Source organism: Enterobacter cloacae complex sp. S2 (assembly GCF_015159675.1).
Lineage (GTDB): Bacteria > Pseudomonadota > Gammaproteobacteria > Enterobacterales > Enterobacteriaceae > Enterobacter > Enterobacter intestinihominis.
In genome coordinates this window covers 1-57,671 of sequence record NZ_JADDTS010000034.1, presented here as the reverse complement: position 1 = coordinate 57,671, position 57,671 = coordinate 1, and the positions used below count along the sequence as shown (strand labels likewise).

Annotated in this window: 39 protein-coding genes (1 of these 39 running past the window's edge); 14 read left to right on the top strand and 25 right to left on the bottom strand. The window is 56.9% G+C overall.

Annotated features, from left to right (window positions below; genetic code table 11):
• The 3 genes from urtA to IPZ49_RS15695 all read right to left on the bottom strand — a co-directional run.
• Positions 1–103: the 5' portion of an urea ABC transporter substrate-binding protein gene (urtA, locus tag IPZ49_RS15705; RefSeq protein WP_023306184.1), read on the bottom strand. Its footprint begins 1,169 nt before the window's first position; only the first 103 of its 1,272 coding nucleotides appear in the window; it begins with the start codon at positions 101–103; the stop codon falls past the left edge of the window.
• A 199-nt stretch (positions 104–302) separates the two neighbouring features.
• Positions 303–1,406: a cobalamin-independent methionine synthase II family protein gene (locus IPZ49_RS15700; RefSeq protein WP_063145915.1), complete on the bottom strand. Its 1,104-nt coding sequence runs from the start codon at positions 1,404–1,406 to the stop codon at positions 303–305.
• A gap of 156 nt (positions 1,407–1,562) precedes the next feature.
• The gene (locus IPZ49_RS15695; RefSeq protein WP_063145916.1) at positions 1,563–1,973 is read right to left on the bottom strand and encodes a rhodanese-like domain-containing protein; all 411 of its coding nucleotides are present in this window, start codon (positions 1,971–1,973) and stop codon (positions 1,563–1,565) included.
• 73 nt (positions 1,974–2,046) lie between these two features.
• Between IPZ49_RS15695 and ftrA the strand changes: the two genes are divergently transcribed.
• A complete protein-coding gene (gene ftrA / locus IPZ49_RS15690) occupies positions 2,047–3,045 on the top strand; it encodes a transcriptional regulator FtrA (RefSeq protein WP_022648093.1) in 999 nt (332 codons plus the stop codon).
• Positions 3,046–3,193: 148 nt separating this feature from the next.
• Here the strand turns inward: ftrA and IPZ49_RS15685 are convergent, their stop codons facing one another.
• Positions 3,194–3,556: a hypothetical protein gene (locus IPZ49_RS15685; protein ID WP_063145918.1), complete on the bottom strand. Its 363-nt coding sequence runs from the start codon at positions 3,554–3,556 to the stop codon at positions 3,194–3,196.
• Positions 3,557–3,798: 242 nt separating this feature from the next.
• On the opposite strand from IPZ49_RS15685, the gene IPZ49_RS15680 reads away from it, so the two are divergent.
• The gene (locus IPZ49_RS15680) at positions 3,799–4,032 is read left to right on the top strand and encodes a DUF2554 family protein (protein ID WP_023300086.1); all 234 of its coding nucleotides are present in this window, start codon (positions 3,799–3,801) and stop codon (positions 4,030–4,032) included.
• Here IPZ49_RS15680 and IPZ49_RS15675 read toward each other — a convergent pair.
• Positions 4,029–5,993 carry a U32 family peptidase gene (locus IPZ49_RS15675; protein ID WP_045622761.1) on the bottom strand — a complete coding sequence of 655 codons (1,965 nt, stop codon included), beginning with the start codon at positions 5,991–5,993 and terminating at the stop codon, positions 4,029–4,031. The genes IPZ49_RS15680 and IPZ49_RS15675 overlap by 4 nt on opposite strands.
• Positions 5,994–6,073: 80 nt before the next feature.
• A complete protein-coding gene (locus IPZ49_RS15670) occupies positions 6,074–6,601 on the bottom strand; it encodes a helix-turn-helix domain-containing protein (protein WP_063145919.1) in 528 nt (175 codons plus the stop codon).
• Positions 6,602–6,693: 92 nt separating this feature from the next.
• On the opposite strand from IPZ49_RS15670, the gene IPZ49_RS15665 reads away from it, so the two are divergent.
• Positions 6,694–7,860 (top strand): benzoate/H(+) symporter BenE family transporter, encoded by a 1,167-nt coding sequence (locus IPZ49_RS15665; protein ID WP_063145920.1) that lies wholly within the window; start codon positions 6,694–6,696, stop codon positions 7,858–7,860.
• Here IPZ49_RS15665 and IPZ49_RS15660 read toward each other — a convergent pair.
• Complete coding sequence (locus IPZ49_RS15660) at positions 7,840–8,712, bottom strand: helix-turn-helix domain-containing protein (RefSeq protein WP_063932770.1); 873 nt, start codon at positions 8,710–8,712, stop codon at positions 7,840–7,842. The two genes, IPZ49_RS15665 and IPZ49_RS15660, sit on opposite strands and share 21 nt — an antisense overlap.
• A 174-nt stretch (positions 8,713–8,886) precedes the next feature.
• Here IPZ49_RS15660 and IPZ49_RS15655 point away from each other — a divergent pair, with 174 nt between their 5' ends.
• Complete coding sequence (locus IPZ49_RS15655; RefSeq protein ID WP_045308102.1) at positions 8,887–9,783, top strand: DMT family transporter; 897 nt, start codon at positions 8,887–8,889, stop codon at positions 9,781–9,783.
• A 33-nt stretch (positions 9,784–9,816) separates the two neighbouring features.
• On the opposite strand, the gene IPZ49_RS15650 is transcribed toward IPZ49_RS15655, so the two are convergent.
• The gene (locus IPZ49_RS15650; RefSeq protein ID WP_046621577.1) at positions 9,817–10,491 is read right to left on the bottom strand and encodes a DUF3313 domain-containing protein; all 675 of its coding nucleotides are present in this window, start codon (positions 10,489–10,491) and stop codon (positions 9,817–9,819) included.
• 135 nt (positions 10,492–10,626) lie between these two features.
• Positions 10,627–12,222: an ABC transporter substrate-binding protein gene (locus IPZ49_RS15645; RefSeq protein ID WP_046621579.1), complete on the bottom strand. Its 1,596-nt coding sequence runs from the start codon at positions 12,220–12,222 to the stop codon at positions 10,627–10,629.
• Between the two features lie 111 nt (positions 12,223–12,333).
• Between IPZ49_RS15645 and pepT the strand changes: the two genes are divergently transcribed.
• A complete protein-coding gene (gene pepT, locus IPZ49_RS15640) occupies positions 12,334–13,563 on the top strand; it encodes a peptidase T (protein ID WP_063145922.1) in 1,230 nt (409 codons plus the stop codon).
• Here the strand turns inward: pepT and tehB are convergent.
• On the bottom strand, positions 13,560–14,153 hold the full coding sequence (gene tehB, locus IPZ49_RS15635; protein WP_023300079.1) for a tellurite resistance methyltransferase TehB: 594 nt from the start codon (positions 14,151–14,153) through the stop codon (positions 13,560–13,562). The genes pepT and tehB overlap by 4 nt on opposite strands.
• Complete coding sequence (tehA, locus tag IPZ49_RS15630) at positions 14,153–15,148, bottom strand: dicarboxylate transporter/tellurite-resistance protein TehA (protein ID WP_063145923.1); 996 nt, start codon at positions 15,146–15,148, stop codon at positions 14,153–14,155. Before tehA ends, tehB begins: the two co-directional genes overlap by 1 nt.
• Positions 15,149–15,269: 121 nt before the next feature.
• Here tehA and ydcK point away from each other — a divergent pair, with 121 nt between their 5' ends.
• Entirely contained in the window at positions 15,270–16,250 is a 981-nt protein-coding gene (gene ydcK / locus IPZ49_RS15625; RefSeq protein ID WP_045308099.1) for a YdcK family protein, read from the top strand.
• Here ydcK and rimL read toward each other — a convergent pair.
• The 4 genes from rimL to IPZ49_RS15605 form a co-directional block, all read right to left on the bottom strand.
• Entirely contained in the window at positions 16,245–16,784 is a 540-nt protein-coding gene (gene rimL / locus IPZ49_RS15620; protein WP_045622776.1) for a 50S ribosomal protein L7/L12-serine acetyltransferase, read from the bottom strand. The two genes, ydcK and rimL, sit on opposite strands and share 6 nt — an antisense overlap.
• 104 nt (positions 16,785–16,888) lie before the next feature.
• Entirely contained in the window at positions 16,889–18,544 is a 1,656-nt protein-coding gene (locus IPZ49_RS15615; RefSeq protein ID WP_032645623.1) for a glucan biosynthesis protein D, read from the bottom strand.
• 230 nt (positions 18,545–18,774) lie between these two features.
• Positions 18,775–19,548, bottom strand: coding sequence for an ABC transporter substrate-binding protein (locus tag IPZ49_RS15610; protein ID WP_063145924.1), 774 nt, complete (start codon positions 19,546–19,548; stop codon positions 18,775–18,777).
• Positions 19,549–19,558: 10 nt separating this feature from the next.
• Complete coding sequence (locus IPZ49_RS15605) at positions 19,559–20,728, bottom strand: pyridoxal phosphate-dependent aminotransferase (RefSeq protein WP_063145925.1); 1,170 nt, start codon at positions 20,726–20,728, stop codon at positions 19,559–19,561.
• A gap of 113 nt (positions 20,729–20,841) precedes the next feature.
• Between IPZ49_RS15605 and IPZ49_RS15600 the strand changes: the two genes are divergently transcribed.
• Positions 20,842–21,684 carry a LysR family transcriptional regulator gene (locus tag IPZ49_RS15600; RefSeq protein WP_063145926.1) on the top strand — a complete coding sequence of 281 codons (843 nt, stop codon included), beginning with the start codon at positions 20,842–20,844 and terminating at the stop codon, positions 21,682–21,684.
• Here IPZ49_RS15600 and IPZ49_RS15595 read toward each other — a convergent pair.
• Both IPZ49_RS15595 and IPZ49_RS15590 read right to left on the bottom strand, forming a co-directional pair.
• Positions 21,671–23,176, bottom strand: a complete 1,506-nt coding sequence (locus IPZ49_RS15595) for a carboxylesterase/lipase family protein (RefSeq protein ID WP_193762853.1) — start codon at positions 23,174–23,176, stop codon at positions 21,671–21,673. The genes IPZ49_RS15600 and IPZ49_RS15595 overlap by 14 nt on opposite strands.
• A 42-nt stretch (positions 23,177–23,218) precedes the next feature.
• A complete protein-coding gene (locus IPZ49_RS15590; RefSeq protein ID WP_063145928.1) occupies positions 23,219–24,562 on the bottom strand; it encodes a VOC family protein in 1,344 nt (447 codons plus the stop codon).
• 227 nt (positions 24,563–24,789) lie between these two features.
• On the opposite strand from IPZ49_RS15590, the gene IPZ49_RS15585 reads away from it, so the two are divergent.
• The gene (locus IPZ49_RS15585; protein ID WP_063145929.1) at positions 24,790–25,719 is read left to right on the top strand and encodes a LysR substrate-binding domain-containing protein; all 930 of its coding nucleotides are present in this window, start codon (positions 24,790–24,792) and stop codon (positions 25,717–25,719) included.
• 35 nt (positions 25,720–25,754) lie between these two features.
• Here IPZ49_RS15585 and IPZ49_RS15580 read toward each other — a convergent pair whose 3' ends face one another.
• The 3 genes from IPZ49_RS15580 to IPZ49_RS15570 all read right to left on the bottom strand — a co-directional run bounded on the left by IPZ49_RS15580 (position 25,755) and on the right by IPZ49_RS15570 (position 29,026).
• A complete protein-coding gene (locus IPZ49_RS15580; protein WP_063932771.1) occupies positions 25,755–27,440 on the bottom strand; it encodes a methyl-accepting chemotaxis protein in 1,686 nt (561 codons plus the stop codon).
• Between the two features lie 159 nt (positions 27,441–27,599).
• Positions 27,600–28,718 carry an S-(hydroxymethyl)glutathione dehydrogenase/class III alcohol dehydrogenase gene (locus tag IPZ49_RS15575; protein WP_063145931.1) on the bottom strand — a complete coding sequence of 373 codons (1,119 nt, stop codon included), beginning with the start codon at positions 28,716–28,718 and terminating at the stop codon, positions 27,600–27,602.
• A gap of 32 nt (positions 28,719–28,750) precedes the next feature.
• Complete coding sequence (locus tag IPZ49_RS15570; protein ID WP_003857256.1) at positions 28,751–29,026, bottom strand: metal/formaldehyde-sensitive transcriptional repressor; 276 nt, start codon at positions 29,024–29,026, stop codon at positions 28,751–28,753.
• Positions 29,027–29,269: 243 nt separating this feature from the next.
• Between IPZ49_RS15570 and IPZ49_RS15565 the strand changes: the two genes are divergently transcribed.
• The 5 genes from IPZ49_RS15565 to IPZ49_RS15545 all read left to right on the top strand — a co-directional run bounded on the left by IPZ49_RS15565 (position 29,270) and on the right by IPZ49_RS15545 (position 31,479).
• Complete coding sequence (locus IPZ49_RS15565) at positions 29,270–29,893, top strand: hypothetical protein (protein WP_063145932.1); 624 nt, start codon at positions 29,270–29,272, stop codon at positions 29,891–29,893.
• A 168-nt stretch (positions 29,894–30,061) separates the two neighbouring features.
• On the top strand, positions 30,062–30,334 hold the full coding sequence (locus tag IPZ49_RS15560; RefSeq protein WP_003857263.1) for a YqjD family protein: 273 nt from the start codon (positions 30,062–30,064) through the stop codon (positions 30,332–30,334).
• A gap of 191 nt (positions 30,335–30,525) precedes the next feature.
• Complete coding sequence (ycgZ, locus tag IPZ49_RS15555) at positions 30,526–30,765, top strand: regulatory protein YcgZ (protein ID WP_003857265.1); 240 nt, start codon at positions 30,526–30,528, stop codon at positions 30,763–30,765.
• Between the two features lie 112 nt (positions 30,766–30,877).
• Positions 30,878–31,177 carry a hypothetical protein gene (locus tag IPZ49_RS15550; protein WP_023306164.1) on the top strand — a complete coding sequence of 100 codons (300 nt, stop codon included), beginning with the start codon at positions 30,878–30,880 and terminating at the stop codon, positions 31,175–31,177.
• A 23-nt stretch (positions 31,178–31,200) separates the two neighbouring features.
• Positions 31,201–31,479, top strand: a complete 279-nt coding sequence (locus tag IPZ49_RS15545; protein ID WP_075208094.1) for a biofilm development regulator YmgB/AriR family protein — start codon at positions 31,201–31,203, stop codon at positions 31,477–31,479.
• Between the two features lie 85 nt (positions 31,480–31,564).
• Here IPZ49_RS15545 and IPZ49_RS15540 read toward each other — a convergent pair whose 3' ends face one another.
• The gene (locus IPZ49_RS15540; RefSeq protein ID WP_058646674.1) at positions 31,565–33,022 is read right to left on the bottom strand and encodes an EAL domain-containing protein; all 1,458 of its coding nucleotides are present in this window, start codon (positions 33,020–33,022) and stop codon (positions 31,565–31,567) included.
• A gap of 286 nt (positions 33,023–33,308) precedes the next feature.
• Between IPZ49_RS15540 and IPZ49_RS15535 the strand changes: the two genes are divergently transcribed.
• Positions 33,309–34,193, top strand: coding sequence for a hypothetical protein (locus IPZ49_RS15535; RefSeq protein WP_063145933.1), 885 nt, complete (start codon positions 33,309–33,311; stop codon positions 34,191–34,193).
• A 33-nt stretch (positions 34,194–34,226) separates the two neighbouring features.
• Here IPZ49_RS15535 and IPZ49_RS15530 read toward each other — a convergent pair whose 3' ends face one another.
• The 4 genes from IPZ49_RS15530 to IPZ49_RS15515 all read right to left on the bottom strand — a co-directional run bounded on the left by IPZ49_RS15530 (position 34,227) and on the right by IPZ49_RS15515 (position 57,180).
• Positions 34,227–35,402 carry an HlyD family type I secretion periplasmic adaptor subunit gene (locus IPZ49_RS15530; RefSeq protein ID WP_022648066.1) on the bottom strand — a complete coding sequence of 392 codons (1,176 nt, stop codon included), beginning with the start codon at positions 35,400–35,402 and terminating at the stop codon, positions 34,227–34,229.
• On the bottom strand, positions 35,399–37,564 hold the full coding sequence (locus tag IPZ49_RS15525; RefSeq protein WP_063145934.1) for a type I secretion system permease/ATPase: 2,166 nt from the start codon (positions 37,562–37,564) through the stop codon (positions 35,399–35,401). The genes IPZ49_RS15530 and IPZ49_RS15525 overlap by 4 nt, the downstream gene beginning before the upstream one ends.
• A 176-nt stretch (positions 37,565–37,740) precedes the next feature.
• Positions 37,741–55,746, bottom strand: a complete 18,006-nt coding sequence (locus IPZ49_RS15520) for an Ig-like domain-containing protein (protein WP_180258412.1) — start codon at positions 55,744–55,746, stop codon at positions 37,741–37,743.
• A gap of 120 nt (positions 55,747–55,866) precedes the next feature.
• Positions 55,867–57,180: a TolC family outer membrane protein gene (locus tag IPZ49_RS15515; protein WP_223861947.1), complete on the bottom strand. Its 1,314-nt coding sequence runs from the start codon at positions 57,178–57,180 to the stop codon at positions 55,867–55,869.
• Positions 57,181–57,671: the final 491 nt, after the last annotated feature.

Sequence of the window (57,671 nt, the reverse complement as noted above, 5' to 3'; positions counted from 1 at the left end):
TCCCGACTTTAATGGTCTCTGCGGCCTGGACGCCAAAGCTCATTCCCATGGCGATGACGGAGGCGGACAAGGTGAACGCTTTAATAAAGGTACGACGGTGCATATTTTCACTCCTGAAAAGAAAGCTGTGCGAAGACGTCCGTTACCGCCGGACGCAGAAAAAAGTAACGCCAGTTTCAGGAGAGCAAAAACAGTGCCAGGTTGCAGAGACAGGATTTTAAAGGGATCGAAGAGAGGAGTGACGGGAAACGACTCAGAATGGTACAGCGCTGCACTGTAATAATGCAGCGCTGTAAACGGCGTTACCAGACGTCGCTGGCGATTTTCGTCACGAGGCGAACTTTATCCCACTGCTGGGCTTCGCTCAGGCTGTTACCCTCTTCCGTAGAAGCAAATCCGCACTGCGGGCTGAGGCAAATCTGCTCTTTCGCCACGTAGCGCGCAGCCTCTTCCAGACGCGCTTTCACCCCTTCCGGGTTCTCCAGTTCACCGTGTTTGGTGGTGATCAGCCCCAGAACCACCTGCTGTTTACCCGGGCGCACAAAACGCAGTGGCGCGAAGTCCCCGCTACGGTCGTTGTCGTACTCCAGGAAGAACGCGTCGACGTTCACCGTGCCAAACAGCACCTCCGCCACCGGCTCATAGCCGCCCTCGGAAATCCAGGTTGAGCGGAAGTTGCCGCGGCAGACGTGCAGCCCGACGGTCAGATCGTCCGGTTTGCCCTCCAGCGCCTTATTCAGCACCCGGGCATAGGTCCGGGCAAGTTCGTCTGCATCGTCACCGCGCTCGCGGATCTGGCGGCGCTGGTCCTCCGAACAAAGATAGGCCCAGACGGTGTCATCCAGCTGCAGATAGCGGCAGCCTGCATCGTAAAAGGCCCGAATGGCATCGCGCCAGGTGGTCGCCAGATCGTCAAAGTAATCCTTCAGATCCGGGTAGACCGTAGCATCAATATCCTTGCGGCCACCGCGGAAGTGCAGCACGCTCGGGCTCGGAATGGTCATCTTCGGCTGTGCATTACCGCTAATGCTTTTGAGGTAGCGGAAATCTTCCAGCATAGGATGATCGCCGAAGCCCAGTTTGCCCGTTACGCGCACGCCATGGGCTTTAGTCTGCACCCCGTTGAACTGAATGCCCTGCTGGGAATCATAACGCTCCACGCCCTGTAGCCCGTCAAAGAAGTCAAAGTGCCACCAGGCGCGGCGGAATTCACCGTCCGTTACCACATGCAGACCGCAGGCGCACTGCTGCTCGACAACATGACGAATGGCCTCGTCCTCAACCGCGCGAAGCTGCCCGGCATCGATTTCACCGCTGGCAAATTGCAGACGGGCCTGTTTAATGGCATCCGGGCGTAAAAAACTGCCGACTACATCGGCGCGGTACGGGGCATGTTGTCGCTGCATGGAAATCTCCTCTGTCTGTCGGCGTTAATTGCCCACAGTGATAATTCATCTCTTGAATCTTTAGACTTCTGGATGTCTAAACGTCCTGAAAAGATGTCATACCGGCTCGCCGCCGACAAACGAGAAAATTTCATCTGTGTTGAAATAAATTCATGTTCACAGAGCGGGTGATGAAGATCCTGCAAACGCGAACCGCTCATCTTCCCAGCCGGTCATGCCCCCGAGCATAATCTTAACCGGCAGACCCAGACGCGCCAGCTTCAGCGCCCCCCTGTCCGCCCCGTTGCAGTGCGGGCCTGCACAATAGACGACAAACAGCGTGCCCTCCGGCCACGCTTTCATCCGCTCTGCGGTGATCTGGCTCCAGGGTAAATGCAGCGCGCCGGGCAGATGCCGCCGGGCAAAATGTTCAGGCCTTCCGACAACGTGCAGCAGAACAAAGTCCTGCTCACCGCTGGATACCGCATGATGGACATCGGCGCAGTCCGTCTCGACACTCAGACGACGCAGAAAATGTCCCACAGCTTCCTGCGGCTCAGCAGCCGGAAATTCAGTAACATAGCTCATGAATCTTCCTCATTTGTGGTGTTTGTGTTAACACTACTCTATCCCTTAATTCAGCCCATGAATGCGTCCGCCTATGCCAGAAAACAGCAAAAAGATGACAAACTTAAGACATCCCTCGCCGCGCGCGATCGTGCTGGCATATGACGGTTTATGTACCTTTGAGTTTGGCGTGGCGGTAGAAATCTTTGGCTTGCCGCGCCCGGAGATGGGCGATGACTGGTATCAGTTTGCCGTGGCGAGCGTGGATGATGGCGAACTCCGGGCAACGGGCGGGATCCGTATTCTGGCCGATGGCGATCTGGGTCTGCTGGAGACGGCGGATCTGGTTGTCGTTCCCGGCTGGCGAGGGCTGGACGAACCCGTACCGGAAGCGCTCTGCCAGGCGCTCCGCGCGGCGCATGCCCGCGGCTGCCAGCTACTCTCGATCTGTTCTGGGGTTTTCGTTCTGGCAGCCTCAGGCCTGCTTGACGGGCGGAAGGCGACCACCCACTGGCGCTATACGCAAGCGCTGAAAACACGCTATCCCGCCATTACCGTGGTCGAAGATGTGCTCTACCAGGACGAAGGCGATATTCTCACTTCCGCCGGAAGCGCCGCGGGGATTGATCTGTGCCTGCACGTGGTGCGCCGGAATTACGGTATGGAAGTGGCAAACCGCGTGGCGCGTCGGCTGGTGATCCCGCCCCATCGGGACGGCTCGCAAACCCAGCAGCTTAGCCGACCGGTGGCTCAGTTGCGGGAGAGCCAGCGCCTCGGCCAGCTGTTTGATTATCTTCACCAGCATCTGGCCGTTTCCCATACCGTCGAATCGCTGGCCCTGCGGGTGGGTATGAGTCAGCGCACCTTTCTGCGCCGTTTCCAGGACGCGACCGGAACAACGCCCGCGCGCTGGTTATTGACTGCGCGATTGCACCGGGCAAAAGATTATCTCGAAAACAGTCGGCTCAGCATCGACAATATTGCGGAACAAACCGGATTTGGACAAAGCGCCACGCTGCGCCACCATTTCCGGCAGCAATTTGCGCTTTCACCCGCGCAATATCGCAAACAATTTTTACAGCCGGTACGATAAACGGGCAAAAAAAAACCGCCATAATCTGGCGGTAAATGCTTGCATGGATAGATTTGTATTTTGGTATCTACGCTCCGGTATTCCATACCGGGATGTGGATCACCTGCAATCTACCACTGTGAGCCTCAACGAAGCATAAACGAATCGATTAACCCGCTTTGGTATTAATTTGCAGATAACGCATCAGCCCCTGCTCTGCACTCTGGCGGGCATCATCATTAATCGCTTCGAGATAAAACGCACGAGAGACCCCATACGGCGCCTGCTCGGATGGGTAAACAGCGAACTGGAAGGTTTTGCCCCTCGCCTTATTGGTACAGCCCAGCTCCCAACGATCTTCACTTACCTGGATGCTATTACATTCGACACGTCCGTAATCGCTGGTTAAATACGATCCGACACGGCTTTTTGCTGACTGAATATATTCTGGTTCTTCATTTGTATAGATGCTGGCCGCAGCACCCACCGCAACCACTACGCCCAGAAGTGATAGCACGATTATTTTTTTCATTTATTCGATCCAATCCTTAGCCAGAAAAATCTTATTGTAAATGATTTCCCAATAAATCTAGCTTCTCTTTGCATACCAGAAATGGGAGTTTACAACGGCGATATTGCTTTTAAGAATAGTCTTAAGTGAGTTTTATGGCGACCACAATTTTTGACAGTCTATTTTCTCAAATTTAAAGAGTCGAATAATTACTCTATGAAATTATCCCTACGATGACCGTAGCGTATTTTCGGGGGTAAAAGATGTTCAGAAAAGGCTTTTCGCTACTGCTGCTGATTAGTGCACTGTTCTCGGGGCAGATTATGGCGGAGCACAAAGGGCATGAATTTGTGTATGTGAAAAACGCCGACCATCAGCTTCGTCATGAAGCTGACAGCGACGAGTTACGCAGCGCGGCAGAGGAGTCTGCGGAGGGGTTGCGCGAGCACCATGCCTGGCAGAAATCGCGCAAACCGGATACCCACTCTGCGGGTTAGCTGCCTTTACGCTTTGGCAGGGTCTTCATCAAATCGTCAGGGCTGACGGAGGCCACAATGCTGCCCGGAGACGGCATTTTGAAGATGTGATTCTTCATCTTGCCGATAACGTGCATTTCACACGGACGGCAGTCAAACTTCAGCGTCAGTACTTCATCGCCATTCACCAGCTGCATCGGCGTCGCTTTCCAGCTTTTAATATTCCCTTTCGCCTGTTTCGGACAAAGGTTAAAGGCAAACCGCAGGCAGTGTTTGGTGATCATCACCGGCACATCGCCCTTCTCTTCATGCGCTTCATACGCGGCGTCAATCAGTTGCACGCCGTGACGATGGTAAAACGCACGCGCTTTGTGGTTGTAAACGTTCGCAAGGAAAGAGAGATGCGTGTCCGGGTAGACCGGCGCAGGCACCGCTTCGGCCTTACGACTGCCGCGCGGATAGTTTGCCAGGCGTGCTTCATCCAGCATCTCAGCCGTTTCACGGCGGAACTGGTTCAGCAGGCTGTTCGGCACGAACAGCGCATCCGGCAGATTCACCTCAATATTGCGCGCATAATAAATGGTCTGCCCGAGCTTCGCTACGCCATCCTTGAGGTTGCTAAGCGCTTTCTCCGCATTGTTCGCCACCTCGAACAGGCCGTCGAGCGTATGCGTCACGCTGATGCCGTCTTCGCAGGTCATGGTCAGGATCAGCTGCTCTTCCCAGCCACCCAGCGCGATATCCACCGCAATGCGACGCTCGCTGGAGGTCTTGAGCAAGGCCTGCTGCCAGTTGTGATCCAGGTTACGGTTCAGCGCCGCATTCGGGCGGGCTTTGTAAAGGTCGGCAGGCATTTCGTTCGGCCAGACGCGATAACGATTTTCGCCGGTTTTCTCCACCGTATTGGCGCGAAAACCAACCACTTCACGTTTGATCATCACGTTGAGACCATCGCCGTTCGCCAGCGGCTCTGTAACCTGAACGTCAAGATGATCCTTCGCCACTTTCAGCACTTCACCCACCGGCAGACCGATAAACTTCGGTGAATCGAACGCGCCAATATCCCCTTTGCGCGCATTAACGAAATAATCCGTACTGCCGCGGTGGAACGTTTTGTCCGTCGATGGAATAAAGAAATGCTCTGTACGACCGGCGGACGCGCGCGCCAGGTCACCGCGATCCTCGATGATGGCATCCAGCATCTGACGATAATGGGCGGTGATATTTTTCACGTAGCTCATGTCCTTGTAGCGGCCTTCAATTTTGAAGGAGCGTACGCCGGCATCGATCAGCGCGCCGAGGTTTGCCGTCTGATCGTTATCTTTCATCGACAGCAGGTGTTTCTCGAATGCCACCACGCGGCCCTGATCGTCTTTCAGGGTATACGGCAAACGGCAGGCCTGAGAGCAGTCGCCGCGGTTAGCGCTGCGCCCCGTCTGGGCGTGAGAGATATTACACTGCCCGGAATAGGCCACGCAAAGCGCACCGTGGATAAAGAATTCAATGGTCGCGTCTGTGGCCTGGTGGATATCGCGGATCTGGTTCAGGTTCAGCTCACGCGCCAGAACAATCTGCGTAAACCCGACGTCTGAAAGAAACTTCGCCTTCTCAACGGTGCGGATATCGCACTGGGTGCTGGCGTGCAGCTCAATTGGCGGGATATCCAGTTCCAGAACACCCATATCCTGAACGATCAGAGCGTCAACGCCGGTCTGGTAGAGATCGGTAATTAGACGCTGCGCGGGCTCCAGCTCATCATCATGAAGAATGGTGTTCAGGGTCACGAACACCTTCGCCCCGAAACGGTGGGCGAACGGTACCAGTTCGGCAATGTCGCGCAGGCTATTGCTGGCGTTATGACGGGCACCAAAGCCTGGGCCGCCAATGTAGACGGCATCCGCACCGTGAAGAATGGCTTCACGGGCAATGGCGGCGTCGCGGGCCGGGCTTAGCAGTTCAAGATGATGGGGGTGCAGGCGCATACTTCGTCGTTATCCGTTATGGTCAAAATGGCGGCTATTGTAGTCAGAAGTCTGTGCCAGTGAAACCGTTTTGCGACGCTTTAGCGGGGATAATGGATCAGAGAGTGAAAATGCACCGTCCGGGTGCTGCTGTTGCGGTACGCGTGCGGTTTATCGCCGGCAAAACGCACGCCTGAATCAGCGTGTAGCGTGCGCCAGACACCGTCGATATGCATATCCAGCTCACCGCTTATCACCACCACGTGTTCAATCACCCCGGCTTCGTGCGGCGTGGACTCACTCAGCGCGCCGGGCGACAGGGTGATGGAGAAATGGTCGAACTTAAGCTGTTCATCCCAGGGGAAAAGCGGTTTCACCACCATCGCCTGCTGCTGCGGATCGAACACCGCCTGCGGTTCGCTCTCTGGAGTGATAAACGCCGAAAAAGGTACGTTCAGCCCGGTGGCAATTTTCCACAAGGTTGAGACCGTCGGGCTGGACTCATTGCGTTCGATTTGCCCAAGCATCGCTTTCGACACGCCCGTCTCTTCCGCCAGTTTCGACAGGCTCCAGCCCCGCGCCTGACGCAGCGCTTTCAGTGTGGTTGCCAGATGTTGAGTGATATCCATGGTTCCTCCCGTTGCAGCAAAGCATACCACTTGTACGCTATAGCGCACAGTGATACCTTACCCCGGACGTTATAACGCACAACGGAGTTCACATGCGATCGACTGCCTCTCTCTTTCCTGCCGTGCTGGCCGGTTTTGTTGCCGTTCTGGTGGGCTACGCCAGCTCTGCCGCCATTATCTGGCAGGCGGCTGCGGCGGCGGGCGCCAGTACACAGCAAATCGCCGGATGGATGACCGCGCTGGGGCTCGGGATGGGGATCAGCACGCTTGCATTGTCGTGGTGGTATAAAGCCCCGGTGCTGACCGCCTGGTCGACTCCTGGCGCGGCGCTGCTCGCCACCAGCCTGCAAGGCGTGACGCTGGCGGAAACCATAGGGGTATTTATATTTGCGAATGCGCTGATTCTGCTGTGCGGCGTCACTGGCCTGTTTGCCCGGTTGATGAAACTGATCCCGCACTCGCTTGCCGCCGCTATGCTGGCAGGCGTGCTGTTACAGTTTGGCCTGAAGGCATTCAGCAATCTTGAGGGACACCTGCTTCTTTGCGGCAGTATGCTGGTCGCCTGGCTGGTGGCTAAAGCCGTAGCGCCCCGGTACGCCATTGTCGCCACGCTGCTGGTGGGGGTGTTCGTGGCCTGGGCTGGAGGTGACGTTGTCACGAATAAAATGACGTTATCGGTGATCATGCCGGAATTCATTGCCCCTGCGTTCACCTTCACCAGCCTGATCAGCGTCGGCTTACCCTTCTTCCTGGTGACCATGGCGTCGCAGAATGCGCCCGGCTTCGCCACCATGCAGGCATCGGGCTATCCGCTGGCGGTCTCACCGCTGATCGTTGCCACCGGCGGGCTGGCGCTTCTGTTGTCCCCCTTCGGCGTCTATTCCATCTGTATCGCCGCCATCACCGCCGCCATCTGCCAGAGCCCGGACGCCCACCCGGATGCCAGTAAACGCTGGCTGGCAGCGGCGGCCGCAGGTGGGTTTTATCTGCTGGCGGGGGTGTTCGGCGGGTCGATTTCGGGGCTGATGGCCGCCCTGCCGCTGAGCGGCATCCAGACGCTGGCCGGGCTGGCCCTGCTCGGCACTATCAGCGGGAGTTTGTATCAGGCACTGAATCATGAAGCAGAGCGCGACGCGGCGATCGTCACCTTCCTGATGACCGCCAGCGGCGTCACGCTCCTGGGAATTGGCTCCGCTTTCTGGGGGCTGGTGCTGGGTGGGATCTGTTACGCTGTCTTCTCACGCCTTCGCCGCGCGTAGCTGTGACGGCGTGATGCCGGTCATGCTGCGAAAACGGTTACTGAAATGGCTGCCGGAGTTAAATCCGCAGGCAAGCGCGATGTCGGTGAGCGGCGTAGTCGTGTGCTGAATCAGCGCTTTGGCCTTCTCCATGCGGCGCTGCATGACGTACTGATGCGGCGCCAGCCCCATCGACTGGCGGAACATCCGCGCAAAGTGATACTCACTGAGTGCGGCCTGGCCCGCCAGTTCCGCCAGCGTTAAGGGTTGCGCCAGATTTTCCTCGATAAAGGCCAGCACGTTGCGCAGCACAAACGGCGATAGCCCGCCGGTGACCACCGGTAACTTCCACTGGACGCTGGAATAGTGCTGGACCAAATGCGTCAATAATAAAGTCGACGCAGTGCTCAGGGTGAGCTGATTGGCGTTTTGCTGCCAGTCGCAGCCGAGCAAAAACTGGCGATAAAGGGTGGTGATTTTCGGATCGCTGCCGAAGATTTTTTCCTCCAGCGTCAGCGATAGCGGTCGTTTATCCCAGATTTTCTCCCCCACGTCCCGCAGGTGTTCATCGGTGCAGTAGAGGTGCACGAACGACAGGTCATCACGAATATCCCATGTGGATTCGCTCTCTTCCGGCATCAGACAAAAACGGTCCGGCCCACCGCCATTTTTCCAGCCACCCGGCGTTTTTTGATAGCTTTCATAGCCATCCGCCACGTACAGGCTAAGGGTGTGATGGTTGCTTTTCACGGTGATCGTGTCGTGCTTGTTGTACCACGCCGCCAGTTGAATGCCATTATTGAGCGCGACGGTTTCCCGCAGCACTGCATTTTTTTGGCGTAACGTTTCAAAGGTGTCGTAATCGAGAGACATGGCCGTAAACAGGTGATTAATCAGACTATCAGTCTAAGAAGTGTTGCAGCCTGTTACCAGCCATTGTGCGAGAAAAAAGCGCAAGAATTTGCAAGTCCGGCGCAAGGCGATGAAAGCCGGGGCCCCCTTCTTTCGCCACACTGTTGTTTTCCGCGGTATGAGAAGAGAGACACCATGAACGCATTACTCTATGGGCTGGTTGTTGTTATCTGGGGCACGACCTGGATCGCCATTTTTTTACAACAGGGGCCGGTTGCAGCGCCGGTCTCCATTTTCTGGCGCTTCGCCGTGGCCAGCGCCACGATGATGATCGTCCTGGTCGCCCTTCGTCGCCTGCGCAGGCTGGCGCTGCGGGATCATCTCTATTGCATGCTTCAGGGTTGCTGCGTTTTCTGTTTCAACTTCTGGTGCTTTTATACCGCCGCCGCCCATATCAATACCGGCCTTGAGTCGGTGATTTTCTCGATGGCCGTACTGTATAACGCCATCAACAGCTTTATCTTCTTCGGCCAGCGTCCACCCGCGCGCTTCTGGACGGCGGCAGCGCTGGGGCTTATCGGGATCATTACCCTGTTCTGGAACGATCTGCTCGCCAGCGGCTGGAGCGCGTCATTGCTGACGGGCATCGGGCTTTCCGCCCTCGGCACCTACGGCTTCTCGCTGGGGAATATGATCAGCATGCGTCATCAGCGAAACGGGCTGGAAACCATGACCACCAACGCCTGGGCGATGCTGTATGGCACCGTCGTGATGGGCCTTATCGCTCTCTTCAGGGGCGATAGCTTTATGCCGGAATGGACGGTGAGCTATATGGGGGCGCTGCTCTATCTTGCGCTGTTTGGCTCGGTGATTGCCTTCGGCGCCTACTTTACGCTGGTAGGCCGTATTGGTCCCGGTAAAGCCGCGTACAGCACCCTGCTGTTCCCGCTGGTGGCGCTGTCGATTTCAACGGTGTACGAGGGTTACGTGTGGCATATCAACGGGATCGTCGGCCTGCTGTTGATTTTAGGGGGAAATATGGTGATGTTTACGAAACCGGAAACCTGGTTCCGCCGCCTGCTGACGGCATAAAATAACGGCCTGCGTAGATGCAGGCCGTTTTTATTATTTTGCTGTCTGATGGACATCAAACATGGTGGCATCGGTCGCCATATCATCCACAACCTGTTTCAGTGTGGCGAATCCCAACGGCGTGTTCTCGTTGGCAAGCTCTTTACCTTCACCTTTACGAACAACTTTAACTACCGGTTTGTTCGTTGCGGCATCAATCAGCTCACCTTCAAAGAAAAGATGCGTATCCATGGTGCGATGGCCAGTTGCCATCTGCGTACCCGCAACCAGCAGCGCGACGGGCACCACTTCATAGAACTGCAAACCTTCTTTCTCTGAGCTCACACCCGTGATGGCGCCGCGGAAGATCAGGCTATGTTTGCCCGGCTTCGTCACAATTGGCTTACGCTGGCCAATCGCGTTTTTTAGTGTGTTATTGGTGTAACTCAACAATTCATCAAGCGTTTTTTGCCCAAGCTGTGTGGTTGGCTTTGGTGTCGGATAATAGGTGATCGGGGTCCAGATAATACTGTCGTAGTTCGCCGGATCATAGGAAGGATCGACCCAACGCAAGGTTGGTTTCCCGGTTGCTGATGTCATCTCCTGCAAGTCAGAGTAATCTTTTAAAAAGCCTGAATATTGATCGGGGGCTGCGACTTTTGACGCACAGCCAGAAAGGGCCAACAGGCCAGAAAGCACTGCAACTTTAAAAAAAGTGGAAGTACGCATGATGGAGTTCCGAGTTATCTGCAAGTATGCACTTGAAGTTATAACAAAAAACAGAGGGAAATGTTGTGGCAAAAAATGACGGGGAAGGCACAAATTGTAAAAATAGTGCCCGGACCGGATCCGGGCAGAAAAATATTACTGTTTTATATCTACCTGCCAGAACAGATGTTTGCCGAAGGGATCGATTTCATAGCCCGTGACCTCTTTTCTGACTGGCTCAAAAATGGTCGAGTGGGCAATCATAACCGCCGGCATTTGATCGTGCATCATCTGCTGCGCCTGCTTGTACAGCGCCACGCGTTTTTCGCGATCGGTTATCGATTTTGCTTCGGCAATCAGGTTATCAAACGGCTTATAGCACCATTTGGCCGAGTTCGACCCGCCGTTGGCGGACGTACAGGTAAACAGTGGTCCGAAGAAGTTATCCGGATCGCCCGTCGCCGTTGTCCAGCCCATCAGCGCAGCCTGATGCTCCCCGCCCTTCACGCGCTTCAGGTATTCGCCCCATTCGTAGGTCACGATTTTGGTCTGCACGCCTACTTTCGCCCAGTCCGCCTGGATCATTTCAGCCATACGCTTCGCGTTCGGGTTATACGGCCGCTGCACGGGCATAGCCCACAGATCGATGCTTACGCCGTTGGCAAATCCCGCCTCCTTTAACAGCGTTTTCGCTTTTTCTGGATCGTAATCGTAGTCTTTCAGCTCGCTGTCGGCACTCCAGACGCCAGGCGGCAGCAGGTTTTTCGCCGCCGTGCCGGTGCCGTGGAAGACCGCCTCAATGATGGCCGGTTTGTTAATCGCCATCGCCAGCGCCTGGCGCACTTTTACGTTATCCAGCGGCGGCTTTTGCGTGTTAAATGCCAGGAAACCGGTATTCAGACCGGCCTTGCTCATCAGGTTGATGTCTTTATTAGCCTTCATACGCGGCAGATCCGCCGGGTTTGGGAACGGCATCACCTGGCACTCATTCTTCTCGACTTTGGCAAAACGCACCGAGGCGTCCGGCGTGATGGTGAACACCAGTCGATCCAGCTTCGATTTTCCCTGCCAGTAGTCCGGGAAGGCGGTAAAGAGGATGCGGGAATCCTTCTGATATTGCGCCAGTTTAAACGGCCCGGTGCCAATCGGCTGCATATCAACCTTTTCAGGCGTGCCCGCTTTCAGCATGGCATCGGCATACTCCGCCGACAGGATGGAGGCAAAATACCACGCCAGATCGGCAACAAACGGCGCTTCCGGGTGCGCCAGGGTGAAGCGCACGGTGCGATCGTCAACCTTATCAATGGCGGTAATCAGGTTGCCGAACTCCAGACTTTCGAAGTTGGAATAACTGCCGTTGGAGACGTTATGGTAGGGATGATTCACATCCTTCTGGCGCATAAACGAGAAAATCACGTCATCCGCGTTGAAGTCGCGCGTCGGCGTGAACAGTTTATTACTGTGGAATTTCACCCCTTTGCGCAGGTGGAAGGTGTAGACCTTACCATCCTCGCTCACCTCCCAGCTTTCCGCCAGGCTCGGCACCAGTTCGGTAGTGCCCGGTTTGAAATCGACCAGACGGTTATAAACCGGTACGGCGCTGGCGTCCACGCTGGTCCCCGACGTATAGAGCTGAGGATTGAAGTTTTCCGGCGATCCTTCGGAGCAATACACCAGCGTTTTTGCCGCGACGGTGGAACTGACCGTCAGCGCAGCAAGCGCCAGCGTTATCATTGTGAATGTGCTTTTCATCATTTATTCCTGTCTTTTTAATTCGACGGCTAATTACTTCTTTTGCCATTTCATAAATAACATTAAAGTGATGACGCAAACACATGAAAAATAAATACAGAAGGAAACACTATGGGCTCAGAACTCTCCAGACAATTAACCCAACGCTTTTTCCGCTATCTCGCCATCACCAGCCAGAGCGACCCGAAAGTCAAAACCCTGCCCTCCACCCCGGGCCAGCACGACATGGCGCGGGAGCTGGCGAAGGAGCTGGAAACGCTGGGGTTAGACGATATTGTGATTGATGAGTTCGCCACCGTTACCGCCGTGAAAAAAGGCAATATTCCCGGCGCGCCGCGGATTGGTTTTATTACCCATATCGATACCGTTGACGTCGGTTTATCCCCGGATATTCATCCACAAATATTAACCTTTACGGGAGATGATCTCTGCCTGAATAAAGAAAAAGATATTTGGTTGCGCGTAAATGAGCACCCGGAAATTCTGGCTTATCCTGATGAGGAGATTATTTTCAGCGACGGAACCAGCGTATTAGGCGCAGATAATAAAGCGGCCGTCACCGTGTTCATGACGGTGCTGGAAAACCTCACTGCTGAACATAAGCATGGCGATATTGTGGTGGCGTTTGTGCCCGATGAAGAGATTGGTCTCTGTGGCGCGAAAGCGCTGGATTTGAAGCGCTTCGACGTCGATTTTGCCTGGACCATCGACTGCTGCGAGCTGGGGGAAATTGTTTACGAGAACTTTAACGCGGCGGCGGCTGAAATTCGCTTTACCGGCGTCACGGCGCACCCGATGTCCGCCAAAGGGGTGCTGGTCAACCCGCTGCTGATGGCAACGGATTTCATCAGCCATTTCGATCGCCAGCAAACCCCGGAATGCACCGAGGGGCGCGAAGGTTATATCTGGTTTAACGGCATCCAGGCCGGGCAAAACGAAGCGGTGCTGAAAGCCAACATTCGTGATTTTGACAAAGAGGGTTTTGCCGCCCGCAAGCAGCAAATTGCCGATGTGGCAGCGCGGATTGCTGCGCAGCATCCCACGGCAAACGTGGAGTATCGCATTGAAGATACCTACAGCAATATCAGCAATGCGATTGGCGAAGACCGCCGCGCGATCGACCTGATGTTCGAGGCGATGGAATCGCTCAGTATCACCCCAAAACCGATCCCCATGCGCGGTGGCACGGACGGGGCGGCCCTGTCAGCCAAAGGCTTGCTCACCCCGAACTTCTTCACCGGCGCCCATAACTTCCACTCGAAGTTTGAGTTTTTACCGCTGTCGTCGTTCGAGGCCTCCTGTCGCACGGCCCTGCAACTCTGTCTGCTGGCCGCGCGTTAAGCGGGCTTGCGTGCGAGCATGGTGGCGAAGCGCAGCTTGATTCGGTTCCCGTTGGCATCGGTACGGTGGAGTTCCCCCACCTCTTCGTTGTACTTGATCAGCTCCCAGCCTTCGTAGTAGTGGCTCAGTTCACCGGTCTTGAAGGCAAACGGGAAACCGACGGTACACGGATAGTCCTCCGTATCCATGGCGGCAACGATCAGGTTATAGCCGCCTGGTTTAGTGCAACGCTGCATATTGGCGATAAGACCAGGGATGGTTTTTGCTTCGAGAAACATCAACACGACGGTGGAAAGAATAAAGTCGTATTCGCCGTCAAAAGTCAGGTTGTTCAGGTCCTTTATCGCCGTTTGCAGATTCGCGATCCCTTCCGCCGCCTTAATGCGCTCGATGTTATCGATGCTCATCGGGTTTTTGTCCCACGCCGTCACGTCATAGCCGTTGGCAGCGAGGTAGAGGCTGTTACGGCCATTTCCGCAACCGAGATCGAGCGTTTTTCCCGGCTTAACAATGTCCGCGCTGAGCAGGACCTCTGAGTGCGTGCGGGTCAGCCCATATTTCTCAGTAAAGTAGTTTTCATCGACAGTCATTATTTTTCCTCAGATTGCATTAGCAGTGCCTTATCAGCGCGCACCAGAAGTTTGCCCTGCATCAGCAAGATAAAAGTACGGACCAGCAGCATCGCGATGATGATGTTGGTGAAAATAAACAGGGGAACCGCGAGGGCATGAAAGAACCCTGACGGACTGCTCTGCCCCAGATGTAAACCGGTGGTCGCCAGCGCCGACACCCCGAACGAGAAGCTCCAGAACGACGCGTTGAACGGCTGCGATAGATACCACGGCATCAGACGCAGCATAAACAGGAGTTGCAACAGACCATAGCCGAAAAGCATTTTGGCGAAGGTGTCCGCTTCGCCGCCGTTGACGCTAAACCAGGCGCTACAGGCCACCAGGGCAGGCGCAAGCTGGATCCCGAGCGAAGTACGAAGCGCCGCGGGCAGTTCGCCCGCGCTGCGCAGGCGTTGCAGAATGACCGGCTCGAGGCTCAGCCAGGAAAAGACCCCTGCACCAAGGAACACCAGCCCCGCATCGTGGAAACCCAGCGCACCGCAGGCCATGGCGCTGATAAAATTGTTCGCTACCGTCGGCAGATACAGTCCCGGCGTCGTGGCCTCTTCCGGATGCTTACCGCGCCACAGCCCGGCGCTTTGCCAGGCGGCATACGCAAGCTGGATCACCACGCCTACGCTAAACAGCACCAGCGACACCGGTCGGCACCACGGCACAAAGCCAATGGCCACCAGTAGCGTTGTGGCAGGAAACAGGCTGACAAAACTGCTCATTACCGGATGCCGCATCTCGGCCAGCACGCTATGTGGAAACCGTACCGCACGGGTAAGAAACGCCACGCTCAGCAGGAACCAGATCGCCACCGCCAGCGCCACCAGGATCTCGCCCGGCCAGCGAGTCACCGGCCAGATAGTACCGGCATAACGCCAGGCGAACCCCATACCTATGGTACCCAGAACCATACCGAAATAACCGGCGGGCAAGTTAAGAACGCGTTGGTCTTGGTTATGCATTTTTTTTAAACTTTAAAATGTATTTTAAATGCCATTTTAAGGGGTTTACCGTGCAGACGCCAGCACTTCGAAACGCCAAAAGTTTGCTACGTTTAGTGAATGGCTTTTCAGGGAAAACACGATGACAAAATACAGGCTTGGCAATGAAACGCGTCTCTGGCGCTGGCAGGACGGATCAACGCCGTGCACAACCCTACTCAGACAGATTATTGCCGCAAAGGATTTTAACGATGTGACCAGCGGGACAAAAGGTGGTTGGGTTGAGGATGAACACGCGCTCGCCCAGGACGGGGATTGCTGGGTTTATGATGAAAACAGCGTGGTGTTTGCCGGGGCCAGGATATCCGGCAACGCCCGCCTCACCCAACCCTGCATCGTAAGCCACCGCGCACACGTAGGCGGCAACAGCTGGCTTGACGCGGCAGAGGTGAGTCACGGCGCGGCAATAAGTGACAACGTCACTATCCAGCACTCCACCGTACGCGGGGAATGCCGTATCGCGGGTGACGCACGGGTGCTGCATAACAGCATGGTGATTGCAGCCAAAGGGCTGACACCCGACCGTGAGCAGATTCTGCAGATTTACGACAGAGCCACGGTCAGCCAGTCGCGTATTGTGCATCAGGCGCAAATCTACGGCGATGCCATGGTGACCTGGGCCTTTGTTGAGCACCGCGCGGAGGTGTTTGACCGCGCCATTCTTGAGGGCAACGCGCTTAATAACGTCTGGGTGTGCGACTGCGCCAAAGTGTACGGCAACGCCCGCCTGCTGGCCGGTTTAGAGGATGATGCGATCCCGACCGTGCGGTACAGTTCACAGGTCGCGGAAAACGCCCTCGTCGAAGGTAACTGCGTGATTAAACACCACGTATTGATTGGTGGCGAGGCGTGGTTACGCGGCGGGCCGATCCTGATTGATGACAAGGTCGTTATTCAGGGGCGAGCGCGTATCAGCGGCGATGTCCTGATTGAGCATCAGGTGGAGATGACAGACGATGCGGCGATCGAGGCGCTGGAGGGTGAAAGCATTCACGTCCGGGGAGCCAAAGTGATCAACGGTGACACGCGGATCACCCGGACGCCGCTGCTGGGGGCGCTATAGCGGGAATAACCTGGCGTACAGGTTTACGTCATCGAAGCGGCCGTTGAGCATTTCCGCTTCCCGCAAACAACCTTCCAGCGTAAAACCGTTGCGCTGCGCCACGCGGTTACTGTTATGGTTAGCCACGCGACATTTGATCACAAAGCGGCGGATCTCGCCGCGCTCAACGTAATAGCGCATAAACGCCTGTAGCGCCTGAGAGAGAATGCCCTGCCCCTGATGCGCTTTGTCAAGCCAGTAGCCGATGTACCCGGCCTTATTCGCAGGCTCTATCGCGTTAAAAGAAAGCACGCCCACCAGCTCGTCCTTCATGAAAATCAGGAACATTTTGGCGTAGCCGCGCTGGTGCAGCATCTGGTTGCTCTGCACGTTACGGCGCGTGTCCTCTTCAGTGCCGACATGCTGCGCCCAGTCGAAGGCGGTTTGCAGCCAGGTTTTGTTTTTAATAACGAGGTTGTGCAGATCGGTGGTATAGCGCTCTTCGACGGCACGAAGCTCGATTTCCTGGGTTACGGGGATAATTTCTGAAGACATAGTGCCTCTTAATTGCCGGGTGCGCTAACGCTTACCCGGCCTACAAATGCGTCCGAATCAGGCCGGGTAAGGCGAAGCCGCCACCCGGCACAAACCCATAAGGACTAACGCATGATCCGGTCATCAACGTAGTTACGTTTGTCCGGCGCGGGCGGGAAATACTGGTACAGCCAGGTCTCGCTGATGGCGTCGCCCTGACAGCGCAGGAACAGACGCATATCGACCGGCTCGGTGGAGTCAGAGGTTGGATACCAGTCAAACAGAATGCGATACCCGTCGAACGGCTCGACGTAGAGGATCTCCACCTGCTTCGCTTCACCGCTGGACAGGGTGATCACCGGCTCAATGCCCTTCGGTGCGGCGGCCTTCAAATCGCCCCCGACGAAGTCGATGGCAAAGCGACGGGCCCACACTTTCGGGTAATTTTCACCCGGCGCCCAGCCCTCCGGGAAGCCGCCCATACCGGTACGGGTAGCGTAGACGTTTGCCAGCGGTGAACGCACCGGCGGCTGCGCGCTCCAGTAGAGACGGTATTTGAAGTCCAGTTCATCACCCGCCTGCACCGGTTTCTCCGGCTGCCAGAAGCAGACCACGTTATCGAGCGTCTCGCCGGTTGTCGGGATCTCCATCAGGGCGATGGATCCTTTACCCCAGTTGTTGCGCGGCTCGACCCACAGGCTTGGTCGCTTGTTATACCAGCCCATGACGTCCTGGTAATGGGAGAAATCACGGTCAAGCTGCAACAAACCAAAACCTTTCGGGTTTTTATCCAGATAAGCGTTAAATTGCAGCTTTTGCGGGTTGTTCAGCGGTCGGCAGATCCACTCTCCGTTACCGCGCCACATTGCCAGGCGGTCTGAATCGTGGATCTGCGGATGAATGGTGTCGCACATGCGGCGTTCGTTGTTGCCGCAGCTGAACATGCTGGTCATCGGCGCGATGCCGAGCTGCTTGATGTCTTTGCGCGCATAGAGATGGTTTTCGACGTCCATGATCACCTGGCTCTTCTCACAGTGGATCACAAACTTATAGGCACCGGTAATGCTCGGGCTGTCCAGCAGCGCATAGACGGTAAAGGTGGTATCGCCCGGCTTAACGGTTTCAAACCAGAAGGAGGTGAAATCCGGGAACTCTTCCGGGGTGTCAGTAAAGGTATCCACCGCCAGCCCGCGCGCGGAAAGGCCGTACTGGTAGGTATCATCCACTGCGCGGAAGTAACTCGCGCCCAGGAACGAAACGATATCGCGTCGCGCCAGTTCCGGCGCTTTAAAGACGCGGAATCCGGCGAAGCCGAGGTCGCTCTGACCTTCAAGCTGTTTGGTATCCACGCCCGTATCGCCGTAGCTGAACAGCTCAGGCCGGAAGTGGATCTCACGCGCCTGAGAGGTGGTTTGATCCAGCGAGAACATGCGCACGCGGCGGCGGAACCCCATCCCCATATGGAAGAACTGGGCGTCCAGCTGACGGCCTTCAATGTTATTCCACAGCGACTGTTTCTCATCGTAACGGATGGCGTTGTACGCCTGCGGCGTCATGGTGGCCAGCGTTTCCGGCAGCGGACGCGGCGCACCGCCCCACGCGGTTTTCGCCAGATCGTGCGCCATGGATTGCAGAACAGAGAAGTCAAAGCGACGGCTCTGACCGTCGGCAATGTCGGAGTCAGCAGCATACGCCGCCTGGGAAAACAGAGAAGCAAGGCCAGAAGTGCCGCTCAGGGCAGCCATTGCCAGGGAACCTTTGAGAAAACGTCTGCGATTCATGCCTGAGAAAACGTCCTTATGGTCGTGTGAATGAGTTTCGCGCGCAGCGAAATGACGGCAAGAAAGAACGCACAGCCTAAACAAAAACGGTTAAGAATCCAATTGTTGGCGGGTGATTATCTGAACAAACCGAGAAATATTTTCTGTCGACCAGAACGGCCTGAAAAAGGGGTAAAGTTATGTATAAAAATGTCCCGGCTGGACATCGACAGCCGGGACCAACGAGGCGGTTATTTTACGCTGACATCGATACCCGGGAAGTACTTATCAGCCAGTTTAGCGATCGTGCCGTCGGCACGTACTTTATCAATTGCGGCATCAAGCTGCTTTTTGGTGGCCTCATCCCCCTTACGCAGCCCAAAGCCGATCCCACTGCCGAGGATGGTGTCGTCCGACACCGGTTTGCCGATAAAGCCAAACCCTTTGCCCTGCGGCTTGCTGAGGAAACCTGCCTGCCCGGCCGCTGACATGACCAGCGAGGCATCGATGCGGCCATTCAGCAGATCTCCCCAGGCCATATTCTGATCTTTATAAGACACCATGGTGACACCGTGCTTTTCCCAGTGCTCTTTGGCGTAGGTTTCCTGAATTGAACCCTGGAGAACGCCGATGGTTTTGCCCTTCAGCCCTTCCGGCGTGGCCTCTACCGCAGAACCGGCTTTGCCCACCAGCTGGGAGGGAATACGGTAGATGGGCTGGGTAAAATCAATGCTCTTACGACGCTGTTCGGTGATGTTCATCGCCGAGTTTATGGCGTCGAACTTTTTCGCCAGCAGACCGGGAATCAACGCATCAAACGAGGTTTCTACCCAGCTGCACTTCAGCGCAGCGGCTTTACAGATGGCATTTCCCAGTTCTACGTCAAATCCTTCCAGCTCCCCTGAGGCATTGCGGCTTTCAAACGGCGGATATTCCGCTTCCAGCCCGTATCGCAACTCGGTAGCAGCAAACGACGAGAATGAACACAGCAGTCCTATGCCGACAACTAACGCGCGTAATTTCATCTCAAATTCCTTAACGTGGTGTAACCTGACAAAGGGCCTGGGCACCTGCCCGTAACGTCGCCTCATCTTTCGCAAAAGAGAGACGGATCAGTTTATTGTCCGTGCCATCGGCATAAAACGCTGACAGCGGAATGGTGGCAACCCCGTACTCGACAATCAGCCTTTTCACCAACTCGCTGTCGCGCTCGTCGCTAAAGCCGCTGTAATCCGCAAGCAGGAAAAACGAACCGGCACTCGGAAGCAGCCTGAACGGTGAGTCGGCGAGCAAACTTTGCAGCAGATCGCGCTTGCGCTGATAAAACGCCGCCAGCGACAGCCAGGTTTGCGGATCGGTCATGTGTTCGGCAAACGCGTACTGCATCGGCGTATCGGCCGAGAACATTAAAAATTGATGGACCTTACATATTTCATCCATCAGCTCCGCGGGCGCCACACAATAACCCACGCGCCAGCCGGTGACGTGATAGGTTTTTCCGAAAGAAGAAATAATCACGCTGCGCTCCGCCAGTTGCGGGTGCGTCGCCATCCCGTGATGCGGTTCGCCATCAAAAACGACGTGCTCGTACACTTCGTCAGACAAAATGATGATGTCGGTGTGGCGCGTCAGCACTGCCAGCTGGTGCAGATCGGCGGCTGAAAACACCTGTCCGCTCGGGTTGTGCGGCGTATTGACGATGATCATACGCGTGCGTGGGGTAATAGCCGCGCGTACTTCATCCCAGTTCACGGCAAAATCCGGTACCGTCAGCTTAATAGCGATCGGCGTCGCCCCCTGCAGACGGACAATCGGCGCATAGCTGTCAAAGGAGGGCTCGAAATAGATCACCTCATCGCCAGGATGAACCAGCCCGCTGATGGCTGAGTAAAGCCCTTCGCTCGCGCTGGCGGTCACCAGTACCTCACTCGCCGGGTCATAGCGGGTGCCATAGAGCGTGGCAATTTTGTCCGCAATGCGCTCTCTGAGCGGTTGCAGCCCGGTCATGGAGGCATACTGGTTATGCCCTGACTCCATGGCGCGAGTGACGCCGGAGATAAGTTTTGGGTCGCAGGAAAAATTCGGCGCACCCTGAGAAAGGTTGATGGCGTTATGCCGGGCTGAAAGCTGGCCGATAACGGTAAAAATGGTGGTTCCTACATCGGGCAATTTGGAGCGGGTCTGCACCGGCGTTTTCAAAGTCATCCTCTGTCCCTTCTCGTGGTGAATGCATAACTATTCAAACAATAACTTGATTGCCGGGACAATCGAATTGTTGTCATAATAGCCATGACAAAAACGCATAGCTAAGGTGAGATATGTCGCGTCGTTCATTTCCGCTTAATGCCGTAGAGACGTTTATCGTGACCGCGCGTCACCTGAATCTTACCCATGCCGCGAAGGAGCTTTGTCTGACGCAGGGGGCGGTAAGCCGCAAAATTGCCTCGCTGGAAAGCTGGTTCGGCTTCCCGCTGTTCGAACGCCATGCTCGCGGCCTGCGTCTTTCTTCACAGGGAAGCGCCCTGCTGCCGGAACTGCAATCTGCGTTTGAGCACCTGCTTAACGTTGCTGAACAGGCGCGGACGCACCAGACCGTAATTCGACTGAAAGCGCCTACCTGCGCGATGCGCTGGCTGGTACCGCGTCTGTTACAGGTCGAGCGCGAACAGCCGGAACTTCAGATTGCGCTGACCACTACCACCGATCACAACGTCAATTTCAAAACCGAATCCTATGACGCGGCGATTGTGTTTGGAACGCACATGAGCGCCGGCGATCTGCTGTTCGAAGAGGCCTTAACCCCGGTGATGAGCCCGCTGCGGGCCGGTTCTGCGCTGGAAACACTCACCTTCCTTCACCCCACGCGGGACAAAACGGACTGGACGCTGTGGCTGGCGAAACAGCCGCGTCCGGCGCCAGCAATGCTCAAAAATCAACACTTTGAAACCATGGATCTGGCCATTACCGCCGCCATTCAGGGGCTGGGCATCGCCATTGCGGATGAAACGCTGGTGGAGGAGGACGTGCACGCCGGACGGCTGATGCGGCCTTATGATACGAGCATAAAGACGGGGGCGAGCTACCGGCTGGTGTTACGCGACGCACCCGACCCGGAGAACGGGCTGGATGCGTTTCGTGCCTGTCTGCTCAGTCGAGGCTGACGTGGTGTTTCATTACCCGTTTGAAGAGGCTCATACGGGCACGCATAAAACGGTTTTCAAGCCTAAAACCTGCATGTTTATTCACACCGATGCGTAACAACACGTCCCGCCCTTTCCGGCAGGCGGGCCAACGTGTTGGCCCCACCAGGCTATCGCGTGCTCCCGCATCCCGGGCGAAGCTCACCCAGTAGTCCGCCACCTGAGCGGCGAAGGCCAGATCGCGTTCGTTTACATACTGCCGCGAGGGTTCCACCTGCCCAAGGGTATCGAACACGTAGGGCACTTCGTTACCGTGCCAGGCGCCGTTGGTATACGTCGCGTGCTCCGCTTCGGCCACATAATCAAACCAGTATCGCCAGCACAGGCCGCCTGCCCGCTGCTGCGCCTGCATCACCACGTATCCCATGGTGGTAAAGGCCATGTCGCGGCAAACCTGCCTGCCGAGTTCCTCATCGCCCTTCACGCCCGGATAAAGCAGCTTGATCAGCCCCAGGCAAAAGCGCCGCTCGCGACGGAGCTTCTGGATCTGCCCGGCAAGATCGACCCCGAACACCGACATCACGCTGGCTTCGTCGCTGTTTGACCCAATCATCACCGGTACTGAATGCTGACGGGCAGCGAAAAAGACATCGAGCATGGCCTCAGGCAAAACGCAGTCACCCACGATGGGCGCAGGGGCGATATTCAGCGGCGAGATCAACGGCCAGAACGCCTCAGGCGGGATCGCGCGAAGCTGTTCCGCGGTGGCATTTTGCAGGCCAAAATGGGCAGCAATCGCTTCGCCTTTATGCATGGCCTGCTCCCGCGGGGTGTCGGGCAGCGTGTACCCGCTTTGCACAATGGCTTTATGGAACAGTCCTCCCGCAAGCGGAGAAGCCATCAGCGACAGCACGCTGCGCGCACCGGCCGACTCGCCAAATACGGTGATGTTCTCAGGATCGCCGCCGAACGCGGCAATGTTATCGCGCACCCATTCCAGGGCCTGGATCTGATCGAGCAGCGCAAAGTTATGCACCACGCGTTCTTCTTCCCCTTCCAGCGCCGGATGGGCAAAAAAGCCGAGGTGTCCGAGACGGTAATTAATTGTCACCACCACCGTGCCGCGCTTCGCCAGCGCCCTGCCGTTATACGGAGGCAGACCGCCAGCGCCGAGGGTAAATCCTCCGCCGTGCAGCCAGACCATCACCGGAAGCGGATCGGCGCGTACGACTGGCGACCAGACGTTAAGGTACAGGCAGTCTTCAGAGAACTGGCCAGGATCGCCGCCGCCCAACTCCTGACAGCTTTCGCTGCTCTGCCAGCTGGAGGCGGAGAACGCCGTCGCCGGACGCACGCCATCCCAGCGTGCAGGGGGGCGTGGGGAGCGCCAGCGCCACGGGCCAACCGGCGGTGCCGCATAAGGAATGCCACACCACACATGGGTATCACCTTCAGTAGAACCAATTAGTGCGCCCTGGCGCGTTTCAACCACAGGGGCGGAGGGATTTTCCATACCAACCTTCTTTTTCCATCACACCCCTGCAGAGTAACGGTTTCAGAGCAAACCGCAACGCTGTTTGCTGCGCGCTTCCGCCTCCTCGTAAAGCGTAAACTCGTCGTACACCGCACAGCCGAGCGCGGCTTCGAAGGCATTGCGGCTGGCATTGCCGTGGCTGCGCGCCTGCGTTTCATTGCCAAGATTCGACTGGAAAATCCCCGCCGCGCTGACGGGCAGAAAATCCTCATAGGTGATCGGCTGCGCCACAACCCAGCCGCGTTCGATCAGCGGCTGCGGATCGTCGCCGGGACGAAACGCGTGGCGATGCGCCTCACCTGTCGGAGTCAGACGGTAGCGGAAATAAGCCAGCCCCTGACGGCGCAGGAACATTTCGCTGTCCGGGAAGGTGCTGAAGATCTCGCGCAGGTGAAGCTGATGGGTCAGGTTGTCTTTGCCGGTCCCGGCCTGATTTAACAGACGGTCGTACAGCTCGCGTCCTTTCGGCGTAAGGGCCACGCCCCGCTGCTCAATCTCACCGAAACGCGCGGTATGCGTACCCTTGTGTTCTCCCGCGAAAAGCACCGCCTCTTCCAGCGCCTTAAAGCTGGTCTGGCGCAGGAGGATCGGCACCTCGCGGCGCGGCGGGCCTTCAATCAGGATTTTCGGCTCAATGCCGTACTTCGGCATCAGTTCCTGTACCCGGTCGATATCCAGCGTGCGCGGCGTGAGATGGTTGATATGGCACCCCGGGAAACAGACCACGTCGGCTATCAGGCGATGTTCGTTGCTAAGCGCCAGATAGGTTTCCTGATCGACCGTCGCATGGCGATGCCAGCGGAAGGTTTCTAAGGCTTCCTGCACAAATTCGCGCGCCTGTGCCTCGGTAAAGTGTCCCTGTACATCATGCAGGTCGATCAGGTCCAGGCAGCGCGGCGTAAAGATGTTGCGCCGGGAGAGGATCTCTGCCGCCCTTTCGCGCAGCGCAACGTTTTCAATCAGCTCCAGGCGCAGCAGCGAGGTAAAAATGCGAAACGGATTACGGCAGAGCGCCGCATCGTCAGTCGGACGAAACGCCGTCGAGTGGACGGGGACGCCCGCCTGGGAGAGATCGTAGTAGCTGACCGGGTACATGCCCATGATGGCGAAGATCCGGCACAGGGTGGAAAGCTCCTGCGCGGTGCCAACGCGGATCGCACCGTGACGTTCAACATTCAGGCGCGCCAGTTCGTCTGCATTTGCAAGTTGTTCATGTAAAAGTGGGTTATTTTCCAGAACCGCCAGGTTAACGTCCGCCACCAGTTCCAGCAAGGTGCCGTACTGCGGAACTTCCTGCTGGTACATCGCCGACATAGCCTGCGAAAAGTGTTCCCGAATATCATCAGCCGTGATGGTGTTCGCCATGATGTCATGCCTCCAGTGAATACTACCTGGAGTGTAGAGAAGCCCGTTCTTTTCGTTGGGAAGAATTTACAAATTGTGATCCAGGCAGACGAGTGGTCAAAGCATGGGCGTTTTCGAAAAACAGTTGTAACTCAAACAGATCAAATGTTAAAAATATTTTGCTATCAGGTTATCAAATTCAAACAACTTAACTTGTCACCCGCGTCGCTCTGTTTTTAACATCGCCTATGGAAAAAAATGGTCTGTTCAGTCAGCGCATACGCTTGCGCCATTTGCATACATTTGTGGCCGTCGCTCAACAGGGAACGCTGGGGCGAGCGGCTGAAACCCTTAACCTTAGTCAGCCTGCACTATCCAAAACGCTGAACGAACTGGAACAGCTTACCGGAACCCGTCTGTTCGACCGCGGCCGTCTGGGCGCTCAGCTTACGCTCGTAGGCGAACAGTTCCTGACGCATGCCGTTAAAGTTCTTGATGCCCTCAATACCGCCGGTCAGGCCTTAAACCGTAAAGAAGAGCAGGCCAGCGACATCGTGCGCGTGGGCGCACTGCCAACGGCTGCGCTGGGCATATTGCCTGCGGCGATCGGCCAGTTCCACCGCCAGCAAAAGCACGCCACGCTTCAGGTCGCGACTATGAATAACACCATGCTGCTGGCGGGCCTGAAGTCAGGCGAGCTGGATCTGGGCATTGGCCGGATGTCCGATCCGGAACTGATGAGCGGCCTGAATTACGAGCTGCTGTTCCTGGAATCACTGAAGCTGGTCGTGCGTCCGAATCATCCCCTGCTGCAGGATACCGTCACATTAAGCCGCGTAATGGAGTGGCCGGTGGTAGTCTCCCCGAAAGGAACGGTTCCGCGTCAGAATGCGGAAGCGTTGCTGCAAATGCAGGGCTGCACGCTGCCTTCAGGGTGTATTGAAACGCTCTCGGCGTCTCTTTCGCGCCAGCTGACGGTGGATTATGACTACGTGTGGTTTGTGCCGTCCGGCGCGGTGAAGGACGATCTGCGACGCGGCGTGCTCACCGCGCTGCCGGTAACCTCACCCGGCGCAGGAGAACCCATTGGGATCCTGACGCGGGTAGATGCCCCGCTCTCTGAAGGCGCCCAAACGCTGTTAAGCGCCATTCGTAAGTCAATGCCTCTCTGTCCCTAAACGCAGAACCCGCCGCGAGGGCGGGTCTGTCTTACTCAGAACGTTTCCCAGTTATCACCTGAGACGGCCGCCGCCGGGGTTAAAGGCGCGGGTTTTGCTGCGGTTGCGGCGGCTGTAGTCCGTCCTGCGCGCGCCCCGTTGAGACGAAACGCGCCAACGGCTTCCGTCAGACGCGCGCCCTGCTCTTCCAGCGAGGCCGCCGCCGCAGAGGCTTCTTCCACCAGCGAGGCATTCTGCTGCGTCACCTTATCCATCTCGGAAATCGCCTGGCTCACCTGAACGATGCCGCGGCTCTGTTCATCGGACGCCGCTGCAATCTCCAGCATGATATCGGTGACGCGTTTAACCGCCTCGACGATCTCATTCATGGTATTGCCTGCCGCAACCACCTCCCCGGAACCCTGATCGATAAGCGACACCGATTCATTAATCAGGCTTTCAATCTCTTTCGCCGCGTTTGCGCTGCGGCTTGCCAGGGTGCGAACTTCACTCGCCACGACCGCAAAGCCACGTCCCTGTTCACCCGCACGCGCCGCCTCGACCGCCGCGTTGAGCGCCAGAATATTGGTCTGGAACGCGATGCTGTTAATCACGGCGGTAATTTCAGAGATCTTCTTCGAGCTGGTGGAAATATTACCCATGGTTTTCACCACGCCGGAGACCATCTGCCCCCCGCGGCTGGCCTTACCGGAGGCATCTTCTGCCAGTTTACTCGCATGATGCGCGTTATCGGCGTTTTGCTTCACCGTCGCGGTGAGCTGCTCCATGCTGGCCGCCGTCTGTTCAATCGCCGCCGCCTGCTGCTCAGTACGGGAAGAGAGATCGGTGTTACCCGCGGAGATCTCGCTGGTTCCCCGGTAGATCTCCTCCGCCCCTTGCCGCACGGTGCCCACGGTTGTCACCAGCGCGTGCTGCATCGTTTGCAGATCGCGCGTAAGGCGGCCAATTTCACTGCGCCCGGTCGGTTCGTCCGGCATGGTCAAATCGCCTTTCGCGATATTTTCGATACGCGTAGCGGCTCGCTGGAGCGGGTTTATCACCGTACGGCGCAGCACCACAAAGGTGATCACCGCCAGCGCCAGGCCAAACGCGCCGAACATAAACATCAGCCCCAGCCGGGTGCGGGTGTGAGCCTGCGCCGTCAGCGCGTTGGCGCGTTCGGTGCGGATTTTTATCGCCTTCAGCAGCACCGCGTTATAGGCATCGTCCAGCGGACGCGCGGTCTCATTTTCGTGGTTAATAATGGCTTCAAACATGCCGTTTTTGGCATATTTCAGCATCGGCTGCATACCGGCGATGTAGGCGTCATAGCGGGCTTTCAGATCGCCGTCCAGCGCTTCATCAGCCGGGGTACGAACGGTGCGCTTCATATAGGCGGCAAATCCATCCTGCGACTGCCTGATGCGGATCTCAGCCTCAGCAATGTTTTGTTTCATCGCCTCCATCTCCGCGATACGGCTCGCCGCCCCCGCGTGGATCATGTTGATACGGGCGGTGCGTAAATGGTTGGAACTGTTTGACAGCCCGGTGCGCACCTGGATTTCTGCCGTGACATCCTGCTGATCGTTATCGGCCTGGAGCAGGAAATAGCCTGCCAGACCCGAGCTCAATGCAAACAGGAGAATAATGCCACCGAGAATGGAGGAAAACAGCGGAACCAGCCGGATGTGATGCAAGAAACTCAGCTTATGCTGCGCCTGCATCGATGTTGTGTTGTCCATGACCGTCGACTCTCTTATAGGTAAGATGCGTAAAAACACGCCTGTAAAAGAGTCATCGGCACGGCGTAGAATTAGATTACGGTTAAAAGCGCCAGACAGGTCACACTTTAGAGAAGATCAGGGAAGAAATGCCAGCGGAAAAAACCGCTGGCAGAATAATCAGTTGTCGCCGAAATGGATAACGGTGCGAATGGATTTTCCTTCGTGCATCAGATCGAAGGCTTCGTTGATCTGCTCCAGCGGCAGGCGATGCGTAATGAACGGATCAAGCTGAATTTTACCGACCATCGCATCTTCAACCATGCCCGGCAGCTGAGTACGGCCTTTCACGCCGCCAAATGCCGACCCGCGCCATACGCGCCCTGTCACCAGCTGGAAGGGACGGGTTTTAATCTCCTGACCCGCGCCGGCCACACCGATAATGATGCTCTCACCCCAGCCTTTGTGGCAGCACTCCAGCGCTGAGCGCATTACGTTGACGTTGCCGATACATTCGAAGCTGAAATCCACGCCGCCGTCGGTCAGCTCAACGATCACGTCCTGAACCGGTTTGTCGTAGTCTTTCGGGTTGATGAAGTCGGTCGCACCCATCTCACCTGCGAGCTTAAATTTCTCCGGGTTGGTATCCACAGCAACGATACGCCCAGCTTTCGCCTGTACCGCGCCCTGGATGACCGCCAGACCGATCCCGCCCAGGCCGAACACCGCCACGGTATCACCCTCTTTCACTTTCGCCGTGTTATGCACCGCGCCGATACCGGTGGTGACACCGCAGCCGAGCAGACAGACTTTATCCAGCGGGGCCTGCGGATTCACTTTCGCCAGTGAGATCTCGGCGCACACCGTGTATTCGCTGAAGGTGCTGGTCCCCATGTAGTGATAGATTGGCTCGCCGTTATAGGAGAAGCGGGTTGTGCCGTCCGGCATAAGACCCTTGCCCTGCGTGGCGCGCACGGCCTGACAGAGGTTAGTTTTGCCAGATTTGCAGAACTTACACTCGCCGCACTCTGCGGTGTAGAGCGGGATCACATGGTCGCCGGGCTTCAGGCTGGTAACGCCTTCACCCACTTCCACCACTACACCGCCCCCTTCGTGGCCGAGCACCGCCGGGAATACGCCTTCCGGATCGTCACCGGACAGGGTAAACGCATCGGTATGGCAGACGCCGGTGTGAGTAATTTTGATCAGCACTTCGCCTTTCTTCGGCGGAGCAACATCAATTTCAACGATTTTCAGCGGCTGGCCTGGGCCGAACGCGACAGCTGCGCGAGATTTCATGATGTCTTTCCCTTGTTGTGAGGTGTGTGGGTTTATTTTAGATAAGAGCGCAGCAAATGGCCGACTTCCGCCATCCGCACTGCCCGCTGATCCGGGGTGGTCTCCCCCGTCACCAGCTCATCTTTGAGGTGAATTTCAACCATTTCACCCATCAGGCCATTGGCAGCACCGCGCACGGCGGCTATTTGCTGCAGAATGGCGAGACAGGGATCGCCCGACTCCAGGGCGCGTTCAAGGGCATCAACCTGGCCTCGAATGCGGCGGACGCGGGTCAGAATACGTTTTTTATCTTCGGGTGAATGCGGCATACGCCCTCCTGATACTATAGGGGGGTATGGTACCTTGTATGTTATTGCCCTGTAAACCACAAGATAGAGACGCTGCAATGAGCACATCGCCGGCAAGCAACAAAAGATATTTAGGGTTTATTCTGGCCGCTACGAATCCTATTTAGCTCGTAATGTTAAAATTCAGCACTTATATGGTACGATGTGAACAGAAATAACATTCTCGTCACCTAACATACTGCTACAAACAAAATGGTGGTGTTAATGATTGTACTAAAGAGCTTTTTATTCTTTGTTGGCGCGGCGGTCGCATGCGCGCTTATTATACTTTGTCTTTGGGTTGATATGCGGTTTGTCGGCCATGATATTCCGGAATTATCACTGACCGAAATTATGCAGGAAACGGTATTAGCGACTATCGTTTTTCTCCATTTTCGTCTGGCGAAAATGAACGAATCCATGCGTTACTGTAATATTCTGGTTGGCGGTTTTTTCCTGACGATGTTAATTCGTGAACTGGACGCGCTTTTTGACCTCATTTCTCATGGGAGTTGGGTGTGGTTCGCGCTGATTACCGCTCTGCTGGCTATAATTCGCCCCGTTATGCATTTTCGCACTACCCTGGAACAGCTGGCAAAATACACGCAATCCCCCTGGTACGGTATTCTGTTGAGCGGCCTGCTGGCTGTACTGGTCTTCTCCCGTCTCTTTGGAATGCAGGTGCTGTGGCACGCCATTCTGGAGCATGGCTATATGCGTGTCGTGAAAAACGCCGTGGAGGAAGGTTCGGAATCGTTCGGCTATATGCTGTGCCTGGCCGCATCCCTTGGCTATTACATTACCTTTCGCGCTAACGCACGAGAGAAATTGTCTCTTCCCGCTACGTAGACAGAGACGGCGAGGGAAATATTTATCCACTCCATCCTTAGGGCGTTATGGTGGACATGTAAGAAAGACATATCCTAAAAAGAGGTAATCAGGCGTCGATTTTAGCGAATTCTCTCTCACTCTTGCCATCAGCGTCTATCCTTAGACTATCAACAAAAGGAGGCTGGAATGTCTGATTTCGACACTGATAAAAATGCACAATACGCTGGCGATAAAGCCAAAAACAAACTTGATGAATTATCCGGCTCTGCGCAGCAGCAGTTTGGTGAATTCGTTGATTCCCCTAAACATCAGGTGAAAGGTGCAGCGAAAAAATATGCTGCCCAGGCCAGTGATGCCGTCTCGGATGTTACTGAAGCCGTCAGAAATAACCCGTTAACGGGCTTAATCGCTGCGGGTGCGGTAGGCATCGTTCTGGGACTTCTGCTGGGACGGAAATAATTTCAGGCCCTCCGGGGCCTTTTCTTTTCCCCACGTTTTTCTCCCTCTCTTCCCCCCTAATTTTGATAGTTCTTCTGACAAATCCCCGAACTGCACGAAAAACTTGTACAATTTAGATGTACAGATTTGACCGGATAGTATAAATTCGATGCCAGTGATGTTACAAAATTGTTTGTCAACGGTGGAAAATTATGCGTCGCAACCATGCTCCCTCTACAGCAGAAAGCGCTATAACCTTGTATTTTAACAAGGATAATGTCCCAACACAGCAGGAAACCCTTGGTGCCATCGTCAGTGAGATCATCAAAGAAAATGTACAACTGAGCAGAATGACAATTTGTACAAAGCTGTTGCGCAGAATTGAAGAATCAACGTCTGACGTTGAGAAAGCGCACTATAACGGTTTGATAGCCCTCTTCTTCGAGCGTTAACCTGAACACTGTTTTTAACTTACTAAGTTAGTCATGCTGAGTGAGAATAGAGCATCTGGATGCGATGACTAACCCCATGCTACAGCCGCGTGTAGCAGAGTGAGATTAAGCTATGCATAGAACTAAATTTGAACGACTTAAGGATGACCTTATCGGTGAGGCCGTATTATCCATATTGAAAGAGAACGGACCTATTACCTTTGCGTCTCTTGCTAATCGCCTGCTGGCGATGGCTAACGTTGAATCAAATGATGAGCGTAAAAATGCATTGATTGCCGCTGAAGATGAAGTGCGCCAGCGTGTAACCGGCGTATCGCACGACCGGGGAAGAGTGATGGGCGATTATGAAATTGGCCGCATGCGTTCTCTCTTTACTCACAACACGCTTCTGAGCCCAAATAAGAAACACTAATTTTAACCGAGACGGTGACCACCATGAGTAAAGCGACTATGCACCAGACGTATAATTTTGAAGCCCTGCACGATAAAGGACTGGCGGAACACTTTCTTAATGCTGGAAAGCATCTCAGTGGTGAAGTTGAAGTGTTAGGCTCGGCAATACGCTGTATTATGCTGACCGGTGACAACCTTTCGAATAAAGAGATCATCCTGCAACTGATTCACGCCCTTGAAATTACCGAGGAGCCTGAAGCCTGCGATGTCATTCGCAACACACTTGAAATTGTTGTCGGCTTTACGCGTGATGATATCTGAGAATACACTATTGCGACGGTGATTGAGTGTTTTTTACTGGTGGTCGAATACTGTAGTCTGTCGTACCACCAGCATAGCGAAGCCGTTAACTAAATAGCCGTACCATTCGATCCAACTCTTCTTCTTTAACCGCGTGGGAAAGATAATAACCCTGGAATCGCTTAACCCCTAACGCGACAAGTTTTTCAAATTTTTCTTCGCTATCGACGCCTTCCGCAACGCATTCGGTCCCCGTCATGTCGCTGTAAACCTGTATCGCTTTAATAATGCTATAGTCTTTGTCGTTAGCCACAAAGTGCTCAACAATATCGCGATCAAGCTTTAGTCCATCAACATTAATCAGTCTGATGGGCAACATAGCATGATATTTTGAAAAACAGTCATCCAGAAAAAGCCGACATCCCTCGGCGCGTAAACGCTGGAGTGTTTCGGGAATATTTTTATCCTTTGTTACGTCAATCGTTTCAGCTAGTTCAAAGACTAGTTTGCCGGCCCACTGCGGTTTGAGTAACATTTCGACGGCCTTTTTGGCCATCCCCGGCAGCGCGTTTCCCGAAGCAAGTTGAGGAGGAATGTTAACTGAAAAATAATATTTCCCATTGTATTTATTGATACCTGATACGGCCGCATGGATGACTAACGCCGTTAGCTTGAGCCATATTTCACTATTTTTTATCCCTCCCAGAAAATAGGCTGGCTTCAGGATCTCATCTTTTTTATGCCAGCGCAGCAGGATTTCAAATCCAACTCCTTTTTTATCACTATCAGTGATAATTTGATAAGCCGCAAAGATTTCCCGTTTATGTAACGCTTGTAATATATCTATTTCCGTTTCCGAAAACACTTTTGTTTTATTTTTTACTGCACAAACCTCATCTTTGAAAACGCGAGAGTCGCTAAACCATACTCTGATAATATATAATTTACCCAAACCCACCTTGCGATGGGTATAAATAGTTTTATCTGACAGCCCTAACCTCTTACTCTGCTCTTTTATGGAAATACCCCGATAGAAATTCAGTAGCACGGTTAACTCGCGATGTGTTAACCCATGCAAATTTTCTTTACCCTCCTTGTCCGGTACGTTACGCAACAAGCGTGAAGGGCCAGCACGCTCATCTGTCTCATTTTTTACAAAGCCCATTATTTCTGTAATATTCTCTACCCTGATCGTGGAAAGCTTTTTTGTATTATTAACGAGACTTCTCAACGTTGCATTAAGCCATCGCTCAGGTAGTGCACCATACAGGGTGACCCTGCAAATCACCGGCAGTGCATTCAGAACGGATACCAAGCGCTTCAGGCTTTCAAGAAAAGTAGCAACGTCACGACCAAGGAAAACCGAAACCTCGGGCGATTGATTTTCCATCATTTTTTCAACGTCAACGGAACATATTTCATCCTCTTCAAAATGGAGTCGCGTGGCGTGTACGCCTCGAGATTTCAGAAGCAGGCTATACCCTTCAAAGGTGAAACCGCAGGCTGAAATAACAAACCGTTGCTTGTAGCAAGTACCTTGCACAGAAGGTAAATTTTGAGACATAACCTGCTCCTGAGAATACAAACATCATTCCCATATGTAATTAAAGCCAATATTCCTTGTCGCATTGAATAATTTTACCGCACCCCATTTGGTTAATAAACCGTTATCAATGTTATGCACATGAACATCTTTGCGTTAATCAACCGACTCATCCATATGCAGCATAAATATCATTTTCTTTTCATATAACAACAGTAACCAGGACTTTCTCAAGGTATAATGAAAATTCCGAAAAAGAAGTCCGGACACTTCTTCTCATCGGCTCAGACAAAAAAGAGAAAATGCTATGGATAATCACATCTCATCCAGAGCTTTGCTACATCGACGGGATGTCATTAAAAACAACCCGCGATTTAGTGAAGCTATAATAGAACACTACAGAATCAATGTCGCCATTTATAAAAAACAACCCCTGTTCTACAAAACGATGCTTCAGGAATCACGGTTCAATATAATACTCTCAATATGTTGTTTTGTTTTTGGCAATCAGGCTGAGTCGGTCTCGGAGATTAAGGCACTGTGCTCACGCTATAATATCGCCAGCCCTAACAGCGTTATTGCGATCATCACCATACTTAAAACCACCGGGCGAATTAAGACCTGGCGCTGTACCGAAGATCGGCGAAAAACAAAAATCGCGCCTACGGAAAAAGGACTGGATGAGCTTAAACGCTATATGTCCGGGGCGTTCACGCCTGTTAGCATTCTTTATCCGACATTCAACATTAATGTTAATCTTCTGGACAATGACACTCTCAGGCACAACTTTTTCCGGCGCGCCGCAGAATACCTTTTCCGCGGATTAACATTCAGTAAAGTACTTCCGGAGGTGGGGTTATTTATTGATAAGGATGGTGGCCGAATGATTATGCTCTATCTCTATTTGCAGGCCATTAAAAACAAAACAGCATACGGTGCCATAATAGCGTATTCAGCCAGCACACTTGCAAAAGAATTTTTCGTCTCGCGTATTCACGTCAACCGCATTATCAAATCGGCACAGGAGGCTGGTTATCTTAAAGATCGCGGCGATGGCCGGATGTCCATTTACCCGGCATTTATCGAACTTGTCGAAAATTATGCCGGTTTATATTTTGCCTATGTCACACATTACATCAATGTGGTGCCAAAAGAACGACGCCATGCTGTCAACATGACGTCTACACTCTGATCTGACGGGCGTTCGGCTTGCTGAACGCCTTTTTTATCGCTCGCGCAGCGCCTCTTTTGCCTTATTTAACGGTTTCAGCAGATAATCAATGACGGATTTACTGCCGGTTTTGATATCAACCGTAGCTATCATGCCCGGAAACACCGGGAATTCCTTGCCCTGCCGGTTAGTCAGATGGTTACTGTCTGTACGGATATAAACGCGATAATAATAAACATCCCGTTTCACCTCGTCCTGAAGGGTATCCGGTGAAATCATCGTCACCTCCCCCTCCAGCCCGCCGTAAATGGAGTAGTCATAAGCGGTGATTTTCACCAGCGCTTTTTGCCCGGGATGGATAAACGCGACATCGCGCGGCGAGATTTTCGCTTCTATCACCATCTGGTCATCAAGCGGTACCAGGCTCATCAGTTTGCCGTTCGGCGGGATCACCCCGCCAACCGTCGTCACGTCAATGTCTTTCACGATGCCACGCACCGGCGCATTAAACGTTAAGCGGGTGAGTGAGTCTTCGCGCCCTTTCATCACCGAACGCTGCGCTTCGATTTCCGCGTTCGCTTTCGCCAGTTCTTCGCGGGCGCGAACGTAGTACTGGTTTTTCATCTCGGTGATTTTGCTCTCCAGCTCATTTTTTTGGCGTTCAAGGCGTAAGACTTCGACCTTACTGGCTGCCCCCTGCGTCACCAGCGGGCGCGTTAATGCCAGTTCACGCTGCACGAGATCCGCTCCCTGGCGTAAACCCGCCAGCCCTTTTTCAAGGCTTTCGCGACGAGACTGGTAAAGCGCCGTTTCCTGTTTAACCAGCTCAACGTCGTCATCCAGCTCTGCCGGGAATGTCAGCCCGGTGTCGTTCACTTCAGCATTCAGACGCGCGGCTGTCGCCATCGCAGCATTTAATCGAGACTCGCTCTCAAGCACGCTGGACTCGGTTTTCGTCCGGTCCAGTTGGGCAAGCTGTTGACCACGCTCGACGATATCGCCTTCGCGCACCATCAGACTGTGGATAATCCCCCCTTCCAGGGACTGGATCACCTGCTCGTGGGAGGACGGGATCACCTTGCCACTGCCCGTAGTGACCTCATCCAGCTGGAACAGGCTGGCCCAGGTAATAAACACCACCAGCAGGGCAAACAGCGACCATGCCACCAGCGACGATCGCGGCAGGCGGGGCTCCTTCAGTCGGCTATTAAAGCGGGAGAAATCATTCATGCCACGCCCTCCGTTTTCAGTTTAACCGTGCGCTGCGGCGCCTGCTGCGGGGCCATTCCGTGCTGGCGTAAAATGGCATCACGAGGGCCATCCATCACCACTTTGCCGTTTTCCAGCACGATGATGCGGTCAACCAGGTCCAGAATCGGCAGACGATGCGTCGCCACCACCAGCGTCCGGCGCTTACCGAGCCACTGGTGCAGATGCTGGATAAACTGCTTCTCGCTGACCTCATCCAGCCAGGCGGTTGGTTCATCCAGCAGCAGAATATTCGGCGAGGTGATCAGCGCGCGTGCCAGCAGCAGCGCCTGACGTTGCCCGCCGGAAAGCCCCATTCCGCCCTCGTTGATGATGGTGTTCAGCCCCATTTTCTGCTTGCGCACAAACTCCAGCGCGCCGCTATTGACCAGCGCCTGATGGATTTCCTCGTCTGTCGCCAGCGGATTACCCATCAGGATGTTGTCGCGTACGGAGCCGAAGAACAGCCTCGCCTGCTGACTGAGCAGCTGCATATCGCGGCGTACGTCAGCCGGGTCAAGATGATTGAGAGCAATATCGTCCAGCAAAATGCTGCCCTGCTGTGGCTCCTGCATTCCCGCCAGCAGGTGCAGCAAAGTGCTTTTCCCCGAGCCATTCCGCCCGAGCACCGCCACGCGCTCCCCGGCGCGAATGCGCAGTTTGCTGACGTTCAGCACGGTGAGCTTCTCTTCTTCGTCGTAATAAAACCCGACGTCGTCCAGCTGATAATCACCGCGCAGGTGGGCTTTATGCACTTTTTTGCCGTGCTGGGGATCGTCAATCGGACGCTGCATCAGGTCATCCAGTCCCTTGCGGGCCACCTTTGCTGACTGCCAGCGGGAGAGCACGCCGGAAATCTGCGACAGCGGCGCAATGGTGCGGGACGCCAGAATCGAGGTGCCCACCAGCGCACCGGTGGTCATGTCGCCGCTGATGACCAGGTAACAGCCCACCAGCAGCACCACGGCGTAGACGATAGATTGCACCTCCTGGGTCCAGGTCAGCAGCAGCCCCGTCAGCCAGCGCTGTTTCATGCCGACGCTGGCGGCAACGTCATTGGTGTTATTCCACTGGTTCTGGAACCGCTGCTCGGCGCGCATCAGCTTGATGTCCTCAAGCCTCTGCACCGCTTCCACCAGCGTGGCGTTACGAATCGCCGATTCACGCATCCCTTCGCTGGAGAGTTTTCCCAGCGGGCGCTGCACCAGCAGGCCGGGAATGAGCAGCAGCGGCACGGCCAGCAGCACCACCAGCACCAGCGGGCCGCCAATCATCCACAGAATGAAGACGAACAGCAGGAAGAACGGCAGATCGGAGATGGCTGCAATGGTGGTGGAGGTGATCAGCTCCCGCACCGACTCCAGCTCGCGGATCTGGGCGATAAACGACCCGGTCGATTTCGACCGTGCGCCGTTTTTAATCCGCAGGGCGTGGGCAAACACGCGCTCGGAAATACGCAGGTCGGCGCGTTTCCCTACCACATCCGAAATATGCACCCGCAGCATGCGCATGATGAATTCAAACACGATGGCGATCATCACGCCGCCAAACAGCACCCACAGCGTGGCTTCCGACTGGGACGGCACCACCCTGTCATACACCTGCATGGAAAAGACCATGCCGGAGAGCGCCAGCACGTTGGCGACCAGCGCCACCAGCATAATATCGCTGTAACGACGCCAGTCTTTAAGCGCCAGCTGCCAGAACCAGTTTTTCTCATAGGGTTTGATGTAATCATCCACGCGCGCATCCGGCGTGGACTCCAGGGGACGCAGCACCATCAGCCCTTTTAACCGCGAACCGAGTTCGTCACGCGTCAGCGTCGTCTCCAGGCCGCCGTCGCCGCTGAACTGCACGCTGATGTTCCCTTCGTTGTCCATACGGTTGATGACCGCGATTTGCCCGCCGGTGAACTCCGCCAGCAGCGGTAAGCGCCACGGGTCGAGCGATACGGCTTCCGCCGCTACCCAACGCATCCCCAGCCCAAGCTGGCGCGCCATCTCCTCCAGCACCAGCTGGCGCGAAGACTGGCTTTCATGGTTAATCGTGACCCGAACATGCTCCGCCGAAAAATCCAGCCGATAGTGCTTAGCGATGATGAGCATGCCCTGCAACCAGGGTTCGTACTGTGGATGTGTCTTCATAATGCTACGTCCTGTTCAGGGCGATGATTTCGCACTGAAATGATACCTTTGCGAGATGATTAGAAATCGAACGTTACCTAAACAAGCCCGCAAAATAATCTTGTGAAATAGAGGGTTATGGCTATTAATGTAAAGAAACGCAAAAAGCCGCGAGGATCGCTCCCCGCGGCGTTGTTTTACGCAATTAACAGTTGATGATTTGCCAGCAGCGTCGCCAGATCCGTCTGCACGCCGTTCAGCGTCACCAGGGTGGTTGGCGAGAACTGGCCGCCCGTCCCGTCGAGGTCAACCTGGATCTCGGTGTTGCTGCCGTTCTGCACCACGCGGATGTAGTCAGCAATGTTGCCCGCGCTACTGTCCAGCGTCGCCACGCCGTTCACGTAGCTCGCCGAGCCGGTGCCGGTATAGCCGCTGTCGGAAAGCAGGTCGCGCAGATCGATGCGGTCCGTGTCTGCCGTCCCTTCCCAGGTACCGACGGTAAAGCCGTTCACCACATCGCTACCGTTGCCGCCCGTCGCGTCAGACGCGTTGATCAGCTTATAGAGCAGCGTGTCCTGACCGCCGCTGCCGATGTTGAAGGTGTCGTTACCGCCGCGGCCTTCGAACTGGTTATCACCGCTGTTGCCGGTGATCACGTCGTCATGGTCGGAGCCGTTAATCCCTTCAATATTCAACAACCGTGTAGTACCGAACCCGGTGTCCTGCGCCGTAGAGAGGCGCAAATCAACAGTTATCCCAGAGGTGGCATTGCGGTAATCCACCATGTCCATGCCGCCGGTATTGCTCCAGGTGTCGTAGTCGGAATGGGTATTCCAGCCGCCGGAGCCATTATAGGTATAGGTCCCATCCTCTGCGATAAAGGTGTCGTTATACCCGGTTCCGGTAATGGTTCCGCTGTGGCCGCCGGTGGCCGCTTCGGCGGTGAGAACATAACCCTCTTTGCCGTTGCTCGCGTCCAGGCCGGTCCAGGTGACGTTATCCGACACGCCGTTGGTGATCTTCACGATCTCCGCCGAGTAGGTTTCGTTCGGATCCAGCCCGTAGAAACTTACCAGCGCAGAGGTATCATTCGAGCCAATGCCGGACTGGGCGTTGATGATCTGCGAGGCCACCAGCACGCCCGCAGCGTTATACAGATTGACCGTGTTGCCATAGTAGGCGTTGATGCCTTCGCTATCGACAATGTGCAGATGCATCGCGGTACCGTCAGCGATCTCCGCATTGTTCTGCACCAGCACCACCTTGCCATTCTGCTGAGACACCAGCAGATCCTGCGCACCGTCCCAGTTGTAATCCACCGCGGCGACGCCGGTGACGTTAGCAAGCCCTGACGCCAGCTGGCTTGAAGTCCAGGTTGAGCCGTAGCCGTTGTTGGTGAACAAGGTTGCCGTCTGCGAGCCGCCGTAGGTGCTGAGCTTGATGATGTCCATCTGCCCATCGCCGTTCCAGTCCACCGCCACCGACAAATAGCCCGCCGTGGCGTTAGAGGCTTCCACCGCGCTCCTGGTGGTGGATAGCTGCCCGGTACCGTCGTTGTAGTAAATCACCCCGCCGTTGTTGTTGTAGCTGCTGCCAAGGTACAGGTCCATGTAGCCATCGCCGTTAAAGTCCGCCCACGTCATGGACGCCGCCGTGGTGGTATTCGAGGCGTTGGCCACAAACACGTTGGTCAGGTTCTGGCCAATGGAGAGCGTACCGTTCCCGTTGTTGTTTATCACGGTGAGCGAGTACGCCCCGCTGCGGTTGGTGTGCTGCACGATGTCCACGGTGCCGTCGTTGTTCAGGTCGACGCCGGAGATTTCACGTCCGGAATCGAACTGGCCGTAGAATCCACCTTCCCCGCCGGTGCCGTCCGGCGACAGAACGCCGTTGGTATTAACCAGGTAGGTCAGGGAGTCCATACCGGCATCTCCGTAGGCCAGATCCAGATAGCCATCCCCGGTTTTATCGTAGGCAATTACGCCGCCGTACCAGATAGTGGTCCCCATTGCCAGCTGGCTGGCGGTGTAACTGCTGCCATCGTAGGTCCACATCACCTGCGTAGAACCCGCGTAGGTGTTCTCAGTTGCGAAAATATCCTGGGTGCCGTTACGGTCAAAGTCGGCGGCGGTCTGACTCACTACGTAATAGCCACGGGTGTTGCTCAGCGTATTGCCGGCATAGGTCGAGCTATCGCTGCTGGAGTAAGACTGGCCGTTAGCAATGATATTCCACAGGCCGCTGCTGTTCGTGCCGACGGTCATGGTCGAGTTATTCAGGTTACCCGCAGTGGTCGCCCAGTCGGTATTCACCGAGGTGGTATCGATCACCAGGCTGCCGGTTGCCGTACCGGTGGTGTTACCGTTGCCCGCGCTACTCTTCACCTGCGCGGTTACGTCGTAGTTCGCCACGCTCAGGGCATCGCTGTCCGGGATCTGCAGATACCAGGTATTGTGATCCGGGTCGACTACCACCGCGCCGCCGGTCTGGGAGGTGTAGGTTTTCCCGTTCACCGTCACCACCAGATATTCACCGTTTACCAGGTCTGCGGAGACCGTACCGCTGACAATCGGCGTGGTATCCGAGGTGGTCTGGGCAGTAATCGCCGCCGTGGTGGTCGGGATGCTGGTATCGACGTTCAGCACAAAGCCATCCGATTCCGTGTAGTTACCGGCTTTGTCGGTGACGCGCAGAATGTAAGTGTGATTCCCGTCGAGCAGGCCGTTGTCCTGATAGGACCAGCTTGCGCTGCCGTTCATTGTGACCTGACCCAGCAAGATCCCGTCCCGGTAAAGCTGCACGATTTCGCCGTCTTCCGGAGCACGGTTAAGCGTACCGTTGATCAGTGGTGAGGTATCGTCCGTCGCGACTGATGCGCCGTACGTGCCCGTACGTTCACCTTCCCCGTCGGTATAGCTGACCACCGTTCCCACCGTTTCAGGCGGCGTGGTATCAACCGTTACCACCTGCGACGAGGTTGAGCCGACGTTGCCCGCCTGGTCGATGATCCGCACCTGCCAGGTGTAATCCCCGTCCGCCAGATCGCGGGTATCCGTATAGCTCCAGCGCTGGTTAGTGACGGCAGTGTCAATCCAGGTATTGCCGCCGTCGAGGCTGATCTGTACGCGCTCGTCGCTGGCCAGCGCGCTGCCCAACGAGCCGTTGATCGTCAGCGAGGTGTCCATGGTGATGAAATCACTCCCGGACTGCCCGGTATCTTCGCTGATGCTGTCAATGGTGATGCCGTACTGCGGCGCCTGGGTATCCACCGTCACGTCCTGCGTGGTGGTGGCCCCGACGTTGCCCGCCTGATCGACAACCCGCACCTGATAGCGGTAGTCGCCGTCGGCCAGGGTGCGCGCGTCGTTATAACTCCACCGGGTGCCGCTTACCGTGGCGTAAACCCAGGTAGTGCCGCCATCCATGCTCACCTGCACATACTCACCCGCCCCGAGTTCGGCCCCGAGCGTCCCGTTGAGCGTGTACGAGGTCGAACTGGTCAGGAAGTCGTTATTGTCGAAGCCGGTATCGACGGTGATGTTATCCACGGTCACCGTAATCGCCGCATCCGGCGCGACCGTATCGACCATCACCTGCTGATGAGCGCTGGCACCCACGTTGCCCGCCGCATCCACTACGCGAACGTAGTAGTCATAGGTCTGGTTACCCAGCGTGCGGCCGTCCACGTAGTACCAACTGTTGCCGGTGACGATCACGTTCTGCCAGCTGACTCCGCCGTCGATGCTAATCTGGGCATATTCGCCGTCGGCCAGCGTTGCGCCGAGCGAGCCGTGCAGCGTCAGGGAGGTATCATTGGTGATAAAGTCGCTGCTGCTCAGGCCGGTATCGTCGCTGATGCTGTCGATAGCGATCGTTTTGCTGGCGTCCGGCGCGACGGTATCAATGGTCACCACCTGGCTGGTGGTGGCGCTGATATTCCCCGCGTCGTCAATCACCCGCAGCTGGTAGTTGTAGTCTCCGTCGGCCAGCGTGCGGCCATCAACGTAGGTCCAGCTCAGACCGCTGACGCTCACGTCAGTCCAGGTCGCGCCACCGTCCAGGCTGATCTGCGCGTGGTCGCCGCTGCCCAGGGCCGCGCCGAGCGTCCCTTTCAGGCTAATCTGGTTGTCGCTGGTAATGAAGTCGCTGTCGGACAGGCCGGTATCCTGCGAGACGGAATCCACGGTAATGCTCGTCGCCGCAGGCTTCGTCAGATCGATTACCACGTCCTGGCTGTCCGTTGCCCCAACGTTGCCCGCGTTATCAATGACGCGCACCTGGTACGGGTACGTCCCGTCCGTCAGGGTACGCCCATCGGTGTAGCGCCAGGTGGTGCCGGTCACGGTCAGGTCAATCCAGGTTGAACCACCGTCCAGGCTGATCTGCGCCTTCTCGTTATTACCGAGCTGCGCGGTCAGGGAACCGTTCACCACCACCTGCTTATCGTTGGTGATGAAGTCACTCGCGCTCAGGCCGGTATCGTTTTGCAGGGAATCAATGCTGATCCCCATTGACGGTGCGGTGAGATCCACGGTGACGCTGTGGTTATCGCTGGCGCTGTTGCCGATGGCGTTGCTCACCTGCGCATTGATCACGTACGAACCGCCGTCCGCCAGCGCGGTCACGTCTGCGCTGCCGACCGTATAGCTCCAGGTGCCGTCATTTTGAACGGTAGCCGTGTAGGTTTTACCGTTAAGCGTAATGGTCACCGTCTGGCCCGCAGGCGCGTCGGTGGTGCCGCTGACAATTAGCGGCGTGCCGTGCTCGGCGGCGTTGACGATATCGTCCTGGGCAAAGGTGTTAATGACGATGGTCGGCACGTCGCCGTTCAGCGTCACGTCGTGTGTTGCGCTGCCCGGGTTACCCGCCTTATCGCTCACCGTAGCCGTAATGGTGTAATCCCCATCGCTCAGGCCGAGGAAGTCGCGGCCCGGCACGAAGACCGACCACGAACCGTCTGCTCCAACGGTCGCCTGATAGCTGTGCCCGTTGAAGGAGACGGTCACCGTCTGGCCCTGCTCCGCGGTGGTGGTCCCGCTAATAGTCTGCCCCGCCAGCTGCTCGGCGTTGTTGACGATATCGTCATCGGCCACGGTGCTGATGGTGACGGCTGGTGCGCCGGTATCGACCGTTAAGGTATGGGTCGTCTGGCCGCTGTTACCGGCTTTATCGTTGACCACGGCGGTCACCGTCAGCGCACCCTGGCTCAGTGCGACCAGGTCTGCCGCCGGAACGTCCAGCGTCCAGGTGCCATCGCTGCCGACAAGCGCAGTGTAGGTTTTTCCGCCCAGCGTGACGGTCACAGTCTGGCCTGCTTCCGCGCTGGAAGAGCCGTGTACGGTGAGCGGCTGCTGAGCTTCCGCCGCATTCAGCACGTCGTCGCCCGACAACGTGTTCACGCTAATCACCGGCGAGGTGGTGTCCACGCTGATGGTATGCGTCGCCGAGGCGCTGTTCCCGGCGCTGTCCTGCGCCGAAGCAGAAACCTGGTAGCTCGCGCCGTCGGCCAGAGCGCCCACGTCGGCGGCTGGAACGGTGGTCTGCCAGGCGCCGTCGCTCTGAATGGTGGCCGTATAGCTCTTACCATTCAGGGTGATAGTGACCTGCGTGCCGCTGGCGAACTGCGCACTGGAACCGTTGATAACCAGCGACGCGCCCGCTTCTGCCGCATTGATCACGTCATCACCGCTGAGGGTGTTGACGGTCAGCGCGACCGATGCGGTATTTACCACCACGTCATGGGTCTGAGTGCTGCTGTTGCCTGCGCTGTCGGTGATAGTCGCGCTGAGGGTTACGGTGCCGTCGGCCAGTGCGGAAATCACGCTGGCCGGAACGCCCACGCTCCAGTAACCGCTGGCGTCAACGGTGGTGGTGTACTGATTCGAACCGATGGTGATAATCAGCTTATCGCCGACGCTGGCGCCGGTTGCGGTGCCGCTGACGATCTGCGCCTGCCCGTGCTCCACGCTGTTGATGACGTCATCACCCGCCACGACGTTAAAGCTGACGGTCGGCGGCGTGGTATCAAGCGTAATCGCTTTACCCGCGCTGCCCGGGTTACCCGCGGCGTCACTCACGCTCACCTGCACGGTGTAGCCGTTATCCGCCAGGGCGGACAGGTCTGTGCCCGGCACGTTAACGCTCCAGACGCCGCCCTGCTGAACCTGCGCGGTGTAGCTGTTCCCGCCGAAGGTTACGGTTACCGTCTGACCGACTTCCGCCGTGGTGGTGCCGGAAATGGCCACGCCCGCAGCCGCTTCGCTGCCGTTGATCACGTTGTCGCCTGCGACCGTGTCAATCGTCACGGTTGGCGCGGTGGCATCTACACTGTATTCGCGGCCCGCCGAAGCGCTGTTGCCGTGCGCGTTGGTGATGCTCACCTGCACGCTGGCGTCGCCGTCTTTCAGACCCGCAAGATCCGAGGAAGGCACGTTCGCCGTCCAGTTGCCGTCGGCATCGACTTTGGCGGTGTAAGACTTGCCGCCAAAGGTGATGGTAACGATCTGGTTCTCTTCCACATTGGATGTGCTGCCGGAAAGCACCAGATCCGCGCCTTTCTCCGCCGCATTAATCACGTCGTCGGTGGCGATGGCATCGATGCTGATTGCCACGGCTGCCAGATCGACGGTGACGTCGTGGCTGATGGAGACCGGATTGCCCGCCGCGCTCTGGCCCGCTACGGTGACGGTCATCGTGCCTGCGGCCAGAGCGCCCACGTCTGCCGCCGGGATCGCCGCGGTCCAGGAGCCGTCTGCCAGTACCGACGCGGCATAGGTCTTGCCATTCAGGGTCACGGTGAGCGTAGTGCCCGCCGCCAGCCCATCGCTTGAGCCAGTGACGATAAGATTCTGACCATGCTCAATGCTGTTGATCACGTCATCGCCCGCCACGGTATCCACGCGCAGCCCCGGCAGGCTGGCGTCGATAGTGATATCGCGCTCGCCCGTTCCCGAATTGCCATGGTCATTAGTGACGGTCGCTGACACCGTTAAATCGCCGTTGCCCAGCGCCGTCAGAACCGACTCAGGCACGTTCACGGACCAGGTCAGATCGCTCTGCACCGTCGCGGTGTAGCTGTTGCCGACGATGGTCACCGTCACGGTGTTGCCCGCCTCAGCGTTCGTTACCCTGCCGCTGAGGGTCTGCCCCGCAGCCACTTCCGCCGCGTTAATCACGTTGTCGCCCGCCACTGTGTTGATGGTGACGGTTGGCAGCGCGGTGTCGACAAGCAGGTTCGCGGTATTGCTCACGCTGTTGCCCACGCCGTTGGTGGCGGTCGCGCTCAGGGTGTAGTTGGCTTCGCCCAGGCTCGCCAGATCCGCCGCCGGAACGGTCAGGCTCCAGGTGCCGTCTGCCGCAGTTGTCGCCGTGTAGTTTTTACCGTTCAGAATTACGGTCACCACGGTGCCTTCCGCCAGGTTGGCGCTGGTGCCGCTGAGGCTCAGGTCCTGCCCTTTTTCTACCGCGTTCAGGACGTTGTCATCGCTGATGGCGTTGAAGCTGACCGACGGCAGACCGGTATCGACGGTCACATTATGCGTGCCGCTGCCGGTGTTGCCCGCCGCGTCGGTGACAGACGCAGTGACGGTCACGGTGCCGTCGCTGAGGACTGAAATGACGCTGGCCGGAACGCCCACGCTCCAGTTACCCGCCGCGTCCAGCACGGTGGTATAAGTCTGGCCGCCGATCGTGACGGTGACCTTATCGCCCGCTGCCGCGCCGGTGGCGGAGCCGCTGACGATCTGCGCCTGATTGTGTTCAGCCGCGTTAATCACATCGTCACCTGCAACGGTGTGGATGGTCACCCCAGGAACGGTCACATCCACCGTCAGAGTGTGATCAACCGATGCCGGGTTACCCGCCTTGTCGCTGACTGAGGCAGTGACCGTCACGCTGCCGTCGGTTAATCCTGCCAGATCCGCCGCCGGAACGTTCAGCGTCCAGCTGCCGTTCGCGCTGACGGTTGTGGTGTAATCTTTGCCGTTCAGCGATACGGTCAGCGTCTGGCCCGCTTCGGCGGTGCTGGTGCCGGAGATTGCCAGGTCAGACTGCGCTTCCGTGGCGTTCAGGATATCGTCTGTGGCAATCGTGTTGATGGTCACGGACGGCGCGGTAGCATCCACGCTGTACTCGTGGCCCGCAGACGCGCTGTTGCCGTTCACGTTGGTGACGCTCACCTGCACGCTGGCGTCGCCATCCTTCAGGCCAGCCAGATCCGCTGACGGCACGGTGTAAGTCCAGTTGCCGCTGTCGTCCACGGTGGTGGTGTAGATCCTGCCGTTCAGACTGATGGTCACGGTCTGCCCGGCTTCCACGTTGGTGGTCGCACCGGACAGCACCAGATCCGCGCCCTTCTCCGCCGCGTTAATCACGTCGTCGGTGGCAAGCGCATTGATGCTGATGGCAACGGTAGCCAGATCCACGGTCACATCGTGGCTGATGGTGATCGGGTTACCCGCCGCGCTGTCGCCGGTAACGCTGATTTTCACGGTGCCTTCCGGCCACGCGCTCACGTCGGTGGACGGGATCGCCGCGCGCCAGGTGCCGTCTGCCAGTACCGTTGCCGCGTAATCTTTACCGTTGACGGTAACCGTCAGCGCCGTGCCCGGCGCCAGCCCGTCGCTGGAGCCTGAAACAATCAGGTTCTGCGCGTGCTCAATGGTGTTGATCACGTCATCACCTGCCACGGTATTCACGCGCAGGCCCGGCAGGTTAGCGTCGATAGCGATCTCGCGTTCGCCGGTGCCGGTGTTGCCGTGGCCGTTGGTGACGGTTGCCGTCACGCTCAGGCTGCCGTTGCCGAGTGCGGTCAGCACGTCAGACGGCACATTCACGGACCAGGACAGATTGTTCTGCACCGTTGCGGTGTAGCTGAGGCCGCCGATAGTCACGGTCACGGTGTTGCCCGCTTCGGCATTCGCCACGGTGCCGCTCAGGGTCTGACCTGCCGCCACTTCCGCCGCGTTAATCACGTTGTCGCCCGCCACGGTGTTGATGGTGACGGTTGGCAGCGCGGTGTCCACCAGCAGGTTCGCGGTGTTGCTCACGCTGTTGCCCACGCCGTTGGTGGCGGTCGCGTTCAGGGTGTAACTGGCCTGACCGAGACCGGCCAGATCCGCCGCCGGAACCGTCAGGCTCCAGGTGCCGTCTGCCGCAGTTGTCGCCGTGTAGTTTTTGCCGTTCAGAATTACGGTCACCACGGTGCCTTCCGTCAGGTTGGCGCTGGTGCCGCTGACGCTCAGGTCCTGCCCTTTTTCAACGGCGTTCAGGACGTTGTCATCACTGATGGCGTTGAAGCTGACCGACGGCAGACCGGTATCGACGGTCACATTATGCGTGCCGCTGCCGGTGTTGCCCGCCGCGTCGGTGACTGACGCAGTGACGGTCACGGTGCCGTCGCTGAGGCCTGAAATCACATTTGCCGGAACGCCCACGCTCCAGTTACCCGCCGCGTCCAGCACGGTGGTGTAAGTCTGGCCGCCGATCGTGACGGTGACCTTATCGCCCGCCGCCGCGCCGGTGGCGGAGCCGCTGATAATCTGTGCCTGCTTGTGTTCAGCCACGTTAATCACGTCGTCGCCTGCCACGGTGTGGATGGTCACAGTCGGAACGGTGACGTCCACCGTCAGGTTGTGGTCCACCGACGCCGGGTTACCCGCCTTGTCGCTGACTGAGGCAGTGACCGTCACGCTGCCGTCGGTTAATCCTGCCAGATCCGCCGCCGGAACGTTCAGCGTCCAGCTGCCGTTCGCGCTGACGGTTGTGGTGTAATCTTTGCCGTTCAGCGACACGGTCAGCGTCTGGCCCGCTTCGGCGGTGCTGGTGCCGGAGATTGCCAGGTCTGACTGCGCTTCCGTGGCGTTCAGGATATCGTCTGTGGCAATCGTATTGATGGTTACGGACGGCGCGGTAGTATCCACGCTGTACTCGCGCCCCGCCGAGGCGCTGTTGCCGTTCACGTTGGTGACGCTTACCTGCACGCTGGCATCACCCTCTTTCAGACCGGTCAGATCCGCAGATGGCACCGTGGCGGTCCATTTACCCTCAGCGTCCACCGTGGCGGTGTAGTTCTTGCCGCCGAAGGTGATGGTGACGGTTTGATTTTCCTCCACGTTCGCAGTGGTGCCGGAGAGCACCAGATCTTCGCCCTTCTCGGCGGCGTTGATCACGTCATCGGTGGCAAGCGCATTGATGCTGATGGCGACGTTTGCCAGATCCACCGTCACATCATGGTTGATAGCCACCGGATTGCCCGCGCTGCTCTGCCCTTCAACGGTCACGGTGACCGTGCCTGCGGCAAGGGCACTCACGTCCGCAGAAGGGATCGCCGCACTCCAGGTACCGTCTGCCAGCACGGTAGCCGCATAGGTTTTGCCGTTTACGGTGACGGTCAGCGCCGTACCCGCCGTCAGGCCGTCGCTTGAACCCGTGATAATCAGATTCTGCCCGTGTTCGATGCTGTTAATCACGTCATCGCCCGCCACGGTGTCCACGCGCAGGCCCGGCAGATTCGCGTCTATCACGATTTCGCGCTCGCCCGTTCCGCTATTGCCCACGCCGTTGGTGACACTGGCTGACACGGTTAAATCGCCGTTGCCCAGTGCGGTCAGCACCGACTCCGGCACGCTCACGGACCAGGTGAGATCGCTCTGCACCGTTGCGGTGTAGCTGTTGCCGCCAATGGTCACGGTCACGGTGTTGCCTGCTTCGGCATTCACCACCTTACCGCTGATGGTCTGGCCGGTTGCCAGCTCCGCCGCGTTAATGACGTCGTCACCTGCCACGGTGTTGATAATCACGCCCGGCAGAACGGATTCCACGTTCACGGTGTGCGAGGTGCTGGTGCTGTTGCCGACGCTGTCCGTCGCGGAGGCCGACACGGTGTAAAGCGCTTCACCCAGTTGCCCCACCTCGCTCGCCGGAACGGTGGTGGTCCATTGGCCATTGGTAGCTACCGTGGCGCTGTACGCTTTGCCGTTGAGCATCACGGTCACCACCGCGCCCGCCGCCAGCCCGGAAGCCGTACCTGTGATGGTCAGATCCTGAGTTTTCTCGGTGTTGTTGATCACATCGTCACCGGACACAGTGTCAATGGTCAGCACCGGCGCGGTGAGGTTGACTTCAACCTCGTGCGTTGTGCTGTTGCTGTTTCCGGCTTTATCGGTCAGCGCCGCGGTGATGGTGTGATCCCCTGCGGTCAGAGCACTCACGTCCGCCGCAGGCACGCCCACGTTCCACTTGCCGGAAGCGTCCAGGGTCGCCGTGTAATCTTTGTTATTGATGGTGACGGTCACCACGTCACCCGCCGCCGCACCGGTCACGGAACCGGTGACAATCAGCGCCTGCGCATGCTCGGCGCTGTTGATCACGTCGTCGTCGGAAACGGTGTTAATGGTCAGCTGTGGCACTGTGGTATCCACCAGCACATCGCGATCCGCCGAGGCCGGGTTACCCGCTTTATCCTGGACGGCTGCCGTGATGGTGTAACTGCCGTCGGTAATCGCGCCGACATCCGCAGACGGTACGGTGACGCTCCAGCTGCCGTTCGCCTGTACGGTGGTGGTGTAGTCCACGCCGTTCAGCGTCACGGTGACGGTCTGGCCCGCTTCGGCGTTGGAGACACCGTTAACGACCAGATCCTGCTGCGCTTCGGCCGCGTTGATGATGTTGTTGTCGCTGACGATCTCGATGGACACCGTCGGCGCGGTGGCGTCCACGCTGTACTCGCGGCCCGCCGAGGCGCTGTTGCCGTTTACGTTGGTGACGCTGACCTGCACGCTGGTGTCGCCGTCTTTCAGTCCGCCCAAATCGGCAGACGGTACGGTCGCCGTCCAGTGGCCGCTGGCATCCACCGTCGCGCTATAGGTCTTACCGCCGAAAATGATAGTAACGGTCTGGTTTTCTTCCACGTTGGTGGTCGAGCCGGACAGCACTAGATCCGCACCCTTCTCGGCTGCGTTAATCACGTCGTCGGTAGCTACGGCGTCGATGCTGATGGCGACCGGCGCCAGATCCACCTTCACGTCATGGCTGATGGAAACCGGATTACCCGCCGCGCTCTGGCCGTCAACGGTCACGGTGACTGTACCTGCGCTCAGCGCGCCGACGTCAGCCGCCGGAATAGCCGCCGTCCAGGTGCCGTCCGCCAGCACGGTTGCCGCGTAGGTTTTGCCGTTGACGGTGACCGTCAGCGCCGATCCGCTCGCCAGCCCGTCGCTGGAGCCGGTGATAATCAGGTTTTGAGTATGCTCGATGCTGTTGATCACATCGTCGCCTGCCACGGTATCCACGCGCAGGCCCGGCAGGCTGGCATCAATCGTGATGTCGCGCTCGCCGGTGCCGGTGTTGCCGTGGCCGTTGGTCACGCTCGCTGTTACGGTGAGATCGCCGTTACCGATAGCGGTTAAGACGTCAGATGCCACGTTAACCGACCAGCTCAGATCGTCCTGAACCGTCGCGGTATAGGTGTTGCCCCCGATACCGATCGTGACAGTGTCACCGCTCGCCGCGCCGCTCACTTTCCCGCTCAGGGTTTGTCCGGAAGCCACTTCCGCTGCGTTAATCACGTCGTCGGTGGCAACTGCATTAATGGTGACCTGCGGCAGCGCGCTGTCGACCAGCACGCTATGGCTGGTGTTCGCGCTATTACCCGCGGTATCGGTCACGCTGGCCGTCACGCTGTAGCTCGCTTCGCCCAGTGCCGAGACGTTTGCCGCCGGAACGGTGAAGCTCCAGTTACCGCTGGCATCGGTGGTGGCGGCGTAACTGATACCGTTCAGGGTTACGGTGATGCGGGTCCCGTCCGGCTGGTTGCTGGTGCCGGAGACCAGCAGATCCTGACTTCTCTCGGTCGCGTTGATCACGTCGTCAACCGCCAGGGTAGTGATGGCAATCACCGGCGCGGTCAGGGAGACGTCAAACGCGTGCGTCGTGCTGGTGCTGTTGCCCGCTTTATCGGTGAGCGTGGCGGAGATCGTTTGATCGCCGTTAGCCAGCGCGCCCACGTCCGCCGCCGGAACGCCCACGCTCCAGTTACCGGCACCGTCCAGCATGGCGGTGTAGTCTTTGCCGTTCAGGGTCAGGGTAATCACATCGCCCGCCTGCGCGCCCGTCACCTTGCCGGTGACAATCAGCGCCTGGCCGTGCTCGGCAATATTAACAATGTCGTCGCCCGCCACAATGTTGAAGGTAATCTGCGGCACGGTAGTGTCGACCAGCACGGACGCCCCCGCGCTGGCCGGGTTGCCCGCTTTATCGAACACGGTCGCCGTGACCGCCGCGCTACCGTCTGCGATCCCCGCCAGATCCGCCGCCGGTACATCCAGCGTCCAGCTGCCGTTTGCCTGCACCTGGGCGGTGTACTGATTGCCGTTGAAGGTCACGGTGACCGTCTGGCCTGCTTCGGCAGTAGACGTCCCGCTCAGGGTCAGGTCCTGCGCCGCCTCTGCCGCATTTAGCATGTTGTCGCCGCTGATGGTGTTGATGGTGACCGCTGGCGCGGCGGTATCGACGCTGAATGCCTGCGAGGAAGAGGCCGCGTTGCCGTTCACGTTGGTTACGCTGACCTGTACGCTGGCGTCGCCATCCTTCAGGCCGCTCAGATCGGCAGCCGGTACGGTGCAGGTCCAGTCGCCGTTGGCATCGACCATCGTGGTCCAGGTTTTACCCGCAAAGATAATGGTAACGGTCTGGCCCGCTTCAACGTTCGAGGAGGAGCCGGACAGCACCAGATCCTGGCCTTTTTCTGCCGCGTTCAGCACGTTGTCGTCCGTCACGCTGTTGATGCTTATCGCCACCGGGGCGAGATCGACATCCACCACGGTACCGATGTTCACCGGGTTGCCGGAGGTATCCTGCGCGCTGGCGCTGATGGTGAGCGACCCGTCCTCCCACCGGGAGACGTCCGCGGCCGGAACCGCAGCCTGCCAGGTGCCGTCCGCCAGTACCGAGGCGGAATAACTCTTGCCGTTGATGGTCACGGTGACGGTGCTACCCGCCGCCAGGTCGGTGCTGGTGCCGGAGATAACCAGGTTCTGCGCGTGTTCAATAACGTTAATGACGTCGTCACCGGCGACGGTATCAATGCGCAGGCCGGGCAACTGGGCGTCAATGGTGACATCCAGGGAAGACGATCCGGTATTACCGTGCCCGTTCGTCACGCTGGCCGATACGGTCAGGTCGCCGTTGCCGAGCGCGGTTAACTGACTCTGGGTTAACGGCAGGCTCCAGGTGAGATCGTCCTGTACGGTAGCCGTGTATGTCTGCCCGCCGATGATAATGGTGACGGTATCGCCCGATGCCGCGTTCGATACTTTCCCGGTCAGGGTTTGCCCTGCGGCCACTTCCGCCGCGTTAACGATATTGTCGCCCGCGACGTTGTTGAGGGTAACAACCGGCAGCGAGCTGTCCACCAGTACATCGTGCGTGGCAGAGGCGCTGTTGCCCACATTATCGGTGACGCTCGCCGTCACGGTGTAATTGGCTTCACCCAGCGCGCTCACCGCAGAGGCGGGTACGGTAACGCTCCAGTTGCCGCTGGAGTCGGTGGTGGCTGCATAGTTGATACCGTTCAGATTAACGGTGATGGTGGTTCCTTCCGGCTGGTTGCTGGTACCGGAAAGCAGCAGATCTTCGCCCTTCTCTGCCGCATTGATCACGTCATCCGCTGCCAGCGTATTAATACCGATTACAGGCGTGACTGTATTGACCACCACATCCACTGAACTGCTGCCGGTGTTGCCGGACCGATCGGTCACGGAGACGTTAATGGTCCAGGTGCCGTCCGTCAGCCCCTGAACGACGGACGCAGGCAGGCCGAGGCTCCAGTTGCCCGCCGCATCCACCACGGTGGTGTAGTCCACGTTATTGATGGTGATGATGACCAAATCACCCGCCGCCGCGCCGGTAACGAAGCCGCTCAGGATCTGCGCCTGTGAATGGGCCAGCTGGTTAACGGTGTTGGTGTCGGTGACGAAATCGTTGATGGTCACCTGCGGCACGGTGGCATCCACCAGCCCAACGCGGTCCGCGCTGCTGCTGTTGCCCGCCACGTCACTGACGGTGGCCGTGACGGTGACATTGCCATCGGTCAGCGCGCCAACGTCGGCGGCAGGCACGTTCAACTGCCAGCGACCGTCCGCCTGGACCGTGGTCTGGTAAGATTTACCGTTCAGCGTCACGGTGACCGTCTGGCCCGCTTCAGCGGTTGTGCTGCCGCTGAGCACCAGATCCTGCTGCGCTTCTGCCGCATTAATGATGTTGTCGTCGGTCAGGTTATCAAGCGTAATGGCTGGCGGCTGTGTATCGACAATCACCACGCGTGAGGCGTCCGCGCTGTTGCCGTTGACGTTAGTCACGCTGACGCTCACCTGCGCCCGCCCGTCGATCAGCGTTTCCATCGCGCTCGCCGGAACGGTCAGGCGCCAGGAGCCGTCCTGCTGCACCTGTGCGGTAAAGGTTTGATCCGCGAATTTCACCACCACGGTTTGCCCGGCCTCTACGCCCTGCGTCTGACCGGAAAGGGTGACATCCGCGCCTTTTTCCGCCGCGTTGAGCATATCGTCAGTGGTTACGGTATCGATGGTGACGGCCACCGCGTTCAGGTCAAGCTCGATCGGGTGTTCAGCCGCCACGGTGTTGCCCCAGGCATCTTCCGCACTGACGCTGACGGTCATGCCTCCCGCCGTCCATGCCTGAAGGTCCGCCGACGGCACGCCAATCTGCCAGCTGCCGCTGGCGTTAACCGTGGTGACGTATTCAACATTATTGATGATGACGGTGATCTGTGTGCCTTCGGCCAGATGAGTGCTGGAGCCGGTCACGGCCAGATCCTGCTGCTGTTCAATGGCGTTAATCACGTCATCGCCAGAGATCGTGTTCACGCGCAGGCCCGGCAGTTCGGCGTTGATGTTGATATCACGCTCGCCGGTGCCGGTGTTGCCGTGCGCATTGGTGACAGAGGCGCTGAAGGTTAACTCGCCGTCGCCAAACGCCTGGAGGTCGGCCGATGGGATGGTCACGCTCCATTTCAGGTCGCTGCCAACCGTCGCGGTGTAGCTCTTGCCGCCCACGGTGACAGAGACGGTATCGCCCGCCGCCGCGCCGGTGACGCGTCCGCTGAGGGTTTGGTCAACCGCCGCTTCGGCATTATTGACCAGGTTATCCCCGGCAAAGGAGTTGAGGATCACCTGCGGCAACGCGGTATCGACCAGCAGATTCGCCTCGGCGGAGCCGCTGTTACCCACGCTGTCGGTGCCGCTGACGCTCACGGTGTAAAGGGTATTCGCCAGATCCAGCACGTCGGAAACCGGCACCTGAACGGACCAGCTACCGTTCTCAACGGTGGCCTGATAGTTAACGTTGTTCAGCGTCACGGTGACAGCGCTGCCGTTCGGCAGATTACTGGTCCCGCTCAGGCTCAGGGGCTGCATGGCCTCCTGCGCATTCAGGACGTTATCCTGGCTGATGGGGTCAAGGGTAAATTCCGGCGGGTTGCCGCTGAGCGTAATGCCGTGCGTCGCGCTGCTGGTGTTGCCCGCCGCATCGGTCACGGAGACCGAAAGGCTGTGGCTACCTTCACCCAGCGCGCCAATGACAGAGGCTGGCACGCCGACGCTCCAGCTGCCGTCCGCCTGGACGACACCGGTAAAGGTCTTACCGCCAACGGTCACGGTGACAACGTCGCCCGCCGCCGCGCCGTTCGCCTGGCCGGAAATAATCTGAGCCTGCCCCTGCTCGCTGGTGTTCAGAATGTCGTCGCCCGCGACAGTGTTGATAGTGACCACTGGCGCTGCGGTATCGACCGTGAAATCGGCGGTGGTGGAGGCCCCGTTACCCGCTTTGTCGCTGACGTTTGCCGTCAGGGTGTGCTCGCCGTTAGCCATCGCCTGTACTTCACTGGCCGAAAGCGTAACGGACCAGGTGCCGTCGCTGCCCACGGTCGCCGTGTGATTTTTGCCGTTCAGCGTGACCGTCACAATCTGGCCCGCTTCCGCATCGGTTTTTCCGGTCAGCGTCAGCGGCTGATTATGTTCAGCCGCGTTGATGATGTTGTCCTGGGCGATCGTGTCGACAGAAATCGCTGGCGCAGCGGTATCGACGCCAATCGTCTGGCTGCCGGTCACGGTGTTGCCCGCCGCGTCTTTGCCGCTGACGTTGACCGTCCAGGTACCATCGCCCAGCGCCTGCGCGTCAGCAGCAGGCACCTTCACGCTCCATGCGCCGTTTGCCCCCACTTCTGCGGAATAGGTTTTACCGTTCAGCGTGACGGTAAGCGCCGTTCCCTGCGCCAGGTTTTTGCTGGTGCCGGACAGCGTAAAGCCAGCGGCCTGCTCGCTGGCGTTGATCACGTTATCGCCCGCCGTGGTGGCGAGCGTCACGCTGGTATCCGCTGTAGAAACGGTTACGGTAATACTGCCCGCAGAGGTCGTTTTACTGCCGTCGATCTGGACGACGGACCAGGTATGTTCCCCCTCCGCCTGGGTCGGAAGTGTTACCGTCCAGGTGCCGTCCTTTGCGACCATGGTGCTGGCGATGGTGCTGCCGCTGCTGTCTTTAACCTGAATGGTCGCGCCCGGCTGCCCGGTACCGCTGAAGGTTGGGGTGTTATCATCCGTGACCTCTTTTGCACTCAGCACCCCCTGCTTGTCACCCGCGTTATCCGTCAGTAAAAATGTTGGCGTGGCGCTTTCGACTTCTTTTGTATTATCAATAACTTTAGTTTTGGTTTCGCCGTCACCGCCGTGAGCCAGCAGTGCGCCAATCGCACCGCCTCCCAACGCCGCTCCGGCAATCCAGCCCCACGGCGCATCGCTTAAGACGCTTCCCTGCTCCAGAAAAGGTTCAATGCTGCTAATGGGTGCAGCCTGGGCGGTTAATTCGGTGGCGGCAACGCCTGATGCTTCCCCGGCATCGGCAAATGAAATATGCGTCAACTCCTGGTTATCGTTAAATACCAGTTCGGAATGATTATGGGTTTCCGTGTCTTCGACAAAATAATTATTGCAGCGGATCACGCTGCCATCTTTCATATAAATGAGGAGGTCATTCCCCTGGCGGACATAACGCACCACGTCCTGAGCAGAACCCTGAATTTCAATCACGCTCGGCGATGAAATAGAGACCGAGAGATTCCCTTCACCGGTTAATTTCGTTTTTTCTGCCGTTTTTCGAATGATAACATCAACAACTTTTGCGTTACTCATATTCTTCTCCTTGCAGGTGCGCGTATTCCTGTGGTTATGTCCACCAGAGGGATGTAACTATCCCTGGGAAAAACCACCCATTATTGTCTGACTTATTTCGCGCAGAAAGGCGCGCCTTTTTTAACTCAAATCAGGTAATTTCGCGGCAGCGTTTTTCTCTATTCCGATAAGCGGCATGAGATTATCCACCGCGGAGGCGTAATTAATCGCCGCGCTCCAGCCATCGTATTCAGCCATTATTTTCGCTGAGGTGGCAGACCAGACATCCTGCTCCACGCTGAGCAGATCGTTAATGCTGCGCTTGCTCAGGGTATATTCATTTTTGTAGACGTCGCGGGCGCGCAACGCATTTTCCAGCTGACGTTTTCCGGCCTCCATACGTCCTTGCGCCCCGGTCCAGTCGGCCTGTGCGACGGAGGCTTTTTGCAGGACATCAAAACGGGCCTGATCGACCTGAGACGATGCCATTGCCCTTGCGCCCTCGGCCTGACGGACGCGCGCCGAGACCGCGCCGCCCTGATAAAGCGGTGCATCAATATTGAGCTGGATCTGATCATCCCAGTACGCGCGATTATCAGACTCGTACCGGGTGCGGCCCCCTTTCAGGCTTAAGGTTGGCCAGTGCTGTGACTTCGCGGTTTCTACGCCGTACTGGGCTGAACGCTCCATGTTCTGCGCGGCCATCACCGTTGGGATCAGTGAATAATCAATTCGATTGAGAGAATCCGACTCCACGGCCAGACCTCCCGGAACCGGTGAATAGCGTTCAGCCTGTATGCCAGTTAATACCGCCAGCCGCGCGCGGGCGCTGTTCAGGGACGCATTGTACTGCTCTACCGTCGCCTGCATTCCGGCAATACGGGTGCGGGTCTGAAGCTCATCAGAGGTGGAGCTTACCCCTGCATCGGCGCGGAGTTTTGCCAGCTGCTCAACGTTTTTAAGCGCCTGCACGTTCTCTGTTGCCGCCTGTAACAGATCGCTGTAGCGTTTCACTTCCACATAGCTGAGGGCCGTTTTTTCCGCGACGGCAGACATCGTGCTCATCAGCTGGTAGCGATAGCTGTCACGCTGAGCTGAAGACTGGCTGATGCTGTTATTGGTCTTGCCAAAATCGTACACAAGCTGCGTCAGGCTCAGACCCCAGGCTGCGGAATTTCGCAACGAGCCGCTCGAATCGGTGGTCTGGCTGTGACCCGTACTCCCGTTCAAGGCTATTTGTGGCATCCAGCCACTACGCGCTTCGTCTATTTGTGCCTGGCCAATCCCCAGCTGTGCAGCCTGCTGACTCACCGACGGGTCGCGGTCAAGAGCGAAAAGAATACTTTCTTTCATCGTCATTGCCGCAACGGGAGATATCCCTACCAGACCGTTAGTTGCATGAGCCGCAGTCACCACCAGTGAAATTAAGGTCAGGGAAGCAGATAATCTGAGCATCCTGTTATTGCATTTCATCTTTATAATACCCCCGACTTCAGGTGATGGCTAAATAATTACCAGGAAGAGGTACAAATAATTCACCCTATTTGCCCCACTCCTGTTTGATAAATTCCGCCAATAGTCGCCCACACCAATTTCAATTGAGATGAGAGCCGTACAATCTCTTTTTTTCTTTTAAGAATTTACTTAAATATTTATTGATTCGCAGCATAACAAAATGTGATATGAGCGACCACATCCGTAATGTTAATGTGGTGTTACAAATAAGAAAAAAGATGGGGTTTCTGGACAAATGGCTATTAGATGCGTTTACGCTGAATCATATAAACCCTCTGTAATTTAAGGAAAATCCTGAAACACCTTGATGTACATTTTTGCGTTTATTTCATCTCGAATCAGACACAAAGATTTTCAAAGAACTGTCAATTTAAGTCATTCGCTGATTAATATTAAATTATTTTACTTTAAAAAGAATATCTAATAGATAT

Coding starts and splice junctions, on each gene's coding strand:
- IPZ49_RS15700 (WP_063145915.1), bottom strand. CDS start 1,406: ATGCAGCGACAACATGCCCCGTACCGCGCCGATGTAGTCGGCAGTTTT.
- IPZ49_RS15695 (WP_063145916.1), bottom strand. CDS start 1,973: ATGAGCTATGTTACTGAATTTCCGGCTGCTGAGCCGCAGGAAGCTGTG.
- ftrA (WP_022648093.1), top strand. CDS start 2,047: ATGCCAGAAAACAGCAAAAAGATGACAAACTTAAGACATCCCTCGCCG.
- IPZ49_RS15685 (WP_063145918.1), bottom strand. CDS start 3,556: ATGAAAAAAATAATCGTGCTATCACTTCTGGGCGTAGTGGTTGCGGTG.
- IPZ49_RS15680 (WP_023300086.1), top strand. CDS start 3,799: ATGTTCAGAAAAGGCTTTTCGCTACTGCTGCTGATTAGTGCACTGTTC.
- IPZ49_RS15675 (WP_045622761.1), bottom strand. CDS start 5,993: ATGCGCCTGCACCCCCATCATCTTGAACTGCTAAGCCCGGCCCGCGAC.
- IPZ49_RS15670 (WP_063145919.1), bottom strand. CDS start 6,601: ATGGATATCACTCAACATCTGGCAACCACACTGAAAGCGCTGCGTCAG.
- IPZ49_RS15665 (WP_063145920.1), top strand. CDS start 6,694: ATGCGATCGACTGCCTCTCTCTTTCCTGCCGTGCTGGCCGGTTTTGTT.
- IPZ49_RS15660 (WP_063932770.1), bottom strand. CDS start 8,712: ATGTCTCTCGATTACGACACCTTTGAAACGTTACGCCAAAAAAATGCA.
- IPZ49_RS15655 (WP_045308102.1), top strand. CDS start 8,887: ATGAACGCATTACTCTATGGGCTGGTTGTTGTTATCTGGGGCACGACC.
- IPZ49_RS15650 (WP_046621577.1), bottom strand. CDS start 10,491: ATGCGTACTTCCACTTTTTTTAAAGTTGCAGTGCTTTCTGGCCTGTTG.
- IPZ49_RS15645 (WP_046621579.1), bottom strand. CDS start 12,222: ATGAAAAGCACATTCACAATGATAACGCTGGCGCTTGCTGCGCTGACG.
- pepT (WP_063145922.1), top strand. CDS start 12,334: ATGGGCTCAGAACTCTCCAGACAATTAACCCAACGCTTTTTCCGCTAT.
- tehB (WP_023300079.1), bottom strand. CDS start 14,153: ATGACTGTCGATGAAAACTACTTTACTGAGAAATATGGGCTGACCCGC.
- tehA (WP_063145923.1), bottom strand. CDS start 15,148: ATGCATAACCAAGACCAACGCGTTCTTAACTTGCCCGCCGGTTATTTC.
- ydcK (WP_045308099.1), top strand. CDS start 15,270: ATGACAAAATACAGGCTTGGCAATGAAACGCGTCTCTGGCGCTGGCAG.
- rimL (WP_045622776.1), bottom strand. CDS start 16,784: ATGTCTTCAGAAATTATCCCCGTAACCCAGGAAATCGAGCTTCGTGCC.
- IPZ49_RS15615 (WP_032645623.1), bottom strand. CDS start 18,544: ATGAATCGCAGACGTTTTCTCAAAGGTTCCCTGGCAATGGCTGCCCTG.
- IPZ49_RS15610 (WP_063145924.1), bottom strand. CDS start 19,548: ATGAAATTACGCGCGTTAGTTGTCGGCATAGGACTGCTGTGTTCATTC.
- IPZ49_RS15605 (WP_063145925.1), bottom strand. CDS start 20,728: ATGACTTTGAAAACGCCGGTGCAGACCCGCTCCAAATTGCCCGATGTA.
- IPZ49_RS15600 (WP_063145926.1), top strand. CDS start 20,842: ATGTCGCGTCGTTCATTTCCGCTTAATGCCGTAGAGACGTTTATCGTG.
- IPZ49_RS15595 (WP_193762853.1), bottom strand. CDS start 23,176: ATGGAAAATCCCTCCGCCCCTGTGGTTGAAACGCGCCAGGGCGCACTA.
- IPZ49_RS15590 (WP_063145928.1), bottom strand. CDS start 24,562: ATGGCGAACACCATCACGGCTGATGATATTCGGGAACACTTTTCGCAG.
- IPZ49_RS15585 (WP_063145929.1), top strand. CDS start 24,790: ATGGAAAAAAATGGTCTGTTCAGTCAGCGCATACGCTTGCGCCATTTG.
- IPZ49_RS15580 (WP_063932771.1), bottom strand. CDS start 27,440: ATGGACAACACAACATCGATGCAGGCGCAGCATAAGCTGAGTTTCTTG.
- IPZ49_RS15575 (WP_063145931.1), bottom strand. CDS start 28,718: ATGAAATCTCGCGCAGCTGTCGCGTTCGGCCCAGGCCAGCCGCTGAAA.
- IPZ49_RS15570 (WP_003857256.1), bottom strand. CDS start 29,026: ATGCCGCATTCACCCGAAGATAAAAAACGTATTCTGACCCGCGTCCGC.
- IPZ49_RS15565 (WP_063145932.1), top strand. CDS start 29,270: ATGATTGTACTAAAGAGCTTTTTATTCTTTGTTGGCGCGGCGGTCGCA.
- IPZ49_RS15560 (WP_003857263.1), top strand. CDS start 30,062: ATGTCTGATTTCGACACTGATAAAAATGCACAATACGCTGGCGATAAA.
- ycgZ (WP_003857265.1), top strand. CDS start 30,526: ATGCGTCGCAACCATGCTCCCTCTACAGCAGAAAGCGCTATAACCTTG.
- IPZ49_RS15550 (WP_023306164.1), top strand. CDS start 30,878: ATGCATAGAACTAAATTTGAACGACTTAAGGATGACCTTATCGGTGAG.
- IPZ49_RS15545 (WP_075208094.1), top strand. CDS start 31,201: ATGAGTAAAGCGACTATGCACCAGACGTATAATTTTGAAGCCCTGCAC.
- IPZ49_RS15540 (WP_058646674.1), bottom strand. CDS start 33,022: ATGTCTCAAAATTTACCTTCTGTGCAAGGTACTTGCTACAAGCAACGG.
- IPZ49_RS15535 (WP_063145933.1), top strand. CDS start 33,309: ATGGATAATCACATCTCATCCAGAGCTTTGCTACATCGACGGGATGTC.
- IPZ49_RS15530 (WP_022648066.1), bottom strand. CDS start 35,402: ATGAATGATTTCTCCCGCTTTAATAGCCGACTGAAGGAGCCCCGCCTG.
- IPZ49_RS15525 (WP_063145934.1), bottom strand. CDS start 37,564: ATGAAGACACATCCACAGTACGAACCCTGGTTGCAGGGCATGCTCATC.
- IPZ49_RS15520 (WP_180258412.1), bottom strand. CDS start 55,746: ATGAGTAACGCAAAAGTTGTTGATGTTATCATTCGAAAAACGGCAGAA.
- IPZ49_RS15515 (WP_223861947.1), bottom strand. CDS start 57,180: ATGCTCAGATTATCTGCTTCCCTGACCTTAATTTCACTGGTGGTGACT.